The sequence below is a fragment of the Odoribacter sp. genome (genome assembly GCF_985060555.1).
The window spans coordinates 115,343-162,628 of record NZ_CFKYFN010000110.1 but is presented as its reverse complement, the minus strand read 5'-3'; the positions used below and the strand labels follow the sequence as shown (position 1 = coordinate 162,628).

The following is a 47,286-nucleotide window of genomic DNA, read 5'->3' as shown; positions in this document are numbered from 1 at the left end:
TATTAACTCAGCAACTCTATTAACTCAGCAACTCTATTAACTCAGCAACTCTATTAACTCAGCAACTCTATTAACTCAGCAACTCTATTAACTCAGCAACTTATCATAAATCAGCTTCAACACATTAACATGAGCTTCCCGTTCGCTTTTCGAAGAACCGTCTAAGTGTCCGAAAAAGCGATGTTCTGCAACTTCTATTCCACAAAATTCAAAAATTCCCTGATCGGAAGTTTGTTTCATCGATTGCAACATTCCAATCTTGTCATAATAATCATAAGGAAATCCCATGTTATTGAGGATAACGACCTTTTTACCTGCCAGGAGCCCCTGTAACTGCCCTTCCTCATCCATATTATAAGCAAATCCTTTGGTAAATACCCGGTCGATATATCCTTTCATCAGAGCAGGCATACCGGTCCACCAAATCGGATATATAAAAGTCAATAAATCAGCCCACTGGATATAATCCTGTTCTACTTTCACTTCTTCCGGAATTTGACCGTGTTTTACCGCATCGAAATCGGATTGCTCTAAAACCGGATGAAAACCGATATTATACAAATCCCGGACATTCATTGCATTTCCGGACATTTCTGTCAATTCCATCACCGCCTCTTTATAAACTGCACTCAAAGATTTAGGGTTCGGATTACAATAAATAATCAAATGTTTGAGTTGTTTTTTTGCTTCCATAGTTTTCTGTATTATCACAAAACAAATAATTTCAAAGTATCTTCCTTAATTAAACGCAGACTTTCCTACCCTTGTTGCAAAACCATTTGACAAAACTCGGAAAAATAGGTTTGAAATGTAATCAGTTTGTAAAACTCTATCCACTGCTATCGTTTTATCCATTTTCCCCGTCAATCCTTCCTGAAATTTTAAAACATTTTTATACTTGAATTCGTTTGCATATAAAAATATACAGATTAAGAGCTATTTCTACTAAAAATAAAATATTTTCGCATCATAAAACAGAATAACATATGATTGATTTTAAACCGATCGCAACAACTGATAAAGAATTACTTACCTCGTTTATACTTCCTTCGGACGAACAAGACTGCGACTTTTCCTTTGCTAATTTATGCAGTTGGCATTTCATGACGGAATCCAGTTATGCCCTTATCGAGGATCATTTAGTGATTCGTTTCGTCACTTCTGAAGGCAACCATGAATATTTCATGCCTTTGGGAGAAGGAAGTCCGATTCCGGTTATCGAAGCTTTAGAGGCGTGTGCCCTCTCTGAAAACGAACCGTTGTGTTTACGGGGAGTACAACCGAAGATACAAGATAAACTGGAGCAATACTTCCCCACTTTATTCGAATATACGAGCAACCGGGATTATTTCGATTATATTTACCGTCGTCAGGATCTGGCCGAATTAAAAGGCAAGCATTATCAGCCCAAACGGAATCATGTCAATAAATTCAGGAAAGAGTACCGATACAACTATGAGCCGCTAACCCCGGACCTTATTCCGGTATGCTTACAGTTCGAATCGGAATGGTGTATGAAACACGGCTATATCGAAAACGAAAACATCCGGAACGAACGGCGTGCTTTGACTTATGCCTTACATCATTTCGAAGAACTGGATTTGACAGGCGCTGTGATCAGTGTCGACGGCAAGATTGCAGCTTTCACTTTCGGAGCCCCTATCAGCCACAACACCTTCGGGGTGCATTATGAAAAAGCAGATATCAATATCGACGGTATTTACAGTGCGATCAACCAGGAATTTGCATCACATCTACCGGAACAATACATTTACCTGAACCGTGAAGAAGATCTGGGTATTCCCGGTCTCCGCCAGGCAAAACTCTCTTATCATCCTGTATTATTACTCGAAAAGACGAAAGCCATCAAAAGACAGGCCATTTGAAAACACTAAATCCGGATAGATGAATAAAAAACAGCAAGTTATGGAATTATGGCGCCGGTGTTTTGAAGACACGGACGAATTCATTCGGTTTTACTTCGAACGAAAGTATAGCGACGCCAACTCACTGATTTACGAAGAAAACGGGAAAGCCCTGTCAGCCCTGCAAATGCTTCCTTATCCCATGCGTTGGGAAAATGTCACGGTCGATACATCTTATATCTCGGGAGCATGTACCCTACCCGATGTCCGCAACCGGGGCTTTATGACCCTGCTCCTCCAAAATGCTTTGCAGGAGATGTACGACCGCGGGATTGCCTTCAGCACCCTGATTCCGGCTGAAGATTGGTTATTCGGTTATTATGCAGGCCAAGGATATGTTACCGTCTTCGATTATGCCCTTCACACTTATACCCCTGCTAATCAAACTATACCCCATACTCTTTCACTCACTACTTCCGATCGTTTCGACGCAAACTTTGCCCGGAATTTATTTCCCTATTTCGACCAGGAGATGAGTAAAAGGAATTATTGTATCCAACATCCTTATAACGATTATATTACCATTGTCGAAGAAGCTTACCTGTCGGAAGGACAACTCTGGGCTACTTACCGCCAAAATGTACCGACCGGTTGGGCGTTGGCTATACCTGAAAAGGACAGGGTTTGTGTCAAAGAATTGTTATTCGACACCGAACAGGAGAAGACAGAACTCCTACAGAACATTCATGCCTTTTGGCCTGACAAGACCTTAGTTTACAAAACTCTCCCTGCAGTTTCAGGTAACATCAGTCTGGGTATGGCCCGTCTGACACATGCCCCACAAATGTTGCAATATTTTGCCCGGCTTCATCCGGAAGTCGCTTTCACGCTCAAGCTGAACGATCCTCAAGTACCGTCCAATAACGGAATATACACCATTGCCGGCGGGAATTGTATACACACAGACCAAATTTCCGGACCGATCGACAGTGAAACGGATATTCCGGTCCTCACCCAAGCCTTATTGGGATATCATCCTGATAGCTTACCGGCTCCTTTAAACCGATTATTCCGGGAAGCAAGGCCCTATATGAACTTAATGTTGGATTAGACTTACTCTGTAACAGGAAGTTTGAACGGGATTGTCAATAAAATTTCCTTTTCTGTATTTTCCCATTTACCGGGATATTCTTCTACCAAACGAATTGCCTCACGGTTGCATGAAGGCGATAAACGTTGAATGAGTTTGATCCGGGCAGGTAAACCTTTTCGATTCAAGCGCACGGTCAATTGTATCTCGCCTTGCAGTTTTTCCAAACGGGCATCTTCGGGATAACGCAAAGAATCCGCTACATAACGGTTGAATTCTTTCATCCATCCGGCATGATCTATGACAACTTCTTGTCTGAATTTCCTCTCACCTGCTCCTCTGCTTTTCGTATGGACAATCCTTGTCCGACGCTCTTTACGGGTATTTTTTTCCAACATAAGGCTATCCAAGTATACAGATTTCGTTCCTACGGCATCGGCATCGTTTTTTTTCTTTTTATCTTTCTTTTGGGTATCTGCCTTAGGCAAAGTCACTGCATATCCGGTTATCGGCTGTTTCCGCCGAAGATCGGCCGGTTTCAGAACACAAGAGTCAAACGCTTGCCTAGCCGCTTCGTTTGTGACGGCCATCGCTACAGGCTCCGACAATACATCCGCACTTCCGGATTCATCGGATTCCGAATCCATATCCTCAACAGCTTGCACTTGTCGGTAAAATACTTGTTCTTTCCCAGCTATTTTCCCGATAATCTTCCGTACAGGCAGAGTTACGGTATCGGTCACACCTCGTTCATCCAGCTGTGCCGCCATCAATTGTAAACTATCCGGACGAATAATCGGTTCACTTTTATCCATTTCTGCCACGACAACTTCTTGTTGCCGAAGGGCACTCCTGTTCATCAAGATAACCGCAAGTCCCGCCAACAACAGCAAAGAAGCCGCTGCCACCCAGCGATATAAACGCACAGTCTTATTCCCTTCCCTTTTCTTCATTCGTTTTTGCAACTGCTGTACGATTTTCTCATGATCCGCCTTCACAGTAGTCAATCCTTCGACAGCTTCATACAAAAAAGGATCGGACAACATCTCCCGTTCGAACCGGTTAGCTCGCTTTCCGGTTCTTTCTCCCTGAAGATATTCCCATATGTCGCTTTGTCTACTCATTGGCCTTTATTCCTTTTCGTTCGAGACACAATTGCAAATTACGTTTTCCATTTTGTATAAAGCTCTTGACCATCTTCAAAGTAAAACCCGAAGTTTGCCCGATTTCTTTATAAGACAGTTCATCCATAAAAAAATAACGAATGCAAAGCCGTTGTTTCTCAGGCAAAGCTTCCATACACTCCTGTAATGCTTTCTCCTGCCGGTCGGTCTCTCTGCTGTATTCAAGATTAAAGTCATCGCAAAATTCCATAAATTTTTCGTCTAATCCGACAAAATTATTTCCACTCCGCCGTCGCAATTCCATCAAGCAATAATTGCGCACACAACTATACAACCAGGCTTTAAATACCTGTATGTCGTGATGCAATACTTTTTCGAACAGCTCTTCCCAAATCTGCATCACAGCATCCTGAGCATCCGGTACATTCTTCAGATACTTCAAAGCCACGCCGTATACCAAAGGCATATAACGCTCGTACAACCCGATTAAATAGTCCGGTTTCCGAGTACGGCGATAAAAGCTCAACAACTCTGCGTCACTGTATTTATGGAGATCTTTATTCACTAGCCAATAAATGGTTTACAAAGATAGAATAAATTCATTTATATAGAGACCGAATTTTAAATTCGATTTCTCTACCCAGAAAAAGGAAACGGTTTCGTTGCTTAGCCTTCAATTCGAATCAACGACTAAAGTTTTTTAACAGGAACTGCAAATCCTCTCAACAAGAACGGAGTAAATCTCAGCAAACCGAAAATTTCTAAACAACTAAAATCCAGAATTAAATGTTTTATAAAGTCCTTGAACCCTGCGGGTGCTTTTTCAACAGTCGCTGATACGGCCGGCCGGAACCGAAGGTTCGTTAAAAAGAGACCACAGACTTTATTAAATTCCGAAAAGTCACCTAACCCTAAACCGGGTTCTAACGTTAAAACCATTGAAACGAATCAATAAATTTTAATCGTATGCAAGAAGAATACAAACCTGCCGCAATTTATTCACCGATATCTATCGGAAACTGGATTATCTCACTGATTTTGACAATGATCCCGATCGTTAATATTATCATGCTGTTTGTCTGGGCTTTCAGTAACGGTACTAATCCTACAAAAGCCAATTGGGCAAAGGCTGCATTAATACTTATTCTGGTTTGGATCATCCTGGGAATTATCTTCGGAGGATATTTTATGCGAATGTTTTACGGGAATTATCCGACATATTAAAAAGATTACAGCTAGACAGACGTCAAGCCTAAACGTTTTTTTAGTTACAACGGTTACAGTAGTTAAAATTAATCTTTAGGGGACCTTTTTAACTATTGAAACCGCTGGAACTATTTAAGATGCAGACATTTATTGTTTAGAATTCCTTCATCATTACTTAGAGAACCGAAAATTCTGTTGCGATAAAATCCTTCGGATTTTCTGTTGAAAATTTTATCTTAAAGTTCGAATTGCAGAATAAAAACAGGTATTTATAAGCACAAATATGTATATAACTGCCTATTTTAGTATTTTTCACCGTATAGTCAACGAATACTGGCTTATCCTTACAAACTGCTCATTCTCTCCCCTAAGTGAGTAAAGGGCGACTTATTTTTGTAGTAGCGAATTATAAATCTTAAATTTACTGCTATAAAAACTATAATTTGCAAAATGAATCGTGCACATTTATAAAACGAAATGTGTACAATTTATTCGGTCAACCATACGACATACACACACAATTATATATGCTACCTACCGAACAGCAGACGAAACCCTTCCTCCGGCATTGCTTGCAGCAGTTTACAGCTCTCTTTATCTCTGTCAACACCATATTTCTTCATAATACGCCCTTCGATGAAACAACAAAGATAGCGAAATACTCACAAAAAAGCCATTCCAACGCTTTCCAACTCTTTTCGAAGCACCGGAATGACTTAACACCATTCAAACTATTCCCCCGACTTATATTATTTCAGTTGATTCAACCAGTTGACAATCTCCTGCAGCACTGCCGGAGCAATGGTCTCTTCAATATCGGAATACTCTACGGGAGAACCGGTAACGGCAGGCTGGAACATATGGTTCAAGCCTGGGAAAACAATGGTCTTCACCTGAGTGTTACCATTCTCTGAAATCCCTTTCCTGATAAACTCCAGATTTTCCACCGGCACCTGACAATCCTTGTCTCCATTGAGTGCCAACACCGGGCATGTAATTTCCGGGAAATCCCACTCGGGATTGTATTTCAACAACTCGATCTTGGCTACATTATACAACTGCTGCGTCGTTGCGGCTGCCTGACCGGCCAAAGGAGTACCATTGAAAAGTTCGGTTAGCTTCCGTTCACAAGTGGCAGCATCTCCCGATTGCAAAACAATATCCTGCGCCTGACGCATATAGTTGTTGTATTTTTCAATAAAATCCTCTTTTACACCGGATGCCCTCAACAAGGCAGCCCGCTGCATCAGCAACAGTTCGCTGCCGCTTACGCCTCCGCCCGCCAAAGTGATGATAAAAGGCACCTCTTTCCGGGCAGCCATACTGAATGCCACGAAAGCGCCTTCGCTATGCCCGATGACTCCAACACTATCGGCATTGATTTCCGGACGCTGTTTCAGGTAATTAACCGCAGCCACAGCATCCGCATCTGCATCCGGTAAACCGCTTTCCTTCAAATTGCCGCCGGACTTTCCGACACCACGGTCATCCACACGCAAGGTAGCTATCCCGTGACGGGCCAGATAATCCGCCAGAACGAAAAAAGTTTTGTGCTCTGAAAAAGTGTTATTGCGATCCTGACCGCCACTGCCGGAAACCAACACCACGGCCTTGCACCTGGCTCCACTGGCTGGCCAGGTCAATGTTCCCGCCAAGGTGACTCCATCATCCGCATTCTGAAAAGTCACCTCTTCCGAATGATAAGAAAAAGGCTCTTTCGGAGTCTGCGGACGCTTGAACACCACCGGCGTGCGGGTAAGAAGAAGCTCGAAATCATATCCTTCCCACAAAAAAGTTCCCTTCAGCGAACCGTCGGCCTGAAGCCTGAGAATACTGCGAGTCTGCGCATCCGCAATATTCACCGTCAAAACATGATCCGCCAATTCTACCGCATCCGCCCGATAGGTCTTTTCCGACAAATCCGGAATCTTCAACGTAACCTGATAGCCACCACCGGCCTTTTCGACATGATACTCCAGACGCAAGCGCATATTCTTCAAATCGGGATACCCATACCACTTACCCGTTATATCCTGTGCACCCAGCGTCAGAGAAACGAATAATAAAAACAAAAGCGAAACAATTTTCATAATATACGATATTAAAATACCAACCATATGTCTATAATACGCGCCACCCGACAAAAGGGGGGGTACTCATCCGACCACAAAGCCACGAGCTACGGAGGAGTTACAGACGAGCCTGCTTTCAAACCAAAAGGGAAGCAGGAGCAGCAACAACTCATATCATGGAAAAATCAAAGATATCAGGAAAGGATTTTCAACCATACGGGCAAGTTTTTGCTTGCCGTTTTTTTTATGCTCCTTGACCGTATCTTCAGAAATCCGCAAACGGCTGGCAATTTCCGAAATCTTCAACCCTTCCAATGTAAGCTGCATTACGAGACGACACTGGGGCGGAAGCTGTTCAATCGCCGCCATCAGATTGGCATAGACATCTTCCTCTAACACTTTTTCCCAAAAACTATCCATTTCAGATGCCGTATCCAACAATTCACGCTGATACCGGTCGCGCACCTGCTGCTTTCTAAAATAACTGACACACCTGTTTTTCAAGGCACTGTAAAGGAAATATTTAACCTCATCTCCACTGATAAAGCGGTGGGTAGATTCCAATAACGAAATAAACACTTCCTGCACCAGATCACAGGCTGTCTGATCATCTTTTACATACCGGATAGCAATGGATTTCAAGGCTACGAAATAGACACCATATAAATGACGGAATGCCCGGTTGTCCTTTCGCGCCAAGTAATGTAGAAGGAGTTCTTCGTTCTGAATGCGCATAAAATTCATAAATCAATAAAACAAAGATACTACATTATCTATAATTTTTCAGTCTCCCCCCCCTTTTTTCTTAGTTGCGCGTATTAAATAATATCGATGATATTTTATTGGGACATAACACAAACAAAAGATATGCTTACAGAAGGACAGGATAAAATAAAAGAAACACTCTCCATATCTGACAAGATCAGTGATATTCTCAGCGAAGAAGCGGATGCCGGGAGTCAGCATGTGATAGATTCGTGGCTTGCACAAAATGAACAAAACAAGGCTTTGTTCAACAAAATCTGCTCTGACAATACCATACGGAAAAAAATTTACAACTACAAAAACAGTGATGCAGAACAAGCATTCAACAATTTTCTGAAAGCAAGAAAACAACGTTCAAACCGCCGCATATATTACCGGTTCTTATCCGGCGCAGCCGTCATTGCCATTTGCTTCGGATTTTGGGCCCTGACCCGAATACAGGAACAGGCAACGCAAAATCTGCAAGTTACAGAAACAGAGCAGCAGCTTTCGGACATGCCTGCCAACAAGCCGGTGTTGACATTGGGAGACGGCACACGGATAAACGTCTGGGGAAACAACCTTTATTTCAAAGAGACAGAAAAAGGGCAAAAAATCATGTTGGGTGATTCGTTGCTTTCACAAAAAGAGGATTCCATAACGGCAGACAACTACAACACACTGGAAGTGCCGCTTAAGTGTGACTTCAGATTTACCATGAGCGACGGGACCAAAGTATGGATAAATGCAGGCTCCACACTGAAATACCCGGCAAAATTTGCAGCCGATTCGCGTACAGTATACGCATCCGGAGAGATATATCTGGAAGTGGCCAAGGATGCCGAACGTCCCTTTTATGTAGTTGTTGACGGCATAACCGTCAAAGTATTGGGAACCTCCTTCAATATCAGGGCATATGCCGATGAAAACGAGACGAAGGTGACTCTACTCGAGGGAAAGATTGCCGCACAAATCAACGATAAGGAGTACACGCTTACTCCCGGCAAACAATTAAAATGTGACAAGACTTTTGGAGGGACCAGTGTCCGAACGGTAGATCCTGCAGAGATTGTTTCCTGGACCAGGGGGTATTACATATTCAAAAAAGCAAGGCTGCAGGAGGTGGCAAATACGCTGAAAAACTGGTATGGAGTCAACATTGTGCTGAGCAGTGGTGCCAGCGACATCATCTATACGGGAGTAGTCAACAAAGAAGAGAAACTGGAGGTTTTCCTCCGGCGTCTGGAAGAGGTATCCAACGTAAAATGCAACTGCAACGGTAAGTTCGTAACAATATATTAAACAATAAATTCATCATCATTAATCTAAATCATCAAGTATGAAAAAATGGATCACCCTAAACTTGTGCCTGTTACTATCCGGATTCCTGGCCGGACAGTCTGAAAACAAAGAAACGCAGCCCGTCAAAGGCTATGAAATCAACGGCTTCATCACCGGCAAATACACCGGCAAGGTATATCTTGTAAAAGAAGACGGCATGCACGGACCACAAACCAAAGTGGACAGCTGCGAAGTGAAAGAGGGACGGTTCCGGTTCAAAGGAGATACTGTACCCGAATACTCCGTGATTTATTTCATCCAAAGCCACGACGGTCAGTTGGCACCCGTCTTTTTGGAGGCAGGTCAGATGAACATGACCATGCGTGCCGACTATTTCCTGGGTTCAGTAACCAAAGGTACCATCAACAACAACCTGTGGTCGCTCCACCAGTTGCAGACAAGATACTGGATCGACAGCATGCTGCTGGCTTCCAACACCCACTACATGCGCTACGGACGCGGAAGTTTTGCAGTGGAGGACAGCCTGTTCAAATACCGCACCTGGGAACAGAACACCAAGAAACTGAACATGGAGAAATACATGGCACGCTTCTATAACGACCAGGCTTTCGCACCGTTCATCATGCTGTTCGAGATGACCAACGAACTGTCATTGGACGAACTGAAAGAATTGCGCGGACAGTTGAACGAAAAGCTCAACAACCACCCGTACACCAAGGAGCTGGATGAAATCATCGCCAACAAGGAGTTCAAGGTGGGCGTAGAGGCTCCGGAATTCTCCATCAAGGGAATGGACGGCGAGGACATCGAACTGAAGAACTTTGCAGGCAAATACATCCTGCTCGACTTCTGGGCATCCTGGTGCGGACCATGCCGCAATGAAATGCCGAATGTAGTGAAGCTCTACAAGGAATGCAAGGGCAAGAACTTTGAAATCATCGGTATCTCTCTGGACCAGAAACCGGAACCCTGGAAAAAGGCTGTGAAAGACCTGAAGATGACCTGGCCGCAGGCTTGCGACTTCCAGGTATGGTACGGACCGGTGGCACGCAAATACAACCTTTCGGCTATCCCCTACACCGTACTGATCAACCCGGAAGGAAGAATCGAAGCCCTGAACCTGCGCGGAGAAGAGCTGATCAATACCATCAAGACCCTATTGAAAAACGACAAAAAGAAATAATCCGAAGATGAAGAAAATATTGGTTTGTATGCTTGTATGCCTGTTCTGTGCAGGCGTACAAGCCCAGAAAACAGCGAAAATCAAGGCAACCGCTGTCGGATATACCGGCAAGGTGATCGATTTTGAGTTTATAGACAACACAGCGAACAACCAGCAGTTCCCGTTCAAGGACAACCAACTGATGGAGTTCGAGGTGGAACTGAAAGAGCCGGGCCTGATGAAGGTAAACGCCTGGCTCTGGATGATTGTATGTCCCGGAGACGAGATTGAAATGGCCATCCAATTCCAGGGAAAAAACTACAAGCACGTTGAGTTCAAGGGTACCCCGGCTGCCGTCACCCTGAACAGCGCCATCCGTGACGGACGCATGGTGCGCATCAACGACCACTACAAGACCAACCCGTTGGCAGCCGTGGTGACACAGGTGCCGGTACAGACCTATTATGATGCCTGCCTGCGGAACTGGAAGAAGGAACAGGAGATTCTGGAAGGCATCCGCGACAAGGTGGACCCGTTCGCATTCAACTATATCCATGCGGAACTGGAGGGCATGTACCTGGACAACCTGGTGAAATATCCGTTCATCGTATCCGATGTAAACAAAAAACCGCTTCAGGAATGCACTCCGAAAGGCTATTGGGAGGCTCTGGACGGCTATCAGGTGAAAAGCGACAAGGCTTCATTGAAAAGCTACGCCTACATCGGTTGGTTGATCGATTATCTGGAATACCGTGAAAAATGCGAGGCCCGGAAAGCCGGCAAAGAGTACAAGCCTGCCGGAAACATGGAAGAGATGTATGAGAAACTGTCAAAAGTGTACGAAGGCGATGTGAGAGACGCTGTGCTTTATCTGTTTTTGTACAACGCCATATCAAAACAGCAAGACTTCGACGTAATCAAAACACTTAGTAAAGATTACTTCAAAAAATACAATAAGAACAAGAAATTTAAGAAGGAGTTGACTGAAATGCAAAAGTAATATGTAACAGTATCTGCGAAATATCCTACACAAGGAATTTACTACAGCTGACGACAATATATTTACTAACTAAAATTACAAATTTATGCAAAAGAAGAAAATGTTACAGGAATTTCTAGGCCATCGGTTCCTGGTGTTTGCTTTATTTATGCTGATTTTTTCCGGTGGACTAAAAGCTGCAGAGGAAGAATATCAAAAAAAGAAAATTTCAGTACAGATAGTTAATGAAACAATAGAACAAGCCCTAAATAAAATCGGCAACATTGCTGATATCCGCTTTTTCTATAATCATGCGTCATTTGATTTTTCTAAAAAAATCAATATAAATATCACCGACAAGGAGTTGCGGGATGCTATCGGACAGGTGTTGGCAGGATATGCCGTAGATGTGGAATACCAGCCTAACCGTACCGTTGTATTACGCCCCCGGAAAGAGCTACCTGCCCATGACGTACAAAAAATCAGCGGTGTGGTAAAAGATGCCAAAACAGGCGAGCCGCTGCTTGGAGCCAGTATTGTACTGAAGGAACAGAGAGGTGTGGGGGCTGTGACCAACATGGACGGTCGTTTCCACCTGGAAATTATGGAAGGTAGCGCTACAGCACTGGTTATTAGTTTTGTCGGGTATCAAGAAGAAGAAGTCAACATTGCCGGTAAAGGAGATATGGCAGATGTCGTGGTAAAACTGACAGCCATGTCTATTGAAATGGAAGATGTTGTGGTAACAGGTATGGCGCCCCGTAAAGTGTCCGGTTTTACCGGCCGCTATGTCACTGTCAAAGGCGATCAGTTGAAGAAATTGAATCCGAACAACCTATTGCAGGCGCTCCAGCTTTTCGACCCGAGTTTCCGCATCGTGGAAAACAATACGGCAGGTTCCGACCCTAACGCATTGCCTGAATTCCGTCTGCGCGGAGACGTCCAGTTGGGCCAGGGAGCTACCGGTTCCAGTGCAGATTTCCAGATGTTGATGGGAGACTATTCCAACCGTCCTAACATGCCGTTGTTCATTCTGGACGGTTTTGAGACGACCTTGCAGCGCATTATCGACCTGGACCCGGAGCGCGTAGAATCTATTACCATTCTGAAAGATGCTGCCGGTACTGCCCTTTACGGTTCGAGAGCCTCTAACGGAGTGTTGGTTTTTGAAACCAAGAAACCGAAACCGGGTGCATTGACGTTGAGTTACAGCGGCAATGTGGGAATTTCTGTTCCGGACCTGTCCGACTACAACCTGATGAATGCCTCCGAAAAATTGGAATACGAGAGATCTGCCGGATTGTTTGAGAGCGTAGACATGTTGAACTATTACAACAAATACAAACAGGAAATATTGCGCGGAGTAAACACCTATTGGCTGTCGCAACCGTTGCGTACGGCACTCACCCATCGCCACACCCTGAACATGGAGGGCGGAGACGAGGCAATCCGTTATAGCCTGAGCCTGAATTACGGGGATGAATTCGGAGTCATGAAAGGCTCGGACCGTAACAACGTAGGTCTGACCCTTTCCTTGCAATACCGCCGCAAGAAATGGAATATCAGCAACTCATTGAGCATGACAAATACCAAATCGCATAATTCGCCTTACGGTTCATTCTCGGAATATACGAAACTGAATCCCTATTACCGTCTGACAGATGAAAACGGCCGTTACCAGCAGGTAATAGAAATCAAGCCCATGTCATCGGCAAACAACCCGAAGACGGTTACCAATCCATTATATAATGTACAGTTTCCCAATAAAGACCTGTCAAACAATTTCAGTATTGTAGACAACTTCTCTATCGAATATGCCATTATGGACAATCTCCGTGTCAACGGACAGGTGTCTTTGACAAAGAGCACGGCCCGTTCGGAGCAGTTCAAATCGTCGCACCACACTGATTTTGCTCCTGAAGAAGACCTGACCCAGCGCGGTTCCTATACAAAAAGTACCGGAGAGTCTGTAAGCTGGAATGCCAACGCTGCCTTGAACTACAACCTGGTAAAAGGCAAACACGGAATGTTCGCCTTGCTCCGCTGGGATGTCTCTTCATCGAAAAGCGACGGTATCAACCTTTCTGCAAAGGGATTCCCGGATGACAACATGGACGATTTCCTGTTTGCCTTCGAAATGGACCAGCGGGTGAACGGAGAGGAATCCACCCAACGCAGCGTGGGTATGACCGGTTCGTTGAACTATATGTATGACCAGCGTTTTTCCGTAGACTTCAATATCCGCGGCGACCTTTCTTCACAATTCGGTGCCGATACCAAAATGGCACCCTTCTGGTCGGTGGGGCTGCGTTGGAACATGGAGCGCGAGAAGTGGCTGGAGGGAAGCATCATTTCCAATCTGACGCTTTTTGGAAGTGTCGGAACAACCGGTTCTCAAAGTTATTCGCCTTATCAAGCCAAGGAGACCTATTCGTTTGGAGATTTGATGTTCCCCTATCCTTCGGGAGATGTCCTGGGAGCACAGTTGATGGCAATCGGAAATCCGGATTTGGGATGGTCGAAAACCATGCAGAAAAGTGTCTCTTTGGAATTCGGTTTGTGGAACAGCCGCTTGAATGCAACTGTTTCATATTACCACAATTACACCGATGAGATGTTGCTGGGAACAAACATCCAGCCTTCTACCGGTTTCAGCACGCTGACCCGTAATGTGGGAGCTGTATTGAATGAGGGTGTAGACGTTTCATTGAATGGTTTGCTCATCAACAACTACGAAAACCAGTTCCAGTGGAGTCTCAGCGTAAATGCCACCCACAACCGGAATGTCATTAAAAAGCTGTCCAATGAGCTGAAAGAAATGAACCGTAAGAACCAGGAAAATAGAAACGAGATATTGCCTATATACGAAGAGGGTGAATCTACGACTGTCATCAAATCCGTACGTTCTTTGGGTATCGACCCGGCAACCGGTCAGGAACTGTTCCAGAAATTGAACGGCGAAAAGACCTTTGTCTGGGATGCTGCCGACAAAGTGCCGGTAGGCGACACGGAACCCAAAGTGCGCGGAGCAGTCAACTCTTCGCTTATATGGAAGAACCTTTCTGTCAATTTGGGTTTCTCCTATCAGTTCGGGGCAGACCGCTACAACCAGACCCTGGTAGATAAAATCGAGAACATAGACATCTCGCAAAACGTAGACCGCCGTGCTGCGGGTTCCGACCGCTGGAGTCCGACAAACCGCTATGCAAAATACAAAGGAATCTCTTTCTTTAATCAGCAGACACCGGTAAGTACCCGTTTCTTGCAGAAATTAAATGAATTTGTATTCAATTCCGTATCCATCGGCTACCGTTTTGAGCCCAAGCAGTTCAAATTCCTGGAAGCATGCAAGATTGCAAGTTTGTCGCTGAATGCTTCCATGCAGGATATCGGGCGAATCTCTTCCGTAAAACAGGAAAGAGGTCTGGATTATCCTTTTGCGCGGAGCTTTAACCTGTCTTTATCTGTATTATTCAATTAAAAAGAAATGTCATGTTTAGAATACGAATTTTAAGTGCTTGGGTTATAATGACAATGCTCTTTTCCGCCTGTGCAGATTGGGTGAATGTCAGCCCGAAAGATGAAATAGAAGCCGACAAGCTGTTCAAATCGGAAAACGGTTTCAAGGTTGCCCTGATAGGTGTATATTCCCGCATGACCTTGCTCGACAATTACGGGAAGAGACTGTCGTATGATTATATAGAACGACTTGCCCAGCGTTACGACAACTACGACATATCGGTTGCTCCGTCTGACAAAACGCGTGCGGAAATCTATGATTACAAGAATAATGCGAATGCCAAAGAGGATGTCAACTCCGTTTGGGTAAACCAGTTTGGAACCATTGCCAACCTCAATAATCTGCTTTACCGCCTGGAGCACGAAGGAAAAGATGTTGTGCTTACGGACGGCTATTGGAATCTGATGAAAGGTGAAGCATTGGGTTTGCGTGCATTCCATTATTTTGACCTGCTTCGCCTGTACGGTCCTGTATATAGTGAAGACCCGGAGATGAAATGCCTGCCCTGGCGTACGGAATTCAATGCCGACCAGAAATCCCTGGAGTCTGCCGGTGTCATTGCACAGCACATTCTGGAAGACCTGACGCAAGCCGAGGAGTTGTTGAAAGACGACCCGTTGAATTATAAAAATGATTTGAATAACCCGTTCCTGGGATTGCGCAAGCACAGAATGAACAAAATGGCAGTCAAGGCGTTGATGGCAAGAGTGTATCTCTGGATTGGCGACAAGGAAAACGCTGCGCTGAAAGCCAAGGAGGTGATAGAGCAGTGTGGACTGGAGCTCGTGATAAGCAATATCCAGGATGCCTCCCTGTATGATGAGACTATTTTCTGCCTGGGCATGGATGATATGGCGAACAAATTGAAAGATGACTGGAAAAGCATCAACACTTACAGTAATGAACTGTATATCTCGTACGATAATGCAAACACTGTATTTGAGCGCACCACCATCGGCTTGAACGATATACGCTACCGGAACAGCTACGGGTTTATCCACGGCAACAACGGGTTGATGTGCCGCAAATATCTGAGCAAAGACAAGAACTACAGCGAGAAAATACCGTTGATCCGCCTCTCTGAAATGTATTACATCCTGGCGGAATCCGTTTCTCTGAAAGAGAGCGTCACCTATATCAATAAGGTGAGGAATGCAAGGGGAATCTCCCGCAACAATAACATCGAAGCAAACGATTCATATGATGAGGCTGCACGCAAGGAGGCTCTGAACAAAGAGTACCAAAAGGATTTTTTTGCAGAAGGACAGTATTTCTATTTCCTGAAACGGCACAACTATAAAACCTTCTGGCGTTGTCCGGTTGAGAAGATGGACTATTACGTACTGCCGACTCCGGATGATGAAATTGCCTATGGAAACGGGAAATAACGGTTAACCATTAAAATGCAAGTACTATGAGAAAATATATTTATTCGATTTTTCTGCTGGGTCTGTTTTCCTGTCAGGAAGAAGGCGTGGTCCAATATACGCAGGAAAAAGACGGTTTGCAGTTTTCTGCCAACAGCAGTGAAGATATGACCAAAGTGTTCAATTTTGCCACTGCCACCTATGAAGAGGAAATAAACGGCGAGCCGAAAACATTCTATTACGGGGATTCGCTGGCAGCATATACCTTTGAACGGGTTGTGCTGGATTTGCAGGGGTTCCCGACTCCCGATGAAAGAGAGTATAAATTGAAAACCGTTTTGGTGGAAGACCAGGATTCCAGCAAGGTTGCCGAGGTTGTGTTTGAGCCGTATTATAGCCTGGCTCCCAATCAATTGAAAGATACCATCAAGATAACCGTGTTGCGTCCCAAGACAAGAGGGACCTATACGGTCGGAATTACGGTCGATACGGAAGGGAAGGGGGCGTTCTTTGACAAGGGTGTTGTGGAAAAATCCATATTGCGCCTGGATATCAAGGATGTGTATGAACAACCGGAAGGTTGGGACGAACGTCAGGAGTGGCTCGGAGAATTTGACGAAGAAAAGTATGCTTTTATGGTAACGGTTTCCAAACAGGCATTCAGCAAGGAAAACAACCACATGTGGAACGAGACGGACAAATACAATCTGGAGTTGCGCGAAGCTCTGGATGAATTCAATGCCAATGCAGCACCGGAAGACCGGAAGAAATTCAAATTTCCGGTAACGACAAAATTGGTATGGTGGGACAAACAGCTGAAATTCCTGGGTGAATTTTCGGAAGAAAAGCATGAGTTTATCAAGAATCTGCTGAGTGAAGAGGGTGAGACCTTGGCAAACAACAGTAAATTGGAATACTGGAATCTGGTGTTCAGGGATGCAGTTGCGGAACAGGGTATCTCCGAATTCTCTTTCCCGGTTGTTACCGTGCAGTCGTCCTGGTGGCGTGAGTCCCTGTTGGGAGCTTTCTCGCCCGAGAAACAGGGATTCATTGTCCGCGAACTTTTCCCGCGCAGTGATTATCAAATCAAAGACGGCACCTGGGATTATGCCAATCCGGTGCTGCGGGTGTTGTTGGAACAATACAATGCAGAACATCCGGAAGCTCCGCTTGCCTTTGATTTTCCGATAGAAGGACGTCCGGAATGGTGGGATTTCCGAGAATCTTATCTGGGAGAATATTCGGATATCAAACGGGACATTGCGGTTGTTGCCGTATTGACAGAGCAGATGTATTACGGCGAATGCAACATCAATCCTTTGGTGAACCAGAATATGAGCATGGATAATGTCATGGGTGCCATCCGCGATGCTATTAACGCATACAACGAAGAACATCCGGACAGCCAGCTTGAATTGCCGGTTTCCGCTCCGGGATGGTGGGCTGAAAAGAGCTATTATTTAGGCGACTATTCTCCGGAAAAAGAGGCATTCATGCAGCAGATAATGCCGATGTATGGTGCAACATATTGGCCATGGGCAAACTGGACAGATTGGAACCCCATTTTCCGCTATGAACTGGCAGCCTACAACAGTGCTCATCCGGACGCTCCTTATGGATTCACTTTCCCGGAGGTTGATACCAAACCATCCTATTGGGATGAGTTGCCTTATTTGGGAGAATACTCGGAAGCGAAACGGGTGTTTATATGGATTACTTTGATGCCTATGAATTATGGTAATGTTAACGGTTGGTTCTTGGGAGCTCCTTCTGAAGAGGGAAATCCAAGCGACTGGCCTGCAAGACATGCAACCTTGACCGAGGCATACGCCAATACATACGAAGACTTTATGAAGAAATATGCCGGTGCAAATCCGACACCGTTTGATTTTCCGGCTTCTTGGTAAATTTAATATAATAGGATTATGAAAAAGACAATATCAATATTCATGCTGGCAGCCCTCTTAATCGGAGGGTTGACCGGATGCTATGAGGACAAAGGCAATTATAAATATAGGGACATTAACGAGGTCACTTATAAGATATTGCCTGAAAGTGAGGACGGCTATTACCGGTTCAAGCAGCCACCTGTGGATACGATGTATGTAGATTACACCGTTGATTTGTCACAGAGCCAGGCAACCAACGAAGAAAACCTGGAGTTCTTGTGGCTGGTCAGCTACAGCAAAGACAAAAAAACAGTGACCGATACCATCACGACCAGGGATTTAAGGCTGACATTCCCACCTAAGAAATCCTCTGCTTTCGATATCGTGTTCTCCCTGACGGACAAGCAGACGAATGTCAGTTCGTACAAAGAGTTGCATATTAAGATCGTTTATCCGTATATCAACAGTTGGTTGGTATTGAACGGGGATAAAGAAGACTCCCGCATTTCTGCCGTGGAAGACCCTGATTCGTTGAATTATTTCTTCACGGAGGACGCTTATACGGCATTGGGGTATAAAAAACGTTTTAAAGATATTACCGAGTTGGTATATGCACCGGTAATCACCGGAAACGGAAATGCTCCGGAGTGGCTTTATATTGCTTCTCCTGACAGTGTCTGGGCATTGTTTCCTTTTGAAATGAAGGTGGAAAAGAAGCAGAATGATATTTTGCCGGAAGTTATCACTGAGAATAATACCAAAGTGGCATACGGATTGGATGGGTCTCCCAGCAGTGGCGGTGCCGTGATATTGGTAGATGAAAACAAACGTTTTTATTACTCAACTTTTAATAGCGGAAGAGGTAAATTTCAGGTTCCCGAAATAGCACAAGAACTGAATGAAACCTACCAAGTTGATTTGATTGCAAAATCTCAAAAGAGTAGCTACCTGTGTTTCTGGGATGATGAAAGAGACAAGTTTCTTTATTTCAATTTGGGCGGAGGAGGTGAAATTACGCTTTTCCCCGAAGAATATAACGACTGGACCGGCAAAGAAGTGATATGGATGGGAACGGACAACAAGGACAAAGAGCATAAGGATGGAATTGCAATGGCTATTGTCAAGGATACCAAGGACCAAAGCTATTGGACTTACCGTCTTAGCACTGAACAGACCATTACAGGCGACTCTATCGGGGAATTGCCGATTAACAAGGATTCGCAGTTTGCCACGACAAGCGCATTCCCTGACCAGTTTTTCTATACCGTAGACTCCAAGGTGTATCTGTTCAATGTGGCAAGTCTGGAAACATACGAACTGTATGATGCAGGAAGTCCCATTACAAAAATGCAATTCCGCATCACGGAAGATCACCAACTTACCGAAGAATGGAATTATATGCAACGCTGTCTGGCACTTGCTGTAGACAAGGGAGACAAAGGAGAACTGCACGAGCTGACTTTGACAACGGCAGGAGATATCGAGACCTCCCGTATTTTCGAGGGATTCGGTCCCATCAAGGATATGTGTTTCACCTTTATTAATCGCATTCAAAAATGAAAAAGATAGTATACTTGCTTTTATTGGGGTTGGCAGGATGCCAGCAAGAGGGCGTAATCACAGAAGTTCCCAAAGACGACTGGTCGGTTGTAGCGAATACCGCCGGACAGGTAAAGGGGCAAGTGAACATCAAATTCAAAGAGCTGCCGGAGGATTTGCAGATTGTGACCACCCGCAGCGGAGTGGATACGGACAACGGACAGTTGAACTTCGTTATCCGGCAATTGGGAGGTACCCGCCTGGAGCGGGTATTCCCCCATGCCGGGAAGTTCGAAGCACGTACCCGGAAGGCAGGCCTTCATCTGTGGTATCAGGTGTCTTTCGACGAGAATATCCCTACGGCAGAGGCAATGAAGGCACTGTCAGAACTGCCTAATGTTTCCATTGTAGAACCTATTTACAAAGGGAAGACAGAGTCGGTATCGTTACCTTATAATGACCCGTATCTGCCCCGACAATGGCATCTCTATAATGACGGCAGCAACGGGATGCTGGCAGGTGCAGACATCAGCATTCTGGATGCCTGGGAGATTGAAAAAGGAAAGCCGGAAGTGATTGTAAATGTGGTGGACTCCAAGGTTGACCTTAACCATGAAGATTTGCGGGACAATCTTTGGAAGAATCCCGGAGAATTTAACCAGAATCCTTGGGGAGACAACGACGGGAACGGTTATCAAGGTGACTGGCATGGAATCGGAGCGAATCCTGTTACCGGAGTTGCGGAGGATGATCACGGTACCCATGTTGCCGGTATATTGGCAGCCAAGAACAATAACGGCGTGGGTATTTGTGGCGTTGCCGGCGGTGACACCCCTGACAACGGAGTACGTTTTATGTGCTGTCCGTTCAATAACGGCAATCCTGCTGCCAGCATCAAATACGGAGCCGACCACGGAGCCGTAATCTGTACGAACAGTTGGTTTATCGCCGGAGGCTCGGTTGCCGAAGTCATGCAGGATGCTGTCAATTATTTTGTAAAGAATGCCGGTATCGACGAAAACGGAAATCAGACAGGACCGATGCGGGGCGGTATTGTATTCGGTTCTGCCGGTAATGACGGAGTCGAGCCGGAGAGCCACTATCCTGCTTCGCTGGATAATGTTATCGCAGTCGCAGCCCTCGACCCTGCCTTTAAGAAAAGCGATTATTCCAATTATGCAGAGTGGGTCGATATTGCAGCACCCGGAGGCGGAAACGGATATGGCTGGCAGATGTGGAGCTGTGCCAGAAACAATAACTACCTGGAATTGGTGGGAACTTCGCAGGCAACACCTGTGGCTGCGGGAGTGGCAGCCTTGATTGTATCGAAGTTTGCCCGCGAAGGGTTGACTCCATACGAAGTGGAATATCGCCTGAAGCGCGGTGTGAAGCCTATTGATGACTATAATCCGGAATATAAGGGCAAGTTAGGTGTAGGATGTGTGAATGCGTTGCTGGCATTGAGCGATGAGCCTATAAACTTCCTCCCGGTAATTACAGCACAAAAGCCAATAGAAGGAGTGCAAATCATACCGTATGGTTCGACAGCCCAATATGTCTATACAGTTAGCGATACGGAAGACGGAACCGATTTGGACTATGTTTTGGAAGACCCCAGCAAGAGTGTCACTGCCACCAAACAAGACGGAACCATCATGTTGACAGTGAACAACAGGAATTGCATTGCCGGAGACCACATTGTAAAATTGACGGTGACAGACCGGGGAGGGCTTTCAAGCACAACCGAGCTTTCCATTAAATTGCAGCCGGAACTGCTTCAAGAGGTTGAATTGTACCCGAATCCTGTGGTGGATATTCTGACTATCCGTGCCAGCATGACCTTTAGCGGTGAAATGAGAGCCTGTCTGTACGATGCTTCCGGTAATTTGGTTCTGGAACGCAAGGTGACAGCCTCTTTACATAAAGCCGGAGAGTTGGATTTAAGCAAGGTGGACGGAGGAAGCTATACTTTGAAACTCTACTGCAACAATAAAACAATCACCAAAAACATTATAAAATTGTAAGGATATGAACAGATTAAAATATAGCCTGATAGCGATATTTGCATTTGGAAGTCTCGCTGTTTTTGGACAAAAAAGCACAGGGGCGGCACAATTTCCTGAACTTACGCCCGATGTTCGCGGAGTAGGTATGGGAAACTCGGGAGTGGCGGCAACTGCCAATGCTTTCTCAATATACCGTAATGCAGCCAAGAGTATTTTTTCCACCCAAAAAGCCGAGATCGGTTATAGCTTTACTCCCTGGTTGCGCGAATTGTCCAAGGGGAGCAATTTACATGGGGTGGCCGGTTATTGGAATCTGGACGAGAAACAGGGAATTACCGCCGGATTCCGTTGGTTCAACCATTCGGAGACCAATATATGGGACAAGGAAGGCAATGATGCCGGAACTTTTACTCCCAAAGATTGGAGTGTGGACGTAGGTTATGCCCGTAAACTGACAGATGATTTGTCTGTAGGAGCAACAGCCCGTTTTATCCGTTCGGATATGAGTGGTCTTGATAAGGACGATGTTGCCAATGCCGTTGCATTTGATCTGGGGCTTTATTATAGACGCAATTTTGAAAATTGGGAACAGTCGCAGTGGGCTGTCGGTTTGCAGGCATCCAATTTCGGCACCAAGATCGATTACGGCTACGGTAAATATGACCAGGCTTCCAAGGTTGCCGCCGGCGGTATGATCGACCACGTATTTACAGACAAACACCGTCTGCAAGGAACCTTGGATGTGGCTTGCCAGGTGTTACCCAATACCAATTGGGGCGGAAGTGTCGGAGTGGAATACACTCTTTTGCAGATTGTAGCGATTCGTGGCGGTTATCACTACGGCGAACAGGACAACAAACTGCAACGCTACGGCACGTTGGGATGCGGTGTCGGTTGTCACCACATCAAAGCAGACTTTGCCTATTTGATTCCGGAGAAGGACAGTCTTTTAAAGAATACATGGCAGGTGGCATTAAGCATCGATTTGGGATTATTTAAAAGATAATCCCTATTAAAAACAAACCATTTAATTCAATTTGAATCATGAAGTATTTATTGACATGTATTTTCCTGTTAGCGGCAACTTCCTTTCTTGCAGCCCAGACATTCCATATCCAAGGAAATATAGAGCTTGACAAAGGGGAATTGCTTGTGCTGACCCAACAAGTGGAAGGCATGGATACTTTGGCACAGACAAAGTTTGAAAACAACCGGTTTGCCCTGACCGGCAATTTGCAGGAGCCGGTAGTCGCCTTGTTGAAGATTGCCGGTTATGAGGGCGGTTTTGTCATGATACTCGAACCGGGCATGGAATATACCGCGAAACTGACCCGTAACGGAGCCGGCGATATCCGTGGAGGAAAACTCCAGGATATTTACAATGATTATCAGAAAATTGTAGCCGATGCCAATGCTGAAAGCCGGGCTTTGAATAAAAAAGCATCGGAAGCAGCTGCCCAAAAGCATTTCAAGACATCCCACGAGCTGAAGGCCAAAGCAAACAAAGTGCAGCAGGCTGCCTTTGACAAGATGAACAACATCGTCCGCAAGAATGCAGACAATGTGCTGGCAGCCTATCTGCAGACCGCCGGTTCGGAACGTATCATGGAACTGGAACCGCTGAAACAGATTTACAGCCTGCTTTCTGAGAAAGCAAAGGAAACAGCTCCGGGGAAACTATTGGAGGCACGTATCGCTGACTTGGAGAAAGTGGGTATCGCCGCTACCGCTCCCGACTTTACCCTGACCACTCCAGAAGGAAAACAAGTGTCGCTCTACAGCGTGAAGGGGAAACTGAAAATTATCGATTTCTGGGCTTCCTGGTGCGGACCGTGCCGCATGGAAAATCCCAACATGGTGAAACTCTACAATGACTTCAAGGACAAAGGTCTTGCTATTGTCAGCGTGTCGCTGGACGAACGTAAGGTACCCTGGGTACAGGCTATCAAGAAAGACGGTATGCCGTGGACGCATGTCTCTTCGCTGAAAGGATGGAAGTGCGAAGTAGTGAAACAATACAACATCGATGCCGTGCCGTCGATTATCGTACTGGACGAAAACAACCGCATTTTAGCCAAGAACATCAGAGCTGAAAAATTGCGTGCATTCGTTACGGAATACCTGAAATAAAATACCTGTTTCCCTATCGGAAACAAAGTCCCGAAAAAGAAGTAGTCCCCAAAAATGAAGTGCTCCCCAAAAAGTCGGACATAAAACTTTTTGGGAGCACTTCACTTTGCGATGGGGCAGCATTATCAAAAAATCGACCCCGGAACCAATCTACAAAAACAACATTAAGATCAATTGAGCAAAAATCACACGGATAAACATGGAGAGCGGATATACCGTCGCATAAGATACGGCCGGATTATCTCCCTCGACGGTCGCATTGACATAATTCAACGCCATCGGATTGGCCATACTTCCACACAACATCCCTGCCAGGGAACCGAAATCTATTTTCATCAATTTCAAAGCTATAACGGCCACCAGGACAACGGGCACAAAAGTGATCGCAAATCCCAAAGCTACCCACAGCAGCCCTTCGGGACGAAACACCGTCTCAAAGAAATGTACCCCGGCATCTAACCCCAGACAAGCCAGGTAAATGGAAAGTCCCAATCCCCGGAGCATCAGATTGGCGCTCCGGGTCGTATAAGTAATCATATGTAAACGCGGTCCGAACGCCCCCATCAGAATTCCGACGATAATCGGTCCGCCTGCTATTCCCAAACGGACAGGGAAACTGACTCCGGGGATAGAAAAGGGAATAGCCCCGACAGCCAAACCCAACACAATCCCCACAAATACGGCGATCAGATTCGGTTCTTTAAGACTAATAATACGGTTTCCCAACACTTTCTCCACATTGCTGATAGCAGCAGCTTCGCCCACAACGGTCAATTTATCTCCCAATTGCAGTACCAGCCCGGGAGTTGCCAACAACTGTACCCCAGCCCGATATATACGGGTGATATTGATACCATAATGATTACGCAAACGTAAGGATCCCAATTTCTTTCCATTGATCTCCGAACGGCTCACGACAATACGCTGGGAAACCAACTGGCTATCGATGGCATTCCAGTCGATATCCTTTTTATTCCAATCCACCTTTTCCTCTTCACCGAAAAGGATACGCAACGATTCTTCCTCAGCCTCGGTGGTAATCACCAGCAAACGGTCTCCTTCGAGCAATACCGTATCGGAAGTAGGGATCGTCACTTTCCCATCGCGCCATAAGCGTGAAATAACAAATCGATGTGCCGCAAGGTGAGCTACTTCTTTTACATTCTTCCCAAAAATTCCGGGATTGCGGACTTCAAAACCGGCAATAAAAGTGTGCTTGCTTTTATCTTCTGCCACAACGGTTTCTGCCGTCCGGCGAGGAAACATCTTACGCAATACGATAACCGCCAGAATGACACCGACCACTCCTAAAGGATAGGTCACCGCACACCCTAAAGCAGGATCAGCCGCATCGATATGCATCTGCTTCAAAGTTTGCTGTGCAGCCCCCAAAGCAGGGGTATTGGTCACAGCACCACTCAATATACCTACCATATCGGGCAACGACACGCCTGTCACCACATGAAGGCCCAAAGTCATTGCCGTGCCCACCAGGATCACAGCAAATGCAAGCATATTCAATGTCATACCTCCCTTCCGGAACGAACCGAAAAAACCAGGTCCGACCTGCAATCCCAAAGCATAAACAAAAATAATCAATCCGAAACTCTCGGCATAATTCAACATTTGGGAATCTATCGATAAGCCGAAATGTCCGGCCGCAATTCCAACAAAAAAGACAAAAGTAACCCCCAGCGAAACTCCATAGACGCTGATCTTTCCCAAAGCCAATCCTAAAGCCGAGATCATAGCAATCACAACAACAGCTTGTATGACACTGTGCTCTATCAATATACTATTTATCCATTCCATAGTCGATTTATTAAAATCCGAACCCGTTTTTCCTAATTTAAAAGTGGGCACAAAGGTAGTACAAATAACTTCAATTCATTAAAAATAAACAGGTAAAAGCAAGGAAAACAATGCTTTAACAGAAAACGTTAACATGTTAAATAAAGTTGTAATCTATAGACAATCAGTAGGTTTTGAAACTTTTTCAATTATCTTTGCGTTTCAGGAATGATCTAATTTGTCTTTTTAATGGTAAAAACAGTCATTTCTAACTTAATATTCACCAAAAAGATACAGTATGAGATTGCACAACAGAGCACTGGTTGCTGTTATTTTGAGTTTGGCAGGATTTTATTCTTGTTCACGTCAAGCCACAATTCCCACTCAGTTAACTTATACCCCTGTTCCTGTATTTACTATCCCAGACAGTCTTTTAGCAACTTCTCCGATCGAATATGCTTTTTATAAAGCGGAGCCCGTCGAATTCTTCGAACCGAAACCAGAAGTCCGGGATTCTTTTAACCGGATCGAAAAAACGATGGTCGGTTATGCAGACGATCAATTTTTCGTCCGCCAGCCCGAATTGGTATTAGACCTGGCCGACCTGGAAGAGGGTGCTTTTGTTTTTCCCCTGCCCGGCGGAAGGGTATTATCTCCTTATGGACGACGGAATGGAAGAAATCATACCGGCATGGACCTGAAAATCAATCGCCGGGACACCGTTCTGTCAGCTTTCGACGGAATCGTCAGAATGACAGGTTGGAGCCGGGGTTATGGCAACGTAGTCGTCGTGCGTCATTACAACGGCCTGGAAACGGTATACGCCCATAATTCCAAACACCTGGTCCGTTCGGGCGATCATGTAAAAGCAGGTACTCCGGTTTCTATTACCGGCGAAACAGGCCGGGCCACCACCGACCACGTACATTTTGAAATCCGGATAAATGGGAAAACCATCGATCCGGCTTTGGTGATCGATTTCAACAACCAAACCCTTCTGCACAAACGCCTGGTATTTACTCCTACCCCGAAAGGAAAAATTCAGGTAGAGGCGGTGTAAAAACTTCGGGCCCCGGTTAGCGGATCAGCCTATATATTCAAAACTAAAAGGCAACAAGGAAGAGGCTTTTATCACTACCGTTTCTTCTTCACCTATCATCAGTACATCAAAATCCCGGCCGTAACGCCGGATTACTTCCGCCATCACCTGCCGGCAAGCCCCGCAAGGAGAAACGACCTCTTTTCTGGGACGCCCTTTAAAACAAGCTGTAATAGCCAATGCCTTGACCGGAACATCCGGATAAGCAGCACCAGCATAAAATAAAGCCGTCCGTTCTGCACATAGTCCACTGGGATAAGCCACATTTTCCTGATTATTGCCTAAAACGATCGTACCGTTTTCCAGCAAAACAGCCGCTCCGACAGCAAAATCGGAATAGATGCAATAAGCTTTGCCGGCAGCAGCCAGAGCTTTTTCGGACAATTCCTCATAGCCTGCGGGCACTGAATTCCGGCACACAAAATAATCTATTTTCAGTTCTCTTTTATCCATCACTATTTTTTACTATTTTTACCCCCCTAAGATACAGAATAATTATAAACCGGAAATTGAAAAATCAGCATTTATCTTTTGCCAGGTAAATGCCTGACGCCAACGAGTGAGTGTTATGAAAAAGAGTATGAAAATATTGGTATTGTTTAGTCTGTTGCTCATCAGCTTTAATGTTATGGCAGACAAACGTAAAGAGTTTATCCGCAAATACAAACATATAGCTATCCGTGAAATGGAACGGACCGGAATTCCGGCCAGTATCACGCTTGCACAAGGTATTCTCGAATCCGGTTGCGGCGAATCGGAACTGGCCGTCAATGCCAATAACCATTTCGGGATCAAATGCCACGAAACCTGGAACGGCGATACATATACCATGGACGACGATACCCGGGACGAATGTTTCCGGAAATATAAAAATATCGAACAATCGTGGATCGACCACAGCGATTTTCTGACTAGCCGTCCCCGTTATGCCGGTTTATTCAGTATTCCTACTACAGATTATAAAGCCTGGGCGAAGGGGTTGAAAGCCGCCGGATATGCGACCAACCCGCAATATGCCAATATGCTGATTAAAATCATCGAAGAAGAAGAATTGTACAAATTCGACCGCTCGATCAAAAGACGGGGTACACCGCCGACGATCACTGCAGAAGAATTTGCCCAAAGTGTAGCAACCCAGGACCACCCGAGTAATACCAACTACCGTAACCGCGAAGAAATGCGCAATGGCATTATCTGTATAGAAACGATGCCGGGCGATTCTTTTGAAAAAATTGCCGGTTATTACGGAATCAAACTTAAAAAATTATTACAATACAACGACAAATCCAGCAGTACCCTGGACCCCGGTCAATTGGTCTTCCTGAAAAAGAAAAAGAGCAAAGCGGCACGGGGATACGAATTCCACCGTGTAAAAGCCGGAGATACTATGTACAGCATCTCACAGCAATACGGAGTACGGCTCAAAAATCTTTGCAGGTTCAACTACCTGTCGGCCGACAGTCCGCTGACAGAAGGAGAAAAGATCTATCTGCGTAAACAAGCCGATTTATTGTAAGGATAAAGAAAAATACATGGCACCTTCGAAGAAAAAGAATTTTTTTTCACAAAATACCCTGTTCGGTTTATTCGTCGGACTGAGTTTTATTGCTGTAGCTTATGCCTACTACCGTTCAGGACGGGGAGTCAGTCTCAATCCGCAATTGAACAATGTGATCCTGCTGCTCTCCATCGTCGGAGCATTTATCGGAGTTCGTAAATACCGGGACGAATTGCCGGATAATTGTCTGTCTTACGGGAAAGCACTGGGCGCTTGTACCTATCTGATCGCTGTAGCCTCGGTCATCTACGGATGCTTTGTATTCTATCTCTATCGTCACCATCCGGAATTACTGGAGAATTATCTGACTTCGATAGAAACGACGTTCAAAGAGGTATATTCGGATTCGGCTTTCACCGAAAATATGATCTCGATGTTAAAAGCGTTTACAACGCCTGCTACAATTGCCTTTGCAGAAACATTCAATAAAATATTCACCGGATTTATTTTCTCCTTGCTCCTGGCAGGATTACTCAGGCGCACCCGAAAAAATGAATTTATTTAACCGTAATTTTCAGATCATGGACATATCAGTCGTTATACCGTTATATAATGAAGACGAATCTCTGCCGGAACTAACAGCCTGGATCGAACGGGTCATGGCAGCGAATCATTTTACGTATGAAATCATCATGGTAGACGATGGCAGTAGCGATAATTCCTGGGCACTCATCGAAACCCTTTCGACCCAAAACGAACATATCCGTGCCATAAAATTCCGGCGGAATTACGGTAAATCCGCAGCCTTACACTGCGGGTTCCAGAATGCCCAAGGAGATGTTGTCATTACGATGGACGCCGATATGCAGGATAGCCCGGACGAAATACCGGCTCTTTATCAAATGATCATGTCCGAAGATTACGACATGGTTTCCGGTTGGAAGAAAAAAAGATTCGATCCGAAATCAAAGACAATACCCACCAAATTATTCAATGCAACTGCCCGGAAATTTTCAGGGATCCATCTGCACGACTTCAATTGTGGGCTCAAAGCTTACAAGAATAAAGTTGTGAAAAGCATCGAAGTATACGGAGAAATGCATCGCTATATCCCGATCCTGGCCCAACAGGCCGGTTTCACTAAAATCGGAGAAAAGGTCGTACAGCACCGGGCACGGAAATACGGAGTAACCAAATTCGGCGGTTTAAACCGATTTATCAATGGAATGCTGGATTTGTTGTCCATCACCTTTATTACCCGTTTTGCCAAAAAACCGATGCATCTGTTCGGGGCAATAGGGACCTTGCTGTTTATCATCGGATTTTGTGCTGCCGGCTGGATCGGTATAGATAAACTGATCTGTCTTTCACAAGGGATCAGGGCCCGTTTGGTAACCGACAACCCCTATTTTTATATTTCTTTGGTTTGTATGATCCTCGGGACCCAACTGTTTTTAGCCGGTTTTGTAGCCGAGCTGGTATCCCGTTCGGCTACCGACCGCAACGTCTATCTGATAGAGAAAGAAATCTGATACCCTTTCTCTAGAAGAACCCACCGACCTCTCCGAACATACGCTTATAAGCCGCTGCCTTTTCAGGCAAGGGTTTCGGATAGGCACGGGAAGAAGAGGGCATGCGGTATAACCGGATCGTTCTACCCTCGAAATGAAAAGTCGAAAAACCTCCTACCGGTGGCTGAGAGGCTTCGACCAGAGAAAGCAAAGTGTCCGTCGCTTTCTGCCCTGTTGTCGCAATGGCTACACAGTGCGGTAATTGCCGCAATACGTCGGACAAATCGATCTTGCGGACGATTTCCAAAAATTTATCCGAGGCATTATCTTTCTGCCGAACGACTTCCCGGCCGGAATCGGTCAAGGCAATTCCTTGCCGGATAAGAAAATCCCGGATCCGTTGTTCGCAAAATGATTTTTTATCTGCCGTCAGAAAATGCTCCTTGTCGTCGAAAAATACCAATCCAAAGATACGCCACATGTCATTCTGAAAATTAGGATAGTAAAAATCCATTTTCCAACGTTCACGTTTCGGCGGGAAACTTCCCATCATCAATAGCCTTGCCCCTTGCGGGAAGAAAGGCTCCAAGGGATGGATTTCAGTTTTTATTTCATCTGTTTTCATGCATACAAAATTAATCAAAACATACATACTTTGGTTTATTTTACTAGTTTTGCCCCGTGCTAAAAAATCTAAAACAAAAAAAGTATGACAACGACAGCAAAAAACAAAGAAAAAATCAGGTTCAGTAAAGCATTCTGGGTGGCCAACACCGTGGAATTATTCGAACGTGCTGCCTACTACGGTGTATTTATCGTGATCACCCTCTACCTTAGCCGTATATTGGGGTTCAATGACATTCAGGCTGCCACCATCGCAGGTACTTTCTCCGCTTTCCTTTATCTGCTGCCAACTTTTGCCGGAGCTTTGGCCGACAAGATCGGTTTCCGGAACTCTATGCTCCTGGCTTTCACCTTATTGACTACCGGTTACGGTGGTCTGGCTTTATTTCCTACCTGGCTCGAAAGTGCCGGACTGGTAGAATATGGGCATACCACCGTCTTTAAAGGCCTCACCGAGAGTGGCCTGCAATACGGCATTATCCCGATTATGGCTCTGATCGTCATCGGAGGAGCTTTTATCAAAAGTGTAATCTCGGGAACGGTGGCCAAAGAAACGACAGAAGCTACCCGGGCCAAAGGATTCGCCATCTTTTACGGCATGGTCAATATCGGTGCATTCTCGGGTAAAACCATTGTAAAACCCCTTAGAGAGGCTTTAGGGAATGAAGGATTGATCACCTTGAATTATTTTTCGGCCAGTATGACCTTTCTGGCTCTCATAGCGATCTGGTTTTTCTATAAAAGTGCTCAACACAGCGGAGAGGGAAAAACCTTCCGGCAAATCTGGAATGCTCTATTAAAAGTATGTTCTAACGGCCGGCTGATCATCCTGATCCTGATCATTACGGGTTTCTGGATGGTACAACATCAATTGTATGCCACCATGCCCAAATACGTACTCCGTCTGGCCGGGGAAGGCGCATCCCCTTCCTGGTATGCCAATGTCAACCCTTTGGTCGTAGTGCTGTGTGTCAACCTGGTCACCCAGCTGATGCGTCACCGGACAGCCCTTACTTCGATGACCGTCGGAATGTTTATCATGCCGTTGTCCGCTTTGTGCATGGCTTCGGGAAATATGCTGAATCCGGAATCGACCATTCTGACCATGCACCCGGTAGCTTTTATGATGGTTGTAGGTATCGTCTTCCAGGGACTGGCGGAAACTTTTATTTCCCCGCGTTTTCTGGAATATTTCTCCCTGCAAGCCCCCAAGGGCGAGGAAGGATTATACCTGGGTTTCAGCCACCTGCATTCGTTTTTGTCTTCCATTTTAGGATTCGGACTTTCCGGCTATTTATTAAGTAAATATTGCCCTGACGAAAGCCTGTTCGCCACTCGTAGCGAATGGCTCGCTGCCAGCAGTAATGCCCATTACATCTGGTATTATTTTGCTGTAATCGCACTGGCTTCCGCCATTGCCCTGATCATCTACGGCCAAGTTGTCAAGCGCCTCGATCAGGCAAAAGCATAAAATAACAGCATCGGTTGTAAAGTCCGTAAAGTTTGTAAAGTCGATGGCCTTCGGGGATACTTTATAAACTTTACGGACTCTCAATTTTATAAACTATCGCCTTCTTTCTTCAGATTCTAAAGTTAAAAATAAACCTTTCCGGCTAAAGCCCGTTTGATATAAAAATTGAAACGTTTAAATTATGGCAAACATAGCAGAGCAAATTGTAGATATGCTGGTAAAAGCCGGTGTAAAAAGAATTTATGCTGTCACAGGTGACAGTTTAAATAAGATTAACGATGCTGTCCGCAAAGACGGCCGGATTCAGTGGATTCACGTACGTCACGAAGAAACCGGAGCTTTTGCTGCCGGAGCAGAAGCCCAGCTTCACGGCAACCTGGCCTGTTGTGCAGGTAGCAGCGGTCCCGGCCATGTGCACCTGATCAACGGGCTCTATGACGCCCACCGTTCAGGGGCTCCTGTCTTAGCCATCGCTTCTACCATTATTTCAGGTGAATTCGGAACGACCTACTTCCAGGAGACCGACACCATCCGCCTGTTCGACGACTGCAGTTATTACAACCAATTAGCGACTACACCGGGTCAACTCCCCCGCATGCTACAGGGGGCTATACAAACCGCTCTCTCCCGCAGAGGAGTCAGTGTCATCGGTATCCCCGGAGATTTGACCGGAGAAAGCCAGGTCAATATTCCTTCTTCAGAGATCAACTATCCGACTCATCCCCGCACCTGTCCATCGGATACCGAATTACAGGCGCTGGCCGATCTGTTGAACAACAATAGCAATATAACCCTGTTTTGTGGCATCGGAGCCAAAGATGCACACGAAGAAATCGTCGAATTGTCCCATCGGTTGAAAGCCCCGGTAGCCTATTCTTTCAAAAGTAAAATGGAAATCCAATATGATAATCCCAATGAAGTAGGGATGACCGGCTTATTAGGCATGGCATCGGGTTACAACAGCATGCATGCGGCCGATGTACTGGTTTTATTAGGTACCGATTTCCCGTACGGCCCGTTTTTACCGACTCACAATAAAATCGTTCAGATCGACATCGATCCCAGTCACCTGGGCCGAAGAGCCAAAGTACAAATGGGGCTATGCGGAGATATCAAGACGACACTCGAAGCTTTATTACCTCTTTTACAAGCCAAAAGCGACAAAAGCTTTCTGAACGATCAGTTGCTCGGTTATTCCAAAGTAATTAAAGACCTGAATGCTTACGTCGAAAACAAAGGCAGTGATAATAAGATTCACCCGGAATATGTCATGGCGATGGTCGACGAAACTGCTCAGGCAAATGCTATTTTTACCGTCGATACGGGTATGACCTGTGTCTGGGGAGCCCGTTACCTGAAAGCTTCCGGCCAGCGAAAGATGTTAGGCTCTTTCAATCACGGCACAATGGCCAACGCTATGCCCCAGGCTATAGGAGCATCGTTCGCCTATCCGGGCAGACAGGTGATCGCTCTCTGCGGCGACGGAGGCATCTCTATGTTACTGGGTGATCTGGCAACCATCGCCCAATATAAGCTACCGGTCAAGATTATTGTATTCAATAACCGTTCTTTGGGTATGGTAAAACTCGAAATGGAAGTCGCCGGCCTGCCGGACAACGAAACCGACATGCAAAATCCGGATTTTGCCCTGGTGGCTCAAGCGATGGGTATAAAGAGCTATACCGTCAGCCGTCCGGACGATGTACTCCCGGTATTGGTCGAAGCCTTGAACTCACCGGAAGCTGCTCTACTGAATGTAATGACCGATCCGAATGCACTGGCTATGCCCCCGCAAATAGAATGGAATCAAATGACCGGATTCGCACAAGCCATGTATAAAATGTTATTGACCGGCCGGACACAGGAGATTATCGATACGATCAATTCCAATTATAAACACCTGAAAGAAATTTTATAAAGACAATTCCAGCCTCAACGACAATGTCACATTTCTGTCATTAAATAGTAACATGGATAAAATACATTCGTAATTAAATCAATACATTGTATTTTATCCATGAAAGTAACAAGGAAAAAAGGTGAGATTCCCTACCTGGAAAGGGATATCAGTTGGATGTATTTTAACCGGAGAATCCTGTCCGAAGCAGAAAAAGCCCCGGTTCCTTTACTCGAACGGTTATCCTTTCTGGGAATCTACTCCAATAATCTGGACGAATTTTACAGGGTACGGGTAGCCACCCTCAACCGAATCATCGAATATGAGGATAAAACCATTAAGGCAGAGAGAGAAACCGCCATTCAAACCTTCAGGGAAATCAGCCGGTTGAATGCCCTGTATACACAAAAATTCGAGGAAACATTTACAGCAATAAATACAGCACTCCGGCAAAACCGGATTTACCTCCTGAACGAACAAGAATTACAGGAGGAGCAAGCCGACTACATCCGTGAATTTTACAAGACACAACTGATCGGCTCTACGACCCCGCTTTTCACTTCTTCTTTCCGTCATTTCAGTGACCAACCCGACGACCATATCTATCTGAGCGTCTGTCTGCAAACCACAGGAAAAACTAAAAAAGATTTTGCTATTATCGCTTTGCCGGTGCAATCATACGGCCGTTTTATCCGGATCCCCGGCGATGACGACCGCATATGCCTGATGTTTCTGGACGACATCGTCCGCTTTTGCCTTCCCCTGATATTCAACGGCCGGCCTTACGACCACTTCGAGGCTTACACGTTCAAGTTCACTAAAGACGCAGAAATGGAACTCGATTCAGATCTTCGGAACAGCATTATGCAAAAAATATCGAAGGGGGTGAAAAGCAGAAAAAACGGGGAACCGATCCGGTTGGTATACGACAGCCGGATGCCTGCGGTTATGCAGCGCCACCTCAGCCGGATGCTTTGTATGGACCGCTGGGATACTCAGGTCGGAGCCGGTAGATACCAAAATCTGAAAGATCTGATGAAATTTCCCGATTGTAAACGTGACGATTTAAAATATCCCCCTCAGCCTCCATTGTTCAAAACGGACTTTTCAGGGGACGACAGCATCTTGAATACCATCCGTACCCGCGATCTCTTCCTGCACTATCCCTATCACAGTTTTTCTTCTTTCTTGCGTGTACTCCGGGAAGCCACGATCGACCCGAACGTCAAAGCCATAAAAATGACCCTCTACCGGGTAGCGAAAAATTCCAAGGTTATCCAAACTTTAATCGCAGCAGCCAGAAACGGGAAAAAAGTAACTGTAGTTATCGAACTACTCGCCCGTTTCGACGAAGCATCGAATATCAGCTGGTCTAAACAAATGCAAGACGCCGGAATCAAAGTCGTATTCGGAGTCGAAGGTCTGAAAATACACGCAAAACTAGTATATATATCGGGTAGACAGGGAGATATCGCCTGTGTCAGTACCGGAAATTTTCATGAAGGGAATGCCACCCGATATACCGACGTCACCCTTTTTACCGCACGCAAAACCCTGGTAAAAGAAGTCCGGCATGTCTTCGACTTTATTGAAAAACCTTATCTACCCGTAAAATTCAAAGAATTACTGGTCTCTCCCAACGATATGCGTTCCAAACTATTGAAATTGATCGAAGAGGAAGTCAAAAATGCCAGAAAACAAAAAACGGCCCGAATATTAGGAAAGGTAAACCATATTACAGACCGGACATTGATCGCTAAGCTTTATGAAGCTTCGGCCGCAGGCGTAAAGATCGACCTGGTGGTACGAGGTAATTGTTCTATCGTCACAGGAATCCCGGGAATAAGCGAAAACATCCGGATCAACGGAATTATCGACCGTTATCTGGAACATTCACGAATTTTCATTTTCGAAAATGCAGGTGATATGATCTGCCTGACAGGTTCTGCCGACTGGATGCCCCGGAATCTGGACAACCGGATCGAAGTACTTACCCCTGTTTATGATAAGAAAATTCAAACCGAATTGAAACGAATCGTCGAATATGGCCTGAAAGACTCTCTGCAGGGACGACAAGTCGACGGCACAGGACAGAATATCCCCTGGAAAAACGAAGACCATTCGCTATTCCGGTCACAATCGGCCTTATATCACTATTATCAGGAAGACATACAAGAAATCACAACTAATAACATACCCCATGAGTAAAGTAAATTATGCAGCGATCGATATCGGCTCCAATGCAGTCAGATTATTGATCAAAAGTATCAATCCCGAAACAGCGGAACAGTTGTTTACAAAAGAGCTCCTTCTAAGGGTTCCCCTGCGCCTGGGAGAAGAAGTATTTACACAAGGTGAAATACCGGCCAGTAAAGCTAAAAAACTACTCCGTCTGATGAAGGCTTATCGGCAACTGATGAAAATATACGAAGTCGATGCCTATCGGGCTTGTGCCACATCGGCAATGCGGGATGCCGCAAACGGGAAAGAAGTAATCGAAACCATCACCCGGAAGTCAGGTATCCGGATAGATATTATCAACGGAGAGGAAGAAGCCCGTTTGGTATACGATAATCACATCGAATACCTGGCGGATAAAAACGCCGATTATATCTATGTCGACGTCGGGGGAGGTAGCACGGAAATCAGCTTGATCCATCAAGGAATACTCCGCAGTTCACGTTCTTACAACATCGGAACCGTACGTCTGTTGAAAGGGAAAGTCGTTCCCAGCGTATACAACCGTTTGAAAAGAGACCTGAATAAATTGCGGGAACAATACCCGGTAATCACGATCATCGGGTCCGGTGGAAATATCAACAAATTGTTCCGGTTAGCTAAACTTCCGGCCAAAAATAAAATGACTCTCCCGGTAGAAAAATTAGTACAACTCAACAACACTCTAAAAAACTATTCCTTAGAAGAACGTGCCCGGTTATACAATCTGAAACCCGACCGTGCAGATGTCATTACCAATGCCGCAGATATCTTCCTGCTAGTCGCAGAGCATACCCAAGCGAAGCATATCGTCGTGCCTACCATCGGCCTGGTCGACGGTATCATCGACAGTCTCTATCTGCAACACCACAAAACCCCGGAAGAACAAATCCCCCTCCCCATTTATTAATAAATACAGATAATAGTAAATTTTTCAAATAAATCGTTAAAATTTCGACTTCAACCCTCAATGATATCAATAGATACCGATTAGTATAATAAAGACAGGTATTTTTTAAATCATTTTTTTTACGTAACCTTGCAGTTTAAATGGTGTGTTAATTTCTGAGAAGGAATTACGCAAGTTAATAATAAACTAAATTACTATGTCACTTAAAAGGAATATTCTTGACTTAAGAAAGAGGAAAGAAATTGTACTTCAGGGTGGTGGCGAAGATGCTATCAAAAAGCAGGCCGCCATGGGTAAATTGACAGCCCGTGAGCGTATCGAGGGGATTTTGGACAAAGGTTCTTTCCACGAGTACGACATGTTCGTAGAGCACCAATCTAAGGATTTTGATATGGACAAGAAAGTTCTTCACGGCGACGGTGTCGTTATCGGTACCGGTACTGTCTATGGAGAACCCGTTGCTATTTATGCTCAGGATTTCACTGTTGCAGGAGGTTCGTTAGGACTGATGCACGCCCGTAAAATCACCAAAATTATGGATCATGCCATCAAAATGCGGATGCCGATCATCGGTATCAACGACTCGGGTGGTGCACGTATCCAAGAAGGGGTGGATTCACTGGCCGGTTATGGAGAAATTTTCTTCCGCAATACACAGGCTTCCGGTGTTATCCCTCAATTGTCCGTTATTCTGGGTCCTTGTGCTGGTGGAGCCGTTTATTCTCCGGCATTGACCGATTTCGTATTTGTGGTAGATAATATTTCCAAAATGTTCATCACAGGTCCGGAAGTAGTAAAAACAGTACTGGGAGAAGAAGTTAGTATGGAAGACCTCGGAGGAGCACGCGTTCATGCCTGTATCAGTGGAAATGCCCACTTCTTTGCCTCTACAGAAGCAGAATGTTTCGAACAAATAAAAAAACTGCTCACCTTTATCCCCTGGAACAATCAACGTAAAGCGAAAGCCTTTCCGTCAAAAGCTCCGAAAGCAGAATACAATATCGAAAAAATCCTTCCTGCAGATCCTACCCAGCCTTATGATGTAAGAGATATTATCAAAGCCGTTGCCGACGATTCCGATTTCTTCGAGGTACAACAGGACTTTGCACAGAATATCGTTGTCGGATTCGGTCGGGTAGATGGAGAAACGATCGGTTTCGTAGCCAATCAACCCTTGGTATTAGCCGGTGTATTGGATTGCGACTCTGCCGATAAAGCAGGCCGGTTTATCCGTTTCTGCGACGCATTCAATATTCCGATCGTGACCTTCGAAGACATGCCGGGATATCTACCGGGCGTTGAACAGGAACATATGGGTGTGATCCGCCACGGAGCAAAAGTATTGTATGCTTATAGTGAAGCTACCGTACCTAAAGTGACGGTAATCCTGCGTAAAGCTTACGGTGGTGGATACATCGCCATGAACTCACGCCACCTGAAAGCCGACTTTATGTTTGCCTGGCCGACAGCCGAAATCGCCGTAATGGGACCGGAAGGGGCAGCAAACATTATTTTCCGTAAAGAAATAAAAGAATCTGCTAATCCGGAAGAAACACGGAAGCAGAAAGTTGCCGAATATCGCGAGAAATTTGCTAATCCTTATGTAGCAGCTTCCAAAGGATATATCGACTCGGTGATCGAACCGTCGGAAACACGCCTGTTATTGAAACATTCTATCGAAGTCTCCGGTAATAAAACCGTTATGACACCTGCTAAGAAACACGGAATTCCTCCGTTCTAACAGTGTTCAGAGTTTATAAAGTCCAGGAATTCCCGGACTTTTAAACTGAAAGACTTAAAAGTTTCAGAACCACTAAAAAGGAGGTAAAATGACTGTTAAATATGAAAAATTCCTGCTGAATGGCGTAGAATATAAAACTCAGCTTACCCAGAAATGGGTAAACCGAAAAAAATGGGAAGAACCGAATCCCTATCTGCTGACTTCACACATTCCGGGAACCATTATGCAAATCGAAGTGAAAGAGGGCCAGGAAGTCCAGGAAGGAGATGTTCTTCTGATTCTTCAGGCTATGAAGATGAATAACAAACTGGCTGCACCATTTTCGGGTAAAATCAAAAAAATATATGTCAACTCAGGAGATAAAATTCCGAAGGGGACATTGATGATCGAAATGGAAGAAAATGAAGCTGTCTGAATACAGCTGATCTGTTATGCTGATGTGCTAATATGTAAATGTGCCGACCACAGGAGCGTATTAACATATCAGCATTTGTATTTATAATAATGGCAGGTATAATGAATTGGTAAAGTTGATAAAGTCCAAAGACTTTATCAACCAATTTAATTCTGCAATTTATGTCGTTACAAAGATTTCAAAGGTTACAAGGATCTTAGACGTGAATCCTGACCATTATAACCGTTGTAACTTTTGTAACTGTTGTAAGTGAAAAGGTATGAGTTTTTTTGTCGCTAAAAATATTATTAAAAATTATGCCAATCACCGGGCTTTGGACGATGTATCTATCGAAATCCCGGAAGGAGCTATTTATGGATTGTTAGGCCCCAACGGAGCCGGAAAGACTTCTCTGATCCGAATTATAAACCAGATTACAGGACCGGATTCGGGTGAACTTTATTTTAAAGACCATAAACTGGAACCTGCCGACATGAACCGCATCGGTTATCTGCCTGAAGAAAGAGGCCTCTATAAAAAGATGAAAGTCGGTGAACAGGCCGTTTATCTGGCTCGTCTGAAAGGAGTGAGCCGTCATGACGCGATTCAACAATTGAAAGCCTGGTTCGAGAAATTCGGAATCGAGGCCTGGTGGGATCGGAAAGTAGAAGAATTATCCAAAGGAATGGCCCAAAAGGTGCAATTCATCACCACCGTCCTGCACGAACCGGAAATGCTGATTTTTGATGAACCGTTCAGCGGATTCGACCCCATCAATGTCGAACTCCTGAAAAAAGAAATACTGGAACTGCGCAAAAAAGGAACGACCATTATTTTTTCCACCCACAATATGGCTTCCGTCGAGGAAATCTGTAGCCATATTGCCTTGATTAACAAATCAAAAAAAATTATCGAAGGCCCGATCAATCAGATCCGGAATAAGTATGCCAACAATACTTACCGACTCATCTGTAAATATCAACCGGATTTTCATCCGCAAGAAGTGATCGGAGAAGAATATGAACTGCTTTCCGAAAAAATAGAAGACGGACAACACGAACTGGTCCTGCAACGCCTCGTGGCTTGTCCGACCAATACTTTATTACGTCGTCTGCTCGACAAAACCGATATTATCTCTTATCAAAAGGTCATACCGGGAATGAACGATATCTTTATCAAATTAGTGAAAGGAGAAATGGTTAACGACATCAAACAGGAAGAATAATCCACTTCGTAAACCCCAAATCATAAATCTGAAATGAATAAAACGCTTATCATCATAGGACGCGAATTTACAACCAGAGTACGGAAAAGAAGTTTTCTGGTACTGACACTCGTCGTTCCCATTCTTTTAGCCGGTTTTTATGCTTTCCTGATGTGGATGCTTCTGAAAGACGACACACAGGACCGTAAAATTGCAGTGATCAATCAGTCTGTACTCGAGACTCCATTCGAGCAAATCAACAACAATACATTCGAATACCTGAATACCCCGGTCGATGAATCGGGAGCTTCGGAATTTCTCCGGCAACATGACTATTACGCCCTGATTTCAATCCCGGAAAATATTATGGATCACCCGGAAATTCCGGTCTATTCTTTCTCTCAGGTTCCTATGGAATTGAAAAATGAAATCGCGGCCCAATTGCGCAAAAAAATTGAAGACATAAAAAGAGCAAAAGTCATCGCCGAATCACAAGTCCCCGATTTGGAAGAACAATTATCGGCCACACAAACACCTGTACTGGTGCGTACGTTAAAGATCACCGACTCGGGCGAAGCCAAAGAAAGCTCGTCGGAAGTCGCTTCGGCTATCGGATTGATCGGCGGCATGATTATCTACTTCTTTATATTCATGTATGCCTCTCAAGTCATGAAAGGAGTGATCGAAGAAAAAACAAACCGGATTATCGAGGTATTGGTCTCTTCTGTCAAACCGTTTCAATTTCTGTTAGGTAAAATCATCGGAGTAGCAGCTGTCGGCCTCGTACAATTCCTGATTTGGGTAGTATTCGGCCTTGTGCTGATCCTGGTCATGCAAACATTCTTCCTGCCGGGCATCGATCTGGAAGCACTGAGAAATGCCGGCAACCTGGCCGGCGGCCTGCCGGATATAGCCGGTACAGGGAATCTGAGCGCTGAAAAAATGCAAATCATCCAAAAGGTTGCGATGACCATCGACCCGATCTTTATCATTAAATTCCTGGCCTCTTTCTTATTCTATTTTATCGGAGGCTACCTGTTATATGCTTCTTTATTCGCCGCTATCGGTGCTGCCGTCGATAACGAAACCGATTCGCAACAATTCCTGACCCCTTTGTCGATTATCCTCGTCATCGGGTTATACATCGGTTTCGCCGCCATGAAAAGTCCCGAATCCCCGATGGTATTCTGGAGTTCGTTGATCCCGTTCACCTCACCGATCGTTATGCTGGTCCGTATCCCCTTCGGAGTACCGACCTGGGAAATCCTGACCTCTATGGCATTATTAATCGTCAGTTTTATCTTTTTTACCTGGCTATCCGGAAAAATTTACCGCATCGGTATTTTAATGTATGGCAAAAAAGTCACTTGGAAAGAACTTTACAAATGGCTGAAATATTAACCTCTCCCGGGATTCCGGGACGGACTTTTCGTCCCATTTTAAGCAAGCTCTCTTTTCACCTACTTCTAAAATAAAAGATAAGCAATGTTACAGCGGTTTCTATGGTTACTCCTTAACCACTGTAACCATTACAACTAACAAAATACCGGGCAGTAAGTCTGATATAAAACCGGACAAAAGGTCCGTCCCGGAATCCCAAATTTTTCGACCGATAAGGATTTTCTGCGTTATATTAGTGAATCCACAAAATAAATTATGGAAACACTAGAAATACAAAAATTAATTCAACAAAGCAGACGGCAAGACAGCTATGCTTTCAGTCTCCTCGTAAGACAATATCAGGATTTTGTATTTCGCCTTGCTTTTAGACTCCTTTGTAATTATGAAGAAGCCCAGGACATCACACAAGAAACATTTATCCGGGTCTGGACTCATCTTCCCCAATTCAATTTGCAAGCAAAATTTACAACCTGGTTATATAAAATCACCGTCAATCTCTGTTACGATTCATTGCGTTCGTATAAAAAGCGCCCGATCGTACATGATTCGGAAATTGATTTTCTAAAAGCTTATCAACAACTTTCCGATGAAAATTTGGAGAACAAAGTGATGAATGAGGAGTTGATCCAGATCATCCTTTACCTCACTCAAGAATTGACGCCCAAGCAAAAATTGATCTTTACATTATGGGACCTGGAAGGGCTGGAGGCTGAGGAAGTGAAAGATATCAGCGGGCTCAGCAGTGCTAAAATAAAAAGTAATTTATATCTGGCACGGAAATACATACGGGAAAGAATCGAAAAATTAAACCTATAAATCCTATGGACAAGTACAATGCTATTCTGAATAAATTACAACACACTGCTCCGATAGTCACTGATCCCGAAGGATTGACCCAACGGATTATGAAGGAAATCGAGCAGCCTGTAATCCGTAGAAGATCTAAAATACGAATTATAATGACGGGTATAGCTGCTTCGGTATTATCGGTATGGATGATCGATGAAATAAATTACCGACCGGTCGTCTCACCGACAACAAAAACAGAGGAAATAAATCGTCCGCCCGATAATGCCGACCGTTCGTATATTCCGGCCGAACTTTCCAGCCAGGAAAAAAGGACGATATTCTATTCTGAACTAAAAAGCAGAATGAATAAACAACAAAAGATCAAACAACTCATCCAAAAAATTCAAGATTATGAAACGAAATAATTTATATCTCAGCCTGATATTGGTGGTATTTACCCTTTTTTCCTGCACCCATCGATCTTACCGAATGCAAACCCAAGTCAACCGGGACGGTTCTTGTGTCCGTTCCATTTCGGTGGAGACCCGGGATTCTGCTTTTATTGCCGGAGATACGACTGCGAATCCGCTTCCTATCCAACTCGACACGACCTGGACCGTCGAATGCTATAACGGACAACAAAAAGTAACATGGCCTGTTGTAAATTTCGCTTTATTCCAAACAGATACATTACCCCGCCTGACAATTGTCGCTTCCCGTCGCTTCCCGTCAGTCGAGGCCATGGCTGAAAATTTTCATTTTAATCACGGATTATGGAGTGTTTGTAAACCTTCTATCATTTTCAAGAAGGAATTCAGATGGTTTTACACCTATTATTCTTATACCGAAACCTATCCCCCATTTTCAGTCCTCACCAAGATTCCGTTGGATCATTATCTTACCTCCGAGGAACAGACACTATGGTTTCAGGGAAATGATCCGGCTTTTCAAGGGAAAAACGGCACTGAACTATGCGATTTATTGTCAAAAATCGAACCTAAAGCCTATCTTTGGCTAAATCACAATCTTTTTGCCGAAAGTTATGCAGCTATCGACCGGCTTCTTCCCGACCATCCGTTCAAAAACCGTTTCGAAGCTGCCAGAGACTCTATTTTCCGGCTGAACCAGGACAAATACGATGCCCTCGATGCAAAACTTCCCGAGATGTTGGACAACTATTTTAAAACCGATTATTTTAGCCGGCACGGACAACGGATAGACTCACTCGACGACCCGGAATTAAACCATAAACTCGATTCTCTGGATCTCTATGAAATTACTTTTCAATATGAATTGCTCTTACCGGGAAAAATTCTCTCGAGCAACACCCGGCAAACCACCGCAGGTAAACTGTCCTGGCAACTCGATGCCTATCGTTTCCTGCCGCAAGATTACGTCATGACAGCGCAATCCCGTGCAATAAATGTATGGGCTTTCGCCCTTACTGCCCTTTTGCTGCTCACCGCCCTATATTTTATATGGAAAAGAAAGTGAAATACTATTTTTTGTATAAATTTGTTACAATACCATATCCTTTATTGCTATGCTTAGATCCGCCCATCAACAATCTATTACAAATAGAGGAGATGAATTTGAACGTTTAGATGAAATTATTAAGCAAAATAAGGATTTTCAATTCTACTTTGATTATACTCATAATTTTTTTAAACTAAATCCTCTTATTCCTCGTAGTCAAACATTTCTAATTGAAGATAATAAAATTTTATGTGGTTCTCCTCTCGATAATAAAATGATAATGAATATATTTATCGATTATATAAAGAATTAAATATGAAAAAAACAGTTTATATATGTTTATTACTATTGGTATTATCTTGTACCTCCAGAGAAAAACCATATTCATGTAAACTAGTTGAGTTACAAGATTTAAATACTTTTCCTGTCATCGATTTAACACCGACTTCTATCGCGTTAACGGATACGACATTATTGAATCCTGAAAAAATCTGGATTTCAGATACCTTATTGATTATCAAAGATGCAGAAACGGACGAGAATAAATTCTTGAAATATTATTCCCTAAATTCTTTCCATTTATTAAAAACCTACGGAAGTATAGGACGGGGACCCAATGAATATCTAACGCCGAGGGTTTACCGGCATTCCCCGAATAAATTTCTTATTATTGAAAAACTAAGATATACTTTATTTTGTACCGATAGCTTATTCTCCAATCCTCTATACACCCCAGAGAAAATCAATGTCAGAGTGGGATTGACAGCTGCGGATTGTGTATATTTAATCAACGATTCGACCATTTTTGCAAATTCAGGTATGTCCGATTATCAATTTTCCATTGCCAATATTTCCAGTAATCGATATTTATTAAATTACAAGAATTATCCTTCCATAATAAAAGAAAAAAAGATTACCGATTTTATAGCCAATTCGAATATCTATCATGCATTTTACATATTGAAACCGAATACGATGGATTCTGTTGCCATTATTTACAGGCATTTCCCCATCATCGATATTATTTCATTAAATAATTTAGAATCGACCCGTTACCAATTTCCCATCGATAAATCTGTAAATAAAGTTACCGTCCTGGACAAATTAAATGCCCGGGTTGAAGAGGAAGTCAACTACTATAAAAACTATTTCAGCACGGACAACTATATCTATTTATTATACTGCGATTCTAAAAATAAAGATTTATCGATCTCCAATAATAATTTTGAAATACACCAATTCGACTGGCAGGGCCGTTTTTTGAAAAGATATCGTTTGAACCGTTATATTTTAAGCTTCTGTGTCGATGAAAAATCCGACCGAATATACGCAATCAGTTTCCAAAACAATAAGAATTTCTCTCCGGAGATACTCTGTTATTCGTTATCTTCAACGAATTAAGGATATTTGCGAAAACGGGGAAATCTGTCATCCGAATTTAATTACGTACCTTTCCCAACACCAATACAGGATTATCATCATCGGCTATTGCATTATACCAATCATGGTAAGGGGAATTTGCTGATTTTATCCTTTCCCGAAATTTCATTGCAGAAAAAGATTGACAAAGATAATGCTCAGAAACTTCGAACAGATAATCCTCCAATTCAAAGTCAAGGTCGTCGAAATAAATACTCTTTACTTTGAATAAACCATCGTTCAGTTTATCGAATACATAAGTTTCAGGATCCCGGTTTTCGTCGTAAGTAATTATATTTTTACCAAATCTGGAATCAGCCATCCGGATGAATAAACGATCGAATAAGATGAACCGAGAAGTTTCAACTATCATTTCAATTTCTTCTCCTTTTTCATCAGGCTTGAATTCTTTCAAATAATATCCTGCATGAAAATAATATTCGGGTTTTCTTGTATCGGCAGTTATCCGATACAAAGTATCCGTTATCCCTGACATATAGTGAACAAATCCTCCCGCTATCCCCAGATAAGAATGATTCTTCTGACGCTCCTCCCGACAAGTCTCTTTTTTAATCCCTCCCAGGAATTGTCCGGAAGAAGTAAGGGCATAAATTTCATAGGCTGCATCTTTCAATAACAAAGGAATACAATAAAGAACCGAATCACCGGCCAGTATCATCTTCTTCGGAAATCCGTAAATTCCGGGCAGGGAATTTTCATATTCTCCATTTTTCAAATTAATTACCTGGATACTATTTTGCCTTCCATAATCCGAAAAATACAATCGTTCGCCCGGTTCATCTACCGTGAGGGCTATAATATTCTGATATTCGCCCGGAGCACGTCCATAAGAAGCCAATTTACGGATATAAGTACCATCGGCGGCGAACTGATACATTTCTTCGTTTCCGTAAGTAATAATATACTTCTCTCCGGCCCATACCCGAAAATAATCGTTTAACAAAGCCTCTTCTTTCGTCTCCAAACGCACTAACCGGCTCTCACCGACCAATTGACTCCATTTCAAAACAGTGTCCTTTTCCACAGCTCTTGTATCCAGTCGTTTCACCCCGGAGCCGTTACCACATCCCACTACCACCCAAATAATCATCGAAATCAGAATATCTTTAAGCATAAATCGTGAACGCTTTATCCTGTACTGAAACTAACACCCAAATTCACATCCGAAAAAAATACCATCCTCTGAGAGAAGATGGTATCTTATTTCAGATTTTCAAAAATCAAATTTTATGGATTACTAAACCGGAACGAAGTTTCGGTTCGAACCAGGTAGTTTTCGGCGGCATGATATTACCGGTATCGGCAATATTCAGCAACTGTTCCATAGAAACCGGATACAGAGCGAAAGCCACTTTCATCTCCCCGCTGTCTACGCGTTTTTTCAGTTCACCTAATCCACGTATCCCCCCCACGAAATCGATTCGTTTAGAGGTACGCAAATCCTGAATATCGAGGATATCGGCCAACACATGTTTGGAAAGAATGGTCACATCCAATACTCCGATCGGATCGTTGTCATCATACGAACCTGCTTTAGCGGTCAGACGATACCACTTACCGCCCAGATACATACTGAACTCGTGCAATTTTGCCGGATGATAAATCTCGGTACCCATTTCCTTTACTTCGAAATGAGCGTTCAATTTCTCGAGCAACTGAGCTTCGGTCAGACCATTCAGATCTTTCACTACCCGGTTGTAATCGATAATCTTCAGCTGATGGTCGGGGAAATGTACGGCCATAAAGAAGTTGTACTCTTCTTTACCGGTATGATTCGGATTCTTTGCTGTATATTCGGCACCGATACGGGCAGCTGCAGCTGTACGGT

General features: G+C 44.3%; 39 protein-coding genes (1 of these 39 running past the window's edge). 29 read left to right on the top strand and 10 right to left on the bottom strand.

Annotated elements, in window-relative coordinates; translation table 11 throughout:
* Positions 1–87: 87 nt before the first annotated feature.
* Complete coding sequence (locus tag AC5RDS_RS15810) at positions 88–693, bottom strand: NAD(P)H-dependent oxidoreductase (RefSeq protein WP_087382809.1); 606 nt, start codon at positions 691–693, stop codon at positions 88–90.
* A gap of 293 nt (positions 694–986) precedes the next feature.
* On the opposite strand from AC5RDS_RS15810, the gene AC5RDS_RS15805 reads away from it, so the two are divergent.
* Entirely contained in the window at positions 987–1,886 is a 900-nt protein-coding gene (locus AC5RDS_RS15805; RefSeq protein ID WP_013611966.1) for a DUF2156 domain-containing protein, read from the top strand.
* Between the two features lie 40 nt (positions 1,887–1,926).
* Complete coding sequence (locus AC5RDS_RS15800; RefSeq protein ID WP_494222405.1) at positions 1,927–2,976, top strand: GNAT family N-acetyltransferase; 1,050 nt, start codon at positions 1,927–1,929, stop codon at positions 2,974–2,976.
* A 2-nt stretch (positions 2,977–2,978) separates the two neighbouring features.
* Here AC5RDS_RS15800 and AC5RDS_RS15795 read toward each other — a convergent pair whose 3' ends face one another.
* Both AC5RDS_RS15795 and AC5RDS_RS15790 read right to left on the bottom strand, forming a co-directional pair.
* A complete protein-coding gene (locus AC5RDS_RS15795) occupies positions 2,979–4,079 on the bottom strand; it encodes an energy transducer TonB (RefSeq protein WP_118108331.1) in 1,101 nt (366 codons plus the stop codon).
* Positions 4,072–4,644, bottom strand: coding sequence for an RNA polymerase sigma factor (locus AC5RDS_RS15790; protein ID WP_013611969.1), 573 nt, complete (start codon positions 4,642–4,644; stop codon positions 4,072–4,074). Before AC5RDS_RS15790 ends, AC5RDS_RS15795 begins: the two co-directional genes overlap by 8 nt.
* 401 nt (positions 4,645–5,045) lie before the next feature.
* Here AC5RDS_RS15790 and AC5RDS_RS15785 point away from each other — a divergent pair, with 401 nt between their 5' ends.
* Positions 5,046–5,303 carry a hypothetical protein gene (locus AC5RDS_RS15785; RefSeq protein ID WP_013611971.1) on the top strand — a complete coding sequence of 86 codons (258 nt, stop codon included), beginning with the start codon at positions 5,046–5,048 and terminating at the stop codon, positions 5,301–5,303.
* Positions 5,304–6,034: 731 nt separating this feature from the next.
* On the opposite strand, the gene AC5RDS_RS15780 is transcribed toward AC5RDS_RS15785, so the two are convergent.
* Both AC5RDS_RS15780 and AC5RDS_RS15775 read right to left on the bottom strand, forming a co-directional pair.
* On the bottom strand, positions 6,035–7,375 hold the full coding sequence (locus AC5RDS_RS15780; RefSeq protein ID WP_013611972.1) for an alpha/beta hydrolase family protein: 1,341 nt from the start codon (positions 7,373–7,375) through the stop codon (positions 6,035–6,037).
* A 156-nt stretch (positions 7,376–7,531) separates the two neighbouring features.
* Positions 7,532–8,092: an RNA polymerase sigma-70 factor gene (locus AC5RDS_RS15775; protein WP_254887689.1), complete on the bottom strand. Its 561-nt coding sequence runs from the start codon at positions 8,090–8,092 to the stop codon at positions 7,532–7,534.
* Between the two features lie 132 nt (positions 8,093–8,224).
* Between AC5RDS_RS15775 and AC5RDS_RS15770 the strand changes: the two genes are divergently transcribed.
* The 10 genes from AC5RDS_RS15770 (at position 8,225) to AC5RDS_RS15725 (ending at position 23,995) form a co-directional block, all read left to right on the top strand.
* Positions 8,225–9,403 carry a FecR family protein gene (locus AC5RDS_RS15770; RefSeq protein WP_013611974.1) on the top strand — a complete coding sequence of 393 codons (1,179 nt, stop codon included), beginning with the start codon at positions 8,225–8,227 and terminating at the stop codon, positions 9,401–9,403.
* A 37-nt stretch (positions 9,404–9,440) separates the two neighbouring features.
* A complete protein-coding gene (locus tag AC5RDS_RS15765; protein WP_118104244.1) occupies positions 9,441–10,586 on the top strand; it encodes a TlpA disulfide reductase family protein in 1,146 nt (381 codons plus the stop codon).
* Positions 10,587–10,593: 7 nt separating this feature from the next.
* Positions 10,594–11,565 (top strand): hypothetical protein, encoded by a 972-nt coding sequence (locus AC5RDS_RS15760; protein WP_013611976.1) that lies wholly within the window; start codon positions 10,594–10,596, stop codon positions 11,563–11,565.
* 85 nt (positions 11,566–11,650) lie between these two features.
* Positions 11,651–15,025, top strand: coding sequence for a SusC/RagA family TonB-linked outer membrane protein (locus AC5RDS_RS15755; RefSeq protein ID WP_046404050.1), 3,375 nt, complete (start codon positions 11,651–11,653; stop codon positions 15,023–15,025).
* A gap of 11 nt (positions 15,026–15,036) precedes the next feature.
* Positions 15,037–16,452: a RagB/SusD family nutrient uptake outer membrane protein gene (locus tag AC5RDS_RS15750; protein ID WP_118104240.1), complete on the top strand. Its 1,416-nt coding sequence runs from the start codon at positions 15,037–15,039 to the stop codon at positions 16,450–16,452.
* Between the two features lie 26 nt (positions 16,453–16,478).
* Complete coding sequence (locus AC5RDS_RS15745; protein ID WP_175315663.1) at positions 16,479–18,338, top strand: DUF4843 domain-containing protein; 1,860 nt, start codon at positions 16,479–16,481, stop codon at positions 18,336–18,338.
* An 18-nt stretch (positions 18,339–18,356) separates the two neighbouring features.
* The gene (locus AC5RDS_RS15740; protein WP_118108334.1) at positions 18,357–19,880 is read left to right on the top strand and encodes a PKD-like family lipoprotein; all 1,524 of its coding nucleotides are present in this window, start codon (positions 18,357–18,359) and stop codon (positions 19,878–19,880) included.
* Entirely contained in the window at positions 19,877–21,883 is a 2,007-nt protein-coding gene (locus tag AC5RDS_RS15735) for a S8 family serine peptidase (protein WP_118104234.1), read from the top strand. The genes AC5RDS_RS15740 and AC5RDS_RS15735 overlap by 4 nt, the downstream gene beginning before the upstream one ends.
* A 4-nt stretch (positions 21,884–21,887) precedes the next feature.
* Entirely contained in the window at positions 21,888–22,871 is a 984-nt protein-coding gene (locus tag AC5RDS_RS15730; RefSeq protein ID WP_013611982.1) for a PorV/PorQ family protein, read from the top strand.
* 38 nt (positions 22,872–22,909) lie between these two features.
* Entirely contained in the window at positions 22,910–23,995 is a 1,086-nt protein-coding gene (locus tag AC5RDS_RS15725) for a TlpA disulfide reductase family protein (protein ID WP_013611983.1), read from the top strand.
* 150 nt (positions 23,996–24,145) lie between these two features.
* Here the strand turns inward: AC5RDS_RS15725 and AC5RDS_RS15720 are convergent, their stop codons facing one another.
* Positions 24,146–25,807 carry a putative transporter gene (locus AC5RDS_RS15720; RefSeq protein WP_013611984.1) on the bottom strand — a complete coding sequence of 554 codons (1,662 nt, stop codon included), beginning with the start codon at positions 25,805–25,807 and terminating at the stop codon, positions 24,146–24,148.
* Positions 25,808–26,084: 277 nt separating this feature from the next.
* Between AC5RDS_RS15720 and AC5RDS_RS15715 the strand changes: the two genes are divergently transcribed.
* Positions 26,085–26,846: a M23 family metallopeptidase gene (locus tag AC5RDS_RS15715; protein ID WP_013611985.1), complete on the top strand. Its 762-nt coding sequence runs from the start codon at positions 26,085–26,087 to the stop codon at positions 26,844–26,846.
* Positions 26,847–26,870: 24 nt separating this feature from the next.
* Here the strand turns inward: AC5RDS_RS15715 and AC5RDS_RS15710 are convergent, their stop codons facing one another.
* Positions 26,871–27,338, bottom strand: a complete 468-nt coding sequence (locus AC5RDS_RS15710) for a cytidine deaminase (RefSeq protein WP_494222404.1) — start codon at positions 27,336–27,338, stop codon at positions 26,871–26,873.
* A 127-nt stretch (positions 27,339–27,465) separates the two neighbouring features.
* Here AC5RDS_RS15710 and AC5RDS_RS15705 point away from each other — a divergent pair, with 127 nt between their 5' ends.
* From AC5RDS_RS15705 to AC5RDS_RS15695, 3 genes are read left to right on the top strand one after another with little or no spacing between them, the layout of a single operon-like run.
* The gene (locus AC5RDS_RS15705; RefSeq protein ID WP_240143742.1) at positions 27,466–28,401 is read left to right on the top strand and encodes a glucosaminidase domain-containing protein; all 936 of its coding nucleotides are present in this window, start codon (positions 27,466–27,468) and stop codon (positions 28,399–28,401) included.
* 16 nt (positions 28,402–28,417) lie between these two features.
* The gene (locus AC5RDS_RS15700) at positions 28,418–28,948 is read left to right on the top strand and encodes a DUF4199 domain-containing protein (RefSeq protein ID WP_013611988.1); all 531 of its coding nucleotides are present in this window, start codon (positions 28,418–28,420) and stop codon (positions 28,946–28,948) included.
* A 16-nt stretch (positions 28,949–28,964) separates the two neighbouring features.
* Positions 28,965–29,915, top strand: a complete 951-nt coding sequence (locus tag AC5RDS_RS15695; RefSeq protein WP_013611989.1) for a glycosyltransferase family 2 protein — start codon at positions 28,965–28,967, stop codon at positions 29,913–29,915.
* Positions 29,916–29,925: 10 nt separating this feature from the next.
* Here the strand turns inward: AC5RDS_RS15695 and AC5RDS_RS15690 are convergent, their stop codons facing one another.
* Positions 29,926–30,519, bottom strand: coding sequence for a uracil-DNA glycosylase family protein (locus tag AC5RDS_RS15690; protein ID WP_041557296.1), 594 nt, complete (start codon positions 30,517–30,519; stop codon positions 29,926–29,928).
* A gap of 84 nt (positions 30,520–30,603) precedes the next feature.
* Here AC5RDS_RS15690 and AC5RDS_RS15685 point away from each other — a divergent pair, with 84 nt between their 5' ends.
* The 12 genes from AC5RDS_RS15685 (at position 30,604) to AC5RDS_RS15630 (ending at position 45,419) form a co-directional block, all read left to right on the top strand.
* Positions 30,604–31,989: an MFS transporter gene (locus AC5RDS_RS15685; protein WP_013611991.1), complete on the top strand. Its 1,386-nt coding sequence runs from the start codon at positions 30,604–30,606 to the stop codon at positions 31,987–31,989.
* 178 nt (positions 31,990–32,167) lie between these two features.
* On the top strand, positions 32,168–33,907 hold the full coding sequence (locus tag AC5RDS_RS15680; RefSeq protein ID WP_118122115.1) for a thiamine pyrophosphate-dependent enzyme: 1,740 nt from the start codon (positions 32,168–32,170) through the stop codon (positions 33,905–33,907).
* A gap of 99 nt (positions 33,908–34,006) precedes the next feature.
* Positions 34,007–36,094, top strand: a complete 2,088-nt coding sequence (locus tag AC5RDS_RS15675; protein WP_118108338.1) for an RNA degradosome polyphosphate kinase — start codon at positions 34,007–34,009, stop codon at positions 36,092–36,094.
* Positions 36,087–37,013 carry a Ppx/GppA phosphatase family protein gene (locus AC5RDS_RS15670; RefSeq protein ID WP_118108339.1) on the top strand — a complete coding sequence of 309 codons (927 nt, stop codon included), beginning with the start codon at positions 36,087–36,089 and terminating at the stop codon, positions 37,011–37,013. The genes AC5RDS_RS15675 and AC5RDS_RS15670 overlap by 8 nt, the downstream gene beginning before the upstream one ends.
* A gap of 196 nt (positions 37,014–37,209) precedes the next feature.
* Positions 37,210–38,754, top strand: a complete 1,545-nt coding sequence (locus AC5RDS_RS15665) for an acyl-CoA carboxylase subunit beta (protein ID WP_013611995.1) — start codon at positions 37,210–37,212, stop codon at positions 38,752–38,754.
* A gap of 88 nt (positions 38,755–38,842) precedes the next feature.
* A complete protein-coding gene (locus tag AC5RDS_RS15660; RefSeq protein ID WP_013611996.1) occupies positions 38,843–39,169 on the top strand; it encodes an acyl-CoA carboxylase biotin carboxyl carrier protein subunit in 327 nt (108 codons plus the stop codon).
* Between the two features lie 259 nt (positions 39,170–39,428).
* Positions 39,429–40,373, top strand: coding sequence for an ABC transporter ATP-binding protein (locus tag AC5RDS_RS15655; protein ID WP_022159757.1), 945 nt, complete (start codon positions 39,429–39,431; stop codon positions 40,371–40,373).
* A gap of 33 nt (positions 40,374–40,406) precedes the next feature.
* Positions 40,407–41,753, top strand: coding sequence for an ABC transporter permease (locus AC5RDS_RS15650; RefSeq protein ID WP_013611998.1), 1,347 nt, complete (start codon positions 40,407–40,409; stop codon positions 41,751–41,753).
* A 255-nt stretch (positions 41,754–42,008) separates the two neighbouring features.
* The gene (locus tag AC5RDS_RS15645) at positions 42,009–42,569 is read left to right on the top strand and encodes an RNA polymerase sigma factor (protein WP_013611999.1); all 561 of its coding nucleotides are present in this window, start codon (positions 42,009–42,011) and stop codon (positions 42,567–42,569) included.
* A gap of 5 nt (positions 42,570–42,574) precedes the next feature.
* Positions 42,575–42,967, top strand: coding sequence for a hypothetical protein (locus AC5RDS_RS15640; protein WP_013612000.1), 393 nt, complete (start codon positions 42,575–42,577; stop codon positions 42,965–42,967).
* Positions 42,954–44,036, top strand: coding sequence for a hypothetical protein (locus tag AC5RDS_RS15635; RefSeq protein WP_013612001.1), 1,083 nt, complete (start codon positions 42,954–42,956; stop codon positions 44,034–44,036). Before AC5RDS_RS15640 ends, AC5RDS_RS15635 begins: the two co-directional genes overlap by 14 nt.
* 297 nt (positions 44,037–44,333) lie before the next feature.
* Complete coding sequence (locus AC5RDS_RS15630; protein WP_046404033.1) at positions 44,334–45,419, top strand: BF3164 family lipoprotein; 1,086 nt, start codon at positions 44,334–44,336, stop codon at positions 45,417–45,419.
* Between the two features lie 37 nt (positions 45,420–45,456).
* Here AC5RDS_RS15630 and AC5RDS_RS15625 read toward each other — a convergent pair whose 3' ends face one another.
* Both AC5RDS_RS15625 and AC5RDS_RS15620 read right to left on the bottom strand, forming a co-directional pair.
* Complete coding sequence (locus tag AC5RDS_RS15625; RefSeq protein ID WP_013612004.1) at positions 45,457–46,572, bottom strand: DUF4934 domain-containing protein; 1,116 nt, start codon at positions 46,570–46,572, stop codon at positions 45,457–45,459.
* A gap of 106 nt (positions 46,573–46,678) precedes the next feature.
* Positions 46,679–47,286, bottom strand: the final stretch of a protein-coding gene (locus tag AC5RDS_RS15620) for a DUF1015 domain-containing protein (RefSeq protein WP_013612005.1). The gene runs 643 nt beyond the window's last position; only the last 608 of its 1,251 coding nucleotides appear in the window; its start codon lies beyond the right edge, outside the window; its stop codon occupies positions 46,679–46,681.

What these genes read in the sequence shown, in the direction of transcription:
- AC5RDS_RS15745 (WP_175315663.1), top strand. Translation starts at nt 16,479, where the DNA reads ATGAGAAAATATATTTATTCGATTTTTCTGCTGGGTCTGTTTTCCTGT.
- AC5RDS_RS15660 (WP_013611996.1), top strand. Translation starts at nt 38,843, where the DNA reads ATGACTGTTAAATATGAAAAATTCCTGCTGAATGGCGTAGAATATAAA.
- AC5RDS_RS15795 (WP_118108331.1), bottom strand. Translation starts at nt 4,079, where the DNA reads ATGAGTAGACAAAGCGACATATGGGAATATCTTCAGGGAGAAAGAACC.
- AC5RDS_RS15625 (WP_013612004.1), bottom strand. Translation starts at nt 46,572, where the DNA reads ATGCTTAAAGATATTCTGATTTCGATGATTATTTGGGTGGTAGTGGGA.
- AC5RDS_RS15805 (WP_013611966.1), top strand. Translation starts at nt 987, where the DNA reads ATGATTGATTTTAAACCGATCGCAACAACTGATAAAGAATTACTTACC.
- AC5RDS_RS15640 (WP_013612000.1), top strand. Translation starts at nt 42,575, where the DNA reads ATGGACAAGTACAATGCTATTCTGAATAAATTACAACACACTGCTCCG.
- AC5RDS_RS15700 (WP_013611988.1), top strand. Translation starts at nt 28,418, where the DNA reads ATGGCACCTTCGAAGAAAAAGAATTTTTTTTCACAAAATACCCTGTTC.
- AC5RDS_RS15810 (WP_087382809.1), bottom strand. Translation starts at nt 693, where the DNA reads ATGGAAGCAAAAAAACAACTCAAACATTTGATTATTTATTGTAATCCG.
- AC5RDS_RS15775 (WP_254887689.1), bottom strand. Translation starts at nt 8,092, where the DNA reads ATGCGCATTCAGAACGAAGAACTCCTTCTACATTACTTGGCGCGAAAG.
- AC5RDS_RS15705 (WP_240143742.1), top strand. Translation starts at nt 27,466, where the DNA reads ATGAAAATATTGGTATTGTTTAGTCTGTTGCTCATCAGCTTTAATGTT.
- AC5RDS_RS15675 (WP_118108338.1), top strand. Translation starts at nt 34,007, where the DNA reads ATGAAAGTAACAAGGAAAAAAGGTGAGATTCCCTACCTGGAAAGGGAT.
- AC5RDS_RS15730 (WP_013611982.1), top strand. Translation starts at nt 21,888, where the DNA reads ATGAACAGATTAAAATATAGCCTGATAGCGATATTTGCATTTGGAAGT.
- AC5RDS_RS15800 (WP_494222405.1), top strand. Translation starts at nt 1,927, where the DNA reads ATGGAATTATGGCGCCGGTGTTTTGAAGACACGGACGAATTCATTCGG.
- AC5RDS_RS15630 (WP_046404033.1), top strand. Translation starts at nt 44,334, where the DNA reads ATGAAAAAAACAGTTTATATATGTTTATTACTATTGGTATTATCTTGT.
- AC5RDS_RS15690 (WP_041557296.1), bottom strand. Translation starts at nt 30,519, where the DNA reads ATGAAAACAGATGAAATAAAAACTGAAATCCATCCCTTGGAGCCTTTC.
- AC5RDS_RS15665 (WP_013611995.1), top strand. Translation starts at nt 37,210, where the DNA reads ATGTCACTTAAAAGGAATATTCTTGACTTAAGAAAGAGGAAAGAAATT.
- AC5RDS_RS15780 (WP_013611972.1), bottom strand. Translation starts at nt 7,375, where the DNA reads ATGAAAATTGTTTCGCTTTTGTTTTTATTATTCGTTTCTCTGACGCTG.
- AC5RDS_RS15655 (WP_022159757.1), top strand. Translation starts at nt 39,429, where the DNA reads ATGAGTTTTTTTGTCGCTAAAAATATTATTAAAAATTATGCCAATCAC.
- AC5RDS_RS15735 (WP_118104234.1), top strand. Translation starts at nt 19,877, where the DNA reads ATGAAAAAGATAGTATACTTGCTTTTATTGGGGTTGGCAGGATGCCAG.
- AC5RDS_RS15785 (WP_013611971.1), top strand. Translation starts at nt 5,046, where the DNA reads ATGCAAGAAGAATACAAACCTGCCGCAATTTATTCACCGATATCTATC.
- AC5RDS_RS15710 (WP_494222404.1), bottom strand. Translation starts at nt 27,338, where the DNA reads ATGGATAAAAGAGAACTGAAAATAGATTATTTTGTGTGCCGGAATTCA.
- AC5RDS_RS15695 (WP_013611989.1), top strand. Translation starts at nt 28,965, where the DNA reads ATGGACATATCAGTCGTTATACCGTTATATAATGAAGACGAATCTCTG.
- AC5RDS_RS15755 (WP_046404050.1), top strand. Translation starts at nt 11,651, where the DNA reads ATGCAAAAGAAGAAAATGTTACAGGAATTTCTAGGCCATCGGTTCCTG.
- AC5RDS_RS15740 (WP_118108334.1), top strand. Translation starts at nt 18,357, where the DNA reads ATGAAAAAGACAATATCAATATTCATGCTGGCAGCCCTCTTAATCGGA.
- AC5RDS_RS15770 (WP_013611974.1), top strand. Translation starts at nt 8,225, where the DNA reads ATGCTTACAGAAGGACAGGATAAAATAAAAGAAACACTCTCCATATCT.
- AC5RDS_RS15685 (WP_013611991.1), top strand. Translation starts at nt 30,604, where the DNA reads ATGACAACGACAGCAAAAAACAAAGAAAAAATCAGGTTCAGTAAAGCA.
- AC5RDS_RS15715 (WP_013611985.1), top strand. Translation starts at nt 26,085, where the DNA reads ATGAGATTGCACAACAGAGCACTGGTTGCTGTTATTTTGAGTTTGGCA.
- AC5RDS_RS15635 (WP_013612001.1), top strand. Translation starts at nt 42,954, where the DNA reads ATGAAACGAAATAATTTATATCTCAGCCTGATATTGGTGGTATTTACC.
- AC5RDS_RS15645 (WP_013611999.1), top strand. Translation starts at nt 42,009, where the DNA reads ATGGAAACACTAGAAATACAAAAATTAATTCAACAAAGCAGACGGCAA.
- AC5RDS_RS15765 (WP_118104244.1), top strand. Translation starts at nt 9,441, where the DNA reads ATGAAAAAATGGATCACCCTAAACTTGTGCCTGTTACTATCCGGATTC.
- AC5RDS_RS15760 (WP_013611976.1), top strand. Translation starts at nt 10,594, where the DNA reads ATGAAGAAAATATTGGTTTGTATGCTTGTATGCCTGTTCTGTGCAGGC.
- AC5RDS_RS15720 (WP_013611984.1), bottom strand. Translation starts at nt 25,807, where the DNA reads ATGGAATGGATAAATAGTATATTGATAGAGCACAGTGTCATACAAGCT.
- AC5RDS_RS15725 (WP_013611983.1), top strand. Translation starts at nt 22,910, where the DNA reads ATGAAGTATTTATTGACATGTATTTTCCTGTTAGCGGCAACTTCCTTT.
- AC5RDS_RS15670 (WP_118108339.1), top strand. Translation starts at nt 36,087, where the DNA reads ATGAGTAAAGTAAATTATGCAGCGATCGATATCGGCTCCAATGCAGTC.
- AC5RDS_RS15750 (WP_118104240.1), top strand. Translation starts at nt 15,037, where the DNA reads ATGTTTAGAATACGAATTTTAAGTGCTTGGGTTATAATGACAATGCTC.
- AC5RDS_RS15650 (WP_013611998.1), top strand. Translation starts at nt 40,407, where the DNA reads ATGAATAAAACGCTTATCATCATAGGACGCGAATTTACAACCAGAGTA.